Origin of the sequence: Kitasatospora sp. NPDC058444 (assembly GCF_042721415.1) — a bacterium.
Lineage (GTDB): Bacteria > Actinomycetota > Actinomycetes > Streptomycetales > Streptomycetaceae > Kitasatospora.
In genome coordinates this window covers 296369-351736 of sequence record NZ_JBHXLL010000001.1, presented here as the reverse complement: position 1 = coordinate 351736, position 55368 = coordinate 296369, and the positions used below count along the sequence as shown (strand labels likewise).

General features: G+C 72.7%; 52 protein-coding genes and 1 riboswitch (1 of these 53 running past the window's edge). Of the genes, 31 read left to right on the top strand and 21 right to left on the bottom strand.

Going from position 1 to position 55368, the window contains the following annotated elements; all coding sequences use genetic code 11:
- Positions 1-42: 42 nt before the first annotated feature.
- Positions 43-306 (bottom strand): hypothetical protein, encoded by a 264-nt coding sequence (locus ACFWP2_RS01625; protein ID WP_360353827.1) that lies wholly within the window; start codon positions 304-306, stop codon positions 43-45.
- 201 nt (positions 307-507) lie between these two features.
- Between ACFWP2_RS01625 and ACFWP2_RS01620 the strand changes: the two genes are divergently transcribed.
- Entirely contained in the window at positions 508-1290 is a 783-nt protein-coding gene (locus ACFWP2_RS01620) for a rhomboid family intramembrane serine protease (RefSeq protein ID WP_380447145.1), read from the top strand.
- Positions 1291-1330: 40 nt separating this feature from the next.
- The gene (locus ACFWP2_RS01615; protein WP_049651832.1) at positions 1331-1612 is read left to right on the top strand and encodes an Lrp/AsnC family transcriptional regulator; all 282 of its coding nucleotides are present in this window, start codon (positions 1331-1333) and stop codon (positions 1610-1612) included.
- Between the two features lie 3 nt (positions 1613-1615).
- On the opposite strand, the gene ACFWP2_RS01610 is transcribed toward ACFWP2_RS01615, so the two are convergent.
- The 3 genes from ACFWP2_RS01610 to ACFWP2_RS01600 form a co-directional block, all read right to left on the bottom strand.
- Positions 1616-2998 carry an aminotransferase class V-fold PLP-dependent enzyme gene (locus ACFWP2_RS01610; protein ID WP_380447143.1) on the bottom strand — a complete coding sequence of 461 codons (1383 nt, stop codon included), beginning with the start codon at positions 2996-2998 and terminating at the stop codon, positions 1616-1618.
- Between the two features lie 51 nt (positions 2999-3049).
- Positions 3050-3168: riboswitch (SAM riboswitch) on the bottom strand.
- Positions 3169-3278: 110 nt separating this feature from the next.
- The gene (trpD, locus tag ACFWP2_RS01605) at positions 3279-4355 is read right to left on the bottom strand and encodes an anthranilate phosphoribosyltransferase (RefSeq protein WP_380447141.1); all 1077 of its coding nucleotides are present in this window, start codon (positions 4353-4355) and stop codon (positions 3279-3281) included.
- Between the two features lie 117 nt (positions 4356-4472).
- Positions 4473-4898 carry a hypothetical protein gene (locus ACFWP2_RS01600; RefSeq protein ID WP_380447139.1) on the bottom strand — a complete coding sequence of 142 codons (426 nt, stop codon included), beginning with the start codon at positions 4896-4898 and terminating at the stop codon, positions 4473-4475.
- 397 nt (positions 4899-5295) lie between these two features.
- Between ACFWP2_RS01600 and ACFWP2_RS01595 the strand changes: the two genes are divergently transcribed.
- From ACFWP2_RS01595 to ACFWP2_RS01575, 5 genes are all read left to right on the top strand, one after another.
- Positions 5296-5916 carry a heme-copper oxidase subunit III gene (locus ACFWP2_RS01595; RefSeq protein WP_049651835.1) on the top strand — a complete coding sequence of 207 codons (621 nt, stop codon included), beginning with the start codon at positions 5296-5298 and terminating at the stop codon, positions 5914-5916.
- Between the two features lie 187 nt (positions 5917-6103).
- The gene (locus ACFWP2_RS01590) at positions 6104-6913 is read left to right on the top strand and encodes a c-type cytochrome (RefSeq protein WP_316520844.1); all 810 of its coding nucleotides are present in this window, start codon (positions 6104-6106) and stop codon (positions 6911-6913) included.
- Between the two features lie 8 nt (positions 6914-6921).
- On the top strand, positions 6922-7974 hold the full coding sequence (locus ACFWP2_RS01585) for a Rieske 2Fe-2S domain-containing protein (RefSeq protein WP_380447136.1): 1053 nt from the start codon (positions 6922-6924) through the stop codon (positions 7972-7974).
- Positions 7971-9629, top strand: coding sequence for a cytochrome bc complex cytochrome b subunit (locus ACFWP2_RS01580; protein WP_380447134.1), 1659 nt, complete (start codon positions 7971-7973; stop codon positions 9627-9629). The genes ACFWP2_RS01585 and ACFWP2_RS01580 overlap by 4 nt, the downstream gene beginning before the upstream one ends.
- 124 nt (positions 9630-9753) lie before the next feature.
- The gene (locus tag ACFWP2_RS01575; protein ID WP_360353813.1) at positions 9754-10125 is read left to right on the top strand and encodes a GntR family transcriptional regulator; all 372 of its coding nucleotides are present in this window, start codon (positions 9754-9756) and stop codon (positions 10123-10125) included.
- A gap of 19 nt (positions 10126-10144) precedes the next feature.
- Here ACFWP2_RS01575 and ACFWP2_RS01570 read toward each other — a convergent pair whose 3' ends face one another.
- From ACFWP2_RS01570 to coxB, 4 genes are all read right to left on the bottom strand, one after another.
- Entirely contained in the window at positions 10145-11401 is a 1257-nt protein-coding gene (locus ACFWP2_RS01570; protein ID WP_380447132.1) for an Ig-like domain-containing protein, read from the bottom strand.
- 208 nt (positions 11402-11609) lie between these two features.
- Complete coding sequence (locus tag ACFWP2_RS01565; RefSeq protein ID WP_380447130.1) at positions 11610-12026, bottom strand: cytochrome c oxidase subunit 4; 417 nt, start codon at positions 12024-12026, stop codon at positions 11610-11612.
- A complete protein-coding gene (gene ctaD / locus ACFWP2_RS01560; protein WP_380447128.1) occupies positions 12026-13801 on the bottom strand; it encodes a cytochrome c oxidase subunit I in 1776 nt (591 codons plus the stop codon). The genes ACFWP2_RS01565 and ctaD overlap by 1 nt, the downstream gene beginning before the upstream one ends.
- Positions 13798-14652: a cytochrome c oxidase subunit II gene (gene coxB / locus ACFWP2_RS01555; protein WP_360353808.1), complete on the bottom strand. Its 855-nt coding sequence runs from the start codon at positions 14650-14652 to the stop codon at positions 13798-13800. The genes ctaD and coxB overlap by 4 nt, the downstream gene beginning before the upstream one ends.
- 369 nt (positions 14653-15021) lie before the next feature.
- Here coxB and ACFWP2_RS01550 point away from each other — a divergent pair, with 369 nt between their 5' ends.
- Positions 15022-16419, top strand: coding sequence for a cysteine desulfurase/sulfurtransferase TusA family protein (locus ACFWP2_RS01550; RefSeq protein ID WP_380447125.1), 1398 nt, complete (start codon positions 15022-15024; stop codon positions 16417-16419).
- Here the strand turns inward: ACFWP2_RS01550 and ACFWP2_RS01545 are convergent.
- Entirely contained in the window at positions 16412-17389 is a 978-nt protein-coding gene (locus ACFWP2_RS01545) for a carbohydrate kinase family protein (RefSeq protein WP_380447123.1), read from the bottom strand. The two genes, ACFWP2_RS01550 and ACFWP2_RS01545, sit on opposite strands and share 8 nt — an antisense overlap.
- 274 nt (positions 17390-17663) lie before the next feature.
- Here ACFWP2_RS01545 and ACFWP2_RS01540 point away from each other — a divergent pair, with 274 nt between their 5' ends.
- Positions 17664-17870 carry a hypothetical protein gene (locus ACFWP2_RS01540; RefSeq protein WP_380447121.1) on the top strand — a complete coding sequence of 69 codons (207 nt, stop codon included), beginning with the start codon at positions 17664-17666 and terminating at the stop codon, positions 17868-17870.
- Between the two features lie 157 nt (positions 17871-18027).
- Positions 18028-18702, top strand: coding sequence for a hypothetical protein (locus ACFWP2_RS01535; protein WP_380447119.1), 675 nt, complete (start codon positions 18028-18030; stop codon positions 18700-18702).
- A gap of 69 nt (positions 18703-18771) precedes the next feature.
- On the opposite strand, the gene erpA is transcribed toward ACFWP2_RS01535, so the two are convergent.
- On the bottom strand, positions 18772-19125 hold the full coding sequence (erpA, locus tag ACFWP2_RS01530) for an iron-sulfur cluster insertion protein ErpA (RefSeq protein WP_316520866.1): 354 nt from the start codon (positions 19123-19125) through the stop codon (positions 18772-18774).
- A 247-nt stretch (positions 19126-19372) separates the two neighbouring features.
- Here erpA and ACFWP2_RS01525 point away from each other — a divergent pair, with 247 nt between their 5' ends.
- A complete protein-coding gene (locus tag ACFWP2_RS01525) occupies positions 19373-20260 on the top strand; it encodes a GNAT family N-acetyltransferase (protein WP_380447117.1) in 888 nt (295 codons plus the stop codon).
- 110 nt (positions 20261-20370) lie between these two features.
- Here ACFWP2_RS01525 and ACFWP2_RS01520 read toward each other — a convergent pair whose 3' ends face one another.
- The 3 genes from ACFWP2_RS01520 to ACFWP2_RS01510 all read right to left on the bottom strand — a co-directional run bounded on the left by ACFWP2_RS01520 (position 20371) and on the right by ACFWP2_RS01510 (position 23484).
- Positions 20371-21753, bottom strand: a complete 1383-nt coding sequence (locus ACFWP2_RS01520; protein WP_380447115.1) for a pyridoxal phosphate-dependent decarboxylase family protein — start codon at positions 21751-21753, stop codon at positions 20371-20373.
- Positions 21754-21939: 186 nt separating this feature from the next.
- Positions 21940-22404, bottom strand: coding sequence for an Lrp/AsnC family transcriptional regulator (locus ACFWP2_RS01515; protein ID WP_360353796.1), 465 nt, complete (start codon positions 22402-22404; stop codon positions 21940-21942).
- 156 nt (positions 22405-22560) lie between these two features.
- The gene (locus tag ACFWP2_RS01510; RefSeq protein ID WP_380447113.1) at positions 22561-23484 is read right to left on the bottom strand and encodes an NADP-dependent oxidoreductase; all 924 of its coding nucleotides are present in this window, start codon (positions 23482-23484) and stop codon (positions 22561-22563) included.
- A gap of 218 nt (positions 23485-23702) precedes the next feature.
- Between ACFWP2_RS01510 and nadA the strand changes: the two genes are divergently transcribed.
- Entirely contained in the window at positions 23703-24887 is a 1185-nt protein-coding gene (nadA, locus tag ACFWP2_RS01505; RefSeq protein WP_380447111.1) for a quinolinate synthase NadA, read from the top strand.
- Between the two features lie 96 nt (positions 24888-24983).
- On the opposite strand, the gene ACFWP2_RS01500 is transcribed toward nadA, so the two are convergent.
- Positions 24984-25277 carry a hypothetical protein gene (locus ACFWP2_RS01500; RefSeq protein WP_380447109.1) on the bottom strand — a complete coding sequence of 98 codons (294 nt, stop codon included), beginning with the start codon at positions 25275-25277 and terminating at the stop codon, positions 24984-24986.
- A gap of 37 nt (positions 25278-25314) precedes the next feature.
- Positions 25315-26118 (bottom strand): PspA/IM30 family protein, encoded by an 804-nt coding sequence (locus ACFWP2_RS01495; protein WP_380447107.1) that lies wholly within the window; start codon positions 26116-26118, stop codon positions 25315-25317.
- Between the two features lie 300 nt (positions 26119-26418).
- Between ACFWP2_RS01495 and ACFWP2_RS01490 the strand changes: the two genes are divergently transcribed.
- Complete coding sequence (locus ACFWP2_RS01490) at positions 26419-27021, top strand: DUF3043 domain-containing protein (protein ID WP_380447105.1); 603 nt, start codon at positions 26419-26421, stop codon at positions 27019-27021.
- A 158-nt stretch (positions 27022-27179) separates the two neighbouring features.
- The gene (locus ACFWP2_RS01485) at positions 27180-27920 is read left to right on the top strand and encodes a class I SAM-dependent methyltransferase (RefSeq protein ID WP_380447488.1); all 741 of its coding nucleotides are present in this window, start codon (positions 27180-27182) and stop codon (positions 27918-27920) included.
- 10 nt (positions 27921-27930) lie between these two features.
- On the opposite strand, the gene ACFWP2_RS01480 is transcribed toward ACFWP2_RS01485, so the two are convergent.
- Positions 27931-28131 carry a hypothetical protein gene (locus ACFWP2_RS01480; protein ID WP_380447103.1) on the bottom strand — a complete coding sequence of 67 codons (201 nt, stop codon included), beginning with the start codon at positions 28129-28131 and terminating at the stop codon, positions 27931-27933.
- A gap of 90 nt (positions 28132-28221) precedes the next feature.
- On the opposite strand from ACFWP2_RS01480, the gene cobU reads away from it, so the two are divergent.
- The 7 genes from cobU to ACFWP2_RS01445 all read left to right on the top strand — a co-directional run bounded on the left by cobU (position 28222) and on the right by ACFWP2_RS01445 (position 37074).
- Positions 28222-28821 carry a bifunctional adenosylcobinamide kinase/adenosylcobinamide-phosphate guanylyltransferase gene (gene cobU, locus ACFWP2_RS01475; RefSeq protein WP_380447101.1) on the top strand — a complete coding sequence of 200 codons (600 nt, stop codon included), beginning with the start codon at positions 28222-28224 and terminating at the stop codon, positions 28819-28821.
- A gap of 28 nt (positions 28822-28849) precedes the next feature.
- Positions 28850-29974, top strand: coding sequence for a nicotinate-nucleotide--dimethylbenzimidazole phosphoribosyltransferase (locus tag ACFWP2_RS01470; protein ID WP_380447099.1), 1125 nt, complete (start codon positions 28850-28852; stop codon positions 29972-29974).
- A gap of 88 nt (positions 29975-30062) precedes the next feature.
- On the top strand, positions 30063-30854 hold the full coding sequence (locus ACFWP2_RS01465) for an adenosylcobinamide-GDP ribazoletransferase (protein WP_380447097.1): 792 nt from the start codon (positions 30063-30065) through the stop codon (positions 30852-30854).
- Positions 30855-31112: 258 nt separating this feature from the next.
- A complete protein-coding gene (locus ACFWP2_RS01460; RefSeq protein WP_380447095.1) occupies positions 31113-32615 on the top strand; it encodes a leucyl aminopeptidase in 1503 nt (500 codons plus the stop codon).
- Positions 32616-33115: 500 nt separating this feature from the next.
- A complete protein-coding gene (gene lpdA / locus ACFWP2_RS01455) occupies positions 33116-34522 on the top strand; it encodes a dihydrolipoyl dehydrogenase (RefSeq protein ID WP_380447093.1) in 1407 nt (468 codons plus the stop codon).
- 81 nt (positions 34523-34603) lie between these two features.
- Positions 34604-36379, top strand: coding sequence for a 2-oxoglutarate dehydrogenase, E2 component, dihydrolipoamide succinyltransferase (gene sucB / locus ACFWP2_RS01450; RefSeq protein WP_380447091.1), 1776 nt, complete (start codon positions 34604-34606; stop codon positions 36377-36379).
- Between the two features lie 179 nt (positions 36380-36558).
- Positions 36559-37074 (top strand): DUF4240 domain-containing protein, encoded by a 516-nt coding sequence (locus ACFWP2_RS01445; protein ID WP_380447486.1) that lies wholly within the window; start codon positions 36559-36561, stop codon positions 37072-37074.
- 6 nt (positions 37075-37080) lie between these two features.
- On the opposite strand, the gene ACFWP2_RS01440 is transcribed toward ACFWP2_RS01445, so the two are convergent.
- Positions 37081-38220: a DUF2510 domain-containing protein gene (locus ACFWP2_RS01440; protein ID WP_380447089.1), complete on the bottom strand. Its 1140-nt coding sequence runs from the start codon at positions 38218-38220 to the stop codon at positions 37081-37083.
- A 106-nt stretch (positions 38221-38326) separates the two neighbouring features.
- Positions 38327-38908 carry a GNAT family N-acetyltransferase gene (locus tag ACFWP2_RS01435; protein ID WP_380447087.1) on the bottom strand — a complete coding sequence of 194 codons (582 nt, stop codon included), beginning with the start codon at positions 38906-38908 and terminating at the stop codon, positions 38327-38329.
- A gap of 112 nt (positions 38909-39020) precedes the next feature.
- Between ACFWP2_RS01435 and ACFWP2_RS01430 the strand changes: the two genes are divergently transcribed.
- Together ACFWP2_RS01430 and ACFWP2_RS01425 are read left to right on the top strand one after the other, a co-directional pair.
- Complete coding sequence (locus ACFWP2_RS01430; RefSeq protein ID WP_380447085.1) at positions 39021-39926, top strand: TIGR01777 family oxidoreductase; 906 nt, start codon at positions 39021-39023, stop codon at positions 39924-39926.
- A 535-nt stretch (positions 39927-40461) separates the two neighbouring features.
- Positions 40462-41793 (top strand): FAD-dependent oxidoreductase, encoded by a 1332-nt coding sequence (locus ACFWP2_RS01425; RefSeq protein WP_380447083.1) that lies wholly within the window; start codon positions 40462-40464, stop codon positions 41791-41793.
- A gap of 484 nt (positions 41794-42277) precedes the next feature.
- On the opposite strand, the gene ACFWP2_RS01420 is transcribed toward ACFWP2_RS01425, so the two are convergent.
- Entirely contained in the window at positions 42278-44155 is a 1878-nt protein-coding gene (locus ACFWP2_RS01420; protein ID WP_380447081.1) for a regulator, read from the bottom strand.
- A 392-nt stretch (positions 44156-44547) separates the two neighbouring features.
- Here ACFWP2_RS01420 and ACFWP2_RS01415 point away from each other — a divergent pair, with 392 nt between their 5' ends.
- The 7 genes from ACFWP2_RS01415 (at position 44548) to ACFWP2_RS01385 (ending at position 52432) form a co-directional block, all read left to right on the top strand.
- Complete coding sequence (locus ACFWP2_RS01415) at positions 44548-45309, top strand: 3-hydroxybutyrate dehydrogenase (RefSeq protein ID WP_380447079.1); 762 nt, start codon at positions 44548-44550, stop codon at positions 45307-45309.
- 152 nt (positions 45310-45461) lie between these two features.
- The gene (locus ACFWP2_RS01410; RefSeq protein ID WP_380447077.1) at positions 45462-46865 is read left to right on the top strand and encodes an MFS transporter; all 1404 of its coding nucleotides are present in this window, start codon (positions 45462-45464) and stop codon (positions 46863-46865) included.
- 67 nt (positions 46866-46932) lie between these two features.
- Positions 46933-48843: a helix-turn-helix domain-containing protein gene (locus tag ACFWP2_RS01405; protein ID WP_380447075.1), complete on the top strand. Its 1911-nt coding sequence runs from the start codon at positions 46933-46935 to the stop codon at positions 48841-48843.
- A gap of 276 nt (positions 48844-49119) precedes the next feature.
- Positions 49120-49890 carry a lipoyl(octanoyl) transferase LipB gene (gene lipB / locus ACFWP2_RS01400; RefSeq protein ID WP_380447484.1) on the top strand — a complete coding sequence of 257 codons (771 nt, stop codon included), beginning with the start codon at positions 49120-49122 and terminating at the stop codon, positions 49888-49890.
- A gap of 177 nt (positions 49891-50067) precedes the next feature.
- Positions 50068-51021, top strand: coding sequence for a lipoyl synthase (lipA, locus tag ACFWP2_RS01395; protein ID WP_360349931.1), 954 nt, complete (start codon positions 50068-50070; stop codon positions 51019-51021).
- Between the two features lie 278 nt (positions 51022-51299).
- Complete coding sequence (locus tag ACFWP2_RS01390) at positions 51300-51494, top strand: hypothetical protein (protein WP_380447073.1); 195 nt, start codon at positions 51300-51302, stop codon at positions 51492-51494.
- 239 nt (positions 51495-51733) lie between these two features.
- Positions 51734-52432, top strand: a complete 699-nt coding sequence (locus ACFWP2_RS01385) for a DUF4191 domain-containing protein (RefSeq protein WP_380447071.1) — start codon at positions 51734-51736, stop codon at positions 52430-52432.
- 208 nt (positions 52433-52640) lie between these two features.
- Here ACFWP2_RS01385 and ACFWP2_RS01380 read toward each other — a convergent pair whose 3' ends face one another.
- Entirely contained in the window at positions 52641-53108 is a 468-nt protein-coding gene (locus tag ACFWP2_RS01380) for an RDD family protein (protein WP_380447069.1), read from the bottom strand.
- Positions 53109-53382: 274 nt separating this feature from the next.
- Between ACFWP2_RS01380 and glnA the strand changes: the two genes are divergently transcribed.
- Positions 53383-54795 (top strand): type I glutamate--ammonia ligase, encoded by a 1413-nt coding sequence (gene glnA / locus ACFWP2_RS01375; RefSeq protein ID WP_360349943.1) that lies wholly within the window; start codon positions 53383-53385, stop codon positions 54793-54795.
- Positions 54796-54890: 95 nt separating this feature from the next.
- Here the strand turns inward: glnA and ACFWP2_RS01370 are convergent, their stop codons facing one another.
- Positions 54891-55368: the end of a hypothetical protein gene (locus tag ACFWP2_RS01370; RefSeq protein WP_380447066.1), read on the bottom strand. The gene runs 485 nt beyond the window's last position; 478 of the gene's 963 nt are visible here — the last part of the coding sequence; its start codon lies beyond the right edge, outside the window; it ends in the stop codon at positions 54891-54893.

Genomic DNA, 55368 nt, shown 5'->3' with positions numbered 1-55368 from the left:
CGGGCGGGTGCGCCGGGCACCCACCCGCCGCGGCGGCGGGGATCAGCCCTGCTCGGCGGGGGCCTGCTCCCCCTCGGCGCCCGGGCGGGCCACCAGCTCGACCTGGTCCACCGCGTTGCACCAGCGGCAGCGCACCGACTCGATGGTTTCGCTCAGCACCTCGGTCTCCTCGACCTTGGACTCGCCGGCCAGGTCGAAGTGCAGGAACTCGGTCACCCGCGCGGTGCGGGTCACGTCGAAGCGGGTGAGGTTGCCGCACAGGGTGCAGCGCCAGCGCGTCTCGGCAGTCAGAGCGGGGACGGTCATCGGGGATCCTCTCGGGTGGTCCCTGGGTGGGCTAGGCGCTCCCCCCGGAGCCCCGGCATCGGCGGCGGGAGGCGGGAATGCCCGCCCCAAGCCTATTGCCTGGGGCAACCGTCGCGACCACCGGTCGCCCGAACACCTCGGCTAGTCCACCTGCCGTAAACCGCCGTGTCACCTGCGGTGCCCGGAGGGATGCTTGGCCGCATGGCGTTCGCGGTCCCCGACCACACCGCCGCCCGGGGCGGCAGCCCGGCGGCGACCGTCCCGGCGGTCAGCTACGCCCTGATCGCCCTCAACACCCTGGTCTTCCTGCTCGGCCCGGCCGCCGGGCTCAACCCGCTGTACGGCAGCGGCCAGGCCCGGGTCTGCGCGGAGCAGCGGTACGAGCAGCGCTGGGGCGCCGTCCCGGCCGAGGTGCTGGCCGGACGGCCGCTGACCGCCGGACAGCTGGCCGAGGCCCCCGACCCCGTCCCCGGCTGCCCGGCCGCCGCGACCCCGGGCAAGCACCCGGCCCTGTCCGTCCTCACCGGGCTCTTCCTGCACGCCGGCTGGCTCCACCTGCTGGGGAACCTGCTCTTCCTCCAGGTCTTCGGCCCCACCGTCGAACGGCGGCTGGGCCGGGCCCGGTACGCCCTCTTCTACCTGGCCGCCGGCAGCCTGACCACGTACGGCTTCGCGCTCGCCGAGGCGCACTCGCCGAACTCCACCCGGGTGCTCATCGGGGCCTCCGGGGCGATCTCCGCCGCCCTCGGCGCCTATCTGCGCCTCCACCCCCGGGCCCGGGTGACCACCCTCGTCCCGCTGCTGTGCTTCCTGCCGCTGCGCTTCCCCGCCTGGCTGGTGCTCGGCCTCTGGTTCGCCCTGCAGTGGTGGTCGGTGCACTCGGCCGGGCCCGGGGTGGCGTACCTGGTCCACGTGATCGGCTTCTCGACCGGGTTCCTCTACGGCTGCACCGTGGTTCGCCACCCCCCGCGACGCCCCGGCTGACGCCCGATACGCTGGCGGCACCTCACAAAGGAGCCCGACTGTGATCACCGCCATCGTCCTGATCAAGACCAGTGTCGACCGCATCCCGGAGATCGCCGAGTCCATCGCCGCCATCGACGGCGTCAGCGAGGTCTACTCGGTGACCGGCGGCTACAACCTGGTGGCGATGGTGCGGGTACGCCGGCACGACGACCTGGCCGAGGTCATCCCGGGCCGGCTCAACAAGGTCCCGGGCGTGGCCCACACCGAGACCCAGATCGCCTTCCGCACCTACTCCCAGCACGACCTGGAAGCCGCCTTCGCCCTCGGCCTGGACGAGTAGCGCTCAGCCGTCCCGACGGCCCCTGTCGATCTGCACGGTCGCGACGCAGCGTCCGCCCTCGTTGCGGTAGCTCCAGGCCGCGCCGTCCGTGACCAGCTCCCGGACGGCGGTCAGGAAGCGGTCGACGTGCTCGTCCGGCGTCCCGGCGCCGAAGCTCACCCGGATCGCGTTCAGGCTGCGCTCGCCCGGCAGCGAGGGCTCCGGCGCACCGCACTCGGACGGCGCGACGTCCTCGTCCCCGAGCAGCGTGCGCACCAGCGGGTGGGCGCAGAACAGCCCGTCGCGCACCCCGATGCCGTACTCGGCGGACAGCGCGGCCGAGAAGTGCGAGCTGTTCCAGCCCCGGACGACGAAGGAGAGCACGCCCACCCGGGCGGAGTCCGGTCCGAACAGGTTCAGCACCTTGACCTGCGGGATCTCGGCCAGCCCGGCCGTCAGCCGGGCGATCAGCTGCTGCTCGCGGGCCTCCAGCGCGTCGAAGCCGGCCTCGGTCAGCGCCCGGCAGGCCGAGGCGATCGCGTAGGCCCCGATGACGTTCGGCGAGCCGGCCTCGTGCCGGGCCGGGCCGGTGTGCCACTGCACGGCCACCGAGCCGTCGCTCTCCCGGGCCACCGTCCGGGTCGCCCCGCCGCCGGCCAGGTACGGCTCGGCCGCGTCCAGCCAGTCCGCCCGGCCGGCCAGCACCCCGGCACCGAACGGCGCGTAGATCTTGTGGCCGGAGAAGGCGATCCAGTCGACGTCCAGCTCGCGCACCGAGACCCGGTGGTGCGGCGCCAGCTGGGCGGCGTCCAGCACGACCCGGGCGCCGTGCCGGTGCGCGGTCGCGGTCAGCTCGGCGACCGGCCACAGCTCGCCGGTCACGTTGGAGGCGCCGGTGACACAGAGCAGCTTGGGGCCCTCGGACGCCTCGGCGAGCGCGGCGTCCAGCGCGGCCACCGCCTCGGCGCGGGAGCGCGGCGCCCGCAGGTAGGTGACGGTCAGTCCGGCGTGCGCCCAGGGCAGCAGCGAGGCGTGGTGCTCGGTCTCGAACGCGAACACCCGGGTGCCGGCCGGAACGGCCGCGGCCAGCAGGTTGAGCGAGTCGGTGGTGGCCCGGGTGAAGACCACCTGGTCGCCCTCGCGCAGGTCGAGGAACTCGCCGACGGTGCGGCGGCTCTGCTCGAACAGGTCGGTGGACAGCTGGGAGAGGTACCCGGCCCCGCGGTGGACGCTGCCGTAGTACGGCGCGTAGGCGGCGACGTCGTCCCACACCCGCTGGAGCGCCGGGGAGCTGGCCGCGTAGTCGAGCGCCGCGTAGCCGACCTTCTCACCGTTGGCGAGCGGAACCTGGACGTCGGCGCCGAGGACGGCGAGCGGGGTGCGGATTTCGGTGGCGAGCGAGGACATGGGGATGCACTCCTTCTGGGGCAAGGGACCCCGGGAGTGCCAGTCGTCGGGCGTCCGCGCTTGTCGCACGGACGGTTTGCCGTGACGACCCGGTCCTCACCCAGGGCACCCCGCCACGGACGGAGGGTTGCCGGACAGCCAGCTGGGGCTTGGCGCTGTCACTCATGACCTGGCGAAGACTCTAGGCCGCGTCCACCGGGTGGTCAAACGGGCTTCCAGCATCCGGACAGCACGGAAGCCCGGGCCGGCGCACCGGCACGGGCTTCCCCCAACTTCCGCCTCAGATCCGGCTGGTGGCCTCCGACCAGCGCCGCAGCAGGTCCTGCGCGGCACCGGAGTCGATCGCCTGCGCGGCCCGCTCCATGCCGGCCGCCAGCTGCTCGGTGAGCGGCGCGTCGCCCAGGTCCAGCGCGACCAGCGCCGCCGCCGTGTTCAGCAGGACGGCGTCCCGCACCGGCCCGTGCTCCCCCGCCAGCAGCCGCCGCGCGACCTCGGCGTTGTACGAGGCGTCCGCCCCGCGCAGCGCCTCGATGCCGACCAGCTCGATACCGACGTCCCGCGGGTCGAAGGCGGTCTCGGTGACCACCCCGTCGCGCACCAGCCAGACCTGCGAGGTGGTGGTGATGGTCAGCTCGTCCAGCCCGTCGTCGCCGCGGAAGACCAGCGCCGTCGCCCCCCGCTCGGCCAGCACCCCGGCGATCAGCCCGGCGAGCCGGGTGTCGAAGCAGCCGATGGCGTGCGCGGTGACCTTGGCCGGGTTGGTCAGCGGGCCGAGGATGTTGAAGGAGGTCGGCACCCCGAGGTCGCGCCGCGCGGTGGCGGCGTGCCGCATCGAGGGGTGGAACTTGGCCGCGAAGCAGAAGGTGAGCCCGACCTCCTCGGCCACCTCGGCGACCCGCCGCGAGGACAGGTCGAGCGCCACCCCGAGCTTCTCCAGCACGTCCGAGGAGCCGCTGGTGGAGGAGGCCGACCGGTTGCCGTGCTTGACCACCTTGGCGCCGGCGGCCGCCGCGACGATCGCCGACATGGTGGAGATGTTGACGGTCTTCGCCCGGTCCCCGCCGGTGCCGACGATGTCCACCGCCGGACCGGGGATCTCCAGCGGCTCGGCGTGCGCGTACATCGCGTCGACCAGGCCGGAGATCTCCTCGACCGACTCGCCCTTGGCCCGCAGGGCGATCATGAACCCGGCCACCTGTACGGGGGACGCCTCGCCGCTCATGATCCGGTCCATCGCCCACGCGGTGGACGCCCGGTCGAGGTCCTCGCCCTGCAACAGCGCCGCCAGGATGTCCGGCCAGGTGCGGACCACCTGCGCGGGGTCGCTACCGCCGTTCGCAGGGTTCACGTTCACCATGGCTGACTCCAGCTGTTGTCGGTTCCCCGCTCCGCGGGGACGTCCGTACGGATGGAGCCAGCCTATCGAGCGGAGCGGGAGCTTCTACCCCTCTCTTTTCCAGTTGCCGGGCGGAATTCAGCGGACGGCCGGAGTCCGCTTCGCCAGCCGCGCCCGCAGCAGGGTGGCGACGGCCTCGGCCAGCGCCACCGGCTCCACCGGGTGGGAGATGGCGGCGTCCGCCCGGCTCCAGGCGGCGAGCCAGGAGTCCTGCGGCCGGCCGATCAGCACCAGCACCGGCGGGCAGCCGTAGATCTCGTCCTTGAGCTGGCGCCCGAGCCCCAGCCCCCCGGCCGGAACCGCCTCGCCGTCCAGCACGCAGAGGTCCACTCCGCCCTTCTCCAGTGCCTTGAGCACCGCGGGGGTGGTCGCGCACTCCAGGTAGGACAGTTCCGGAAGATCCTCGGCGGGCCGGCGGCCGAGCGCCGTCAGCACCTGCTCGCGGGTGTTGCGGTCGTCGCTGTAGACGAGGACGGTGAGCGTCTCATCGGTCGTGTACGCCATGGACCCTGCTCCCTCAAGTGTGATCCGGACCACGTTCGCCTGATCCGGATGCTACTCCCGATCACGCCCCGCCGAGTCCCCCTCGCGCACGTTCCTCCTCCAGCCGCCGCGCCCCGGGCTCACCCGCCCGGAGGACGCCCCGTCACCCGGCCCCGTCCAGTCCACCCGTACGGCCGACCCGGGCGCCCGTCCCCTTACCTCCCGCGGCTACTCCGACCGTGCAGCGACGCGCGGGGCAACGGGGTCGCGGGCTCCTCCGAGGAACCATCAGAAAAGGGACACGCCGCTGCTCAGCCGCCATCCGGGCACCGCACCACCCCCCAAGCGGGCATACCGCACGCACCGGACACTCCGAGGGACACCCCCCGACGTGAAGACGGAATAAGGGACCGACATAATGTCCGTCGTGGCGACAGCAACAGCAGTAGAAACCGGGCACGCGCACGGATCGGTCAACCGGCCGAACATGGTCAGCGTCGGAACGATCGTCTGGCTCAGTTCCGAGTTGATGTTCTTCGCGGCCCTCTTCGCGATGTACTTCACGCTCCGCTCCGTCAAGGGGCCGGAGTTCTGGACCGAGAAGGCCCACGCCCTCAACGTGCCCTTCTCCTCGGTCAACACCACGATCCTGGTGCTCTCCTCGCTCACCTGCCAGCTCGGCGTGTTCGCCGCCGAGCGCGGTGACGTGAAGAAGCTCCGGGCGTGGTTCATCCTCACGTTCGCCATGGGCGCGGTCTTCATCGGCGGCCAGGTCTTCGAGTACACCGAGCTGGTCAAGAAGGACGGCCTGTCGCTGTCCTCCGACCCGTACGGCACGGTGTTCTACCTGACCACCGGCTTCCACGGGCTGCACGTGACGGGTGGTCTGATCGCCTTCCTGCTGGTCCTGGGACGGACGTACGCAGCCAAGCGTTTCACGCACGAGCAGGCCACCGCCGCGATCGTCGTGTCGTACTACTGGCACTTCGTCGACGTCGTGTGGATCGGCCTGTTCGCGACCATCTACCTGATCAAGTAACCAGCTGATCAGGTCGCTGGCCACCGGCTGCGGCCCCCGCCCTCACCGGCGACGGGCCGCTTCTGCCGGTGCCGACGCTCCCACCGACCGACCGCGCGCGCAGCCCTAGACAGGCAGCCTCGTGCCGGCCAGACCGGCCGCCGGGTGCACCCACCAGTCGACCAGATCCTGACACCGGGGTTATTCCGTGAAAAAGCTCTCCGCACGACGGCGCCACCCATTGGCGGCGCTGGTCGTCCTACTTCTCGCCCTGGCGGCAACCGGGGGGCTGTACGCCGCGTTCGCGCCCGCCGACAAGGCGCAGGCCGACGTCGCCGCGCAGTCGCTCGCGATCGATGAGGGCAAGAAGCTCTTCGCCGTGGGCTGCTCCTCCTGCCACGGCCTGAACGGCCAGGGCAGCAGTGACGGTCCGAGCCTGGTCGGCGTCGGCTCCGCCGCTGTCGACTTCCAGGTCGGCACCGGCCGCATGCCCGCCCAGCAGCCCGGCGCCCAGGTCCCGCGCAAGAAGAACATCTACTCGCAGGCCGAGATCGACCAGCTCGCCGCCTACGTCGCCTCCCTCGGTCCCGGCCCGGTGACCCCGACGGAGGAGCAGTTCACCTCGACCAACCCCGAGGACATCTCCAAGGGTGGCGAGCTGTTCCGCACCAACTGCGCCCAGTGCCACAACTTCGCCGGCCAGGGTGGTGCCCTGACCAAGGGCAAGTACGCCCCGTCGCTCGAGGGCGTGGACGCCAAGCACATCTACGAGGCCATGCAGACCGGCCCGCAGAACATGCCGTCGTTCCCGGACACCACCATGCCCGAGGAGCAGAAGAAGCAGATCGTGGCCTTCGTCCGCCACACCACCAACGATGAGCCCAACCCCGGCGGTCTCACCCTGGGCAGCCTCGGTCCGGTGACCGAGGGTCTGTTCGGCTGGATCTTCGGCCTCGGCACGCTCATCGCGGTCGCGATCTGGGTCGCCGCCCACACCACCAAGGCCAAGAAGTCATGAGCCACGACATGTCAGAAGAGAAGCTCCCGGAGCCGCACGGCTCCGCCGGCGAGGTGGCCGACCACGGCAGCCCGTTCGCCGACCCGGGCCTGCCGGCCCACGAGCCCCGGCGCACCGACATCGACGAGCGGGCCGCCAAGCGGGCCGAGCGCCAGGTCTCGCTGATGTTCGTGATCTCGATGCTCGCCACCGTGGGCTTCATCGCCTCGTACGTGGCCATCGACCCGGACAAGATCGTCTACATCTTCCCGCTCGGTCACGTCAGCGCGCTGAACTTCGCGCTCGGCCTGACCCTGGGCGTCGCGCTGTTCATGATCGGCGCGGGCGCGGTCCACTGGGCCCGCACCCTGATGTCGGACGTCGAGCTGCCGGCCGAGCGTCACCCGATCGAGGCGTCGGACGATGTCCGCGCCGACGTCATCGAGCAGTTCAAGACCGGCGCCGCCGAGTCCGGCTTCGGCCGCCGCAAGATGATCCGCAACACCCTGATCGGCTCCATGGCGCTGGTCCCGCTCTCCGGCGTGGTCCTGCTCCGTGACCTCGGCCCGCTTCCCGAGAAGAAGCTCAAGGAGACCGGCTGGAAGGAGGCGACCGAGGCCAAGCCGCTGCCGCTCATCAACATGAACACCATGCAGCCGATGAAGCCCGAGGACATCACCGTCGGCTCGCTGACCTTCGCCATGCCGGAGGGCCTGTCCACGCACAGCGAGGACTTCCAGCAGCGGATCGCCAAGGACGCCCTGATGCTGGTCCGCATCGCGCCCGACGACATCAAGGACGAGAAGTCCAAGGAGCTGGGCTTCGAGGGCATCCTCGCCTACTCCAAGATCTGCACCCACGTCGGCTGCCCGATCAGCCTGTACGAGCAGCAGACCCACCACGCGCTCTGCCCCTGCCACCAGTCGACCTTCGACCTGGCGGACGGCGCCCGCGTCATCTTCGGCCCGGCCGGTCACCCGCTGCCGCAGCTGAAGATCACCACTGACGAGAAGGGCGTCCTGGTCGCCACCGGCGACTTCGATGAGCCCGTCGGCCCGAGCTACTGGGAGCGTGCTCGATGAGTAGCGCGAGCAGCACCACGACCGGTGCCGCCAAGCCCTCCAGCACGCGCGCCAAGCCCGCCAACAAGTGGGAGGCCGCGGCTGACTGGACTGACGGCCGGCTGGGGATCTACTCCCTGGCCAAGGCCAACCTGCGGAAGATCTTCCCGGACCACTGGTCCTTCATGCTGGGCGAGATCTGCCTCTACACGTTCGTCATCATCATCCTGACCGGCGTCTACCTGACGCTGTTCTTCAAGCCCTCGATGGCCGAGGTCGTCTACGACGGCTCGTACGTGCCGCTCAAGGGCATCCCGATGTCCGAGGCCTACGCCTCGACGGTGGACATCAGCTTCGAGGTCCGCGGCGGTCTGCTGATCCGCCAGATCCACCACTGGGCCGCCCTGGTCTTCGTGGCCGCGATGCTCGTGCACATGATGCGCGTGTTCTTCACCGGCGCGTTCCGCAAGCCGCGTGAGATCAACTGGGTCTTCGGCTTCCTGCTGCTGGTCCTGGGCATGTTCGACGGCTTCTTCGGCTACTCCCTGCCGGACGACCTGCTGTCGGGCACCGGTATCCGCTTCATGGAAGGCGCGATCCTCGCCGTCCCGCTGGTGGGCACCTACGTCCAGATGTTCCTGTTCGGGGGCGAGTTCCCCGGCCACGACATCGTGCCGCGGTTCTTCACCATCCACGTGCTGCTGATCCCGGGCATCATGCTCGGCCTGCTGGTGGCGCACCTGATCCTGGTCTTCTACCACAAGCACACCCAGTGGGCGGGCCCGGGCAAGACCGAGAAGAACGTCGTCGGTATGCCGCTGATGCCGGTCTACATGGCCAAGGCCGGTGGCTTCTTCTTCCTGGTGTTCGGCCTCATCGCCGTCATCTCGGCGATCGCCACGATCAACCCGATCTGGGCGTACGGCCCGTACCGTCCGGACCAGGTCTCCACGGACGCCCAGCCCGACTGGTACATGGGCTTCTCCGAGGGTCTGATCCGTGTCATGCCGGGCTGGGAGATCGACCTGTGGGGCCACACCCTGAACCTGGGTGTCTTCGTCCCGCTGATGATCTTCCCGCTGGTCCTGGTCGCGATCGCGGTCTACCCGTTCATCGAGGGCTGGATCACCGGCGACAAGCGCGAGCACCACATCCTGGACCGCCCGCGCAACGCCCCGGTCCGCACCGCCCTGGGTGCCGCCTGGATCAGCCTCTACCTGGTCCTGCTGATGGGTGGTGGCAACGACCTGTTCGCCACCCACCTGCACCTGTCGATCAACTCGATCACCTACTTCGTCCGCGTCGGCTTCTTCGTCGTCCCGGTCATCACCTTCATCGTCACCAAGCGCTGGTGCCTCGGCCTCCAGCGCCGTGACAAGGAGAAGGTGCTGCACGGCCGCGAGACGGGCGTCATCAAGCGCCTGCCGCACGGCGAGTTCATCGAGGTGCACGCCCAGCTGCCGCAGAAGGACCTGTACAAGCTCACCGCGCACGAGCAGAACCAGCCGGTCGAGCTGCCGGCCCAGACGGACGAGAACGGCGTGGCCCGCAAGGCCGGCGTCCTCACCCGCACCCGGGCCAAGCTCTCCCGCGGCTTCTACGGCGAGGGCGGCCAGATCCCCAAGCCGACCGCCGAGGAGCACCACGAGATCACCAGCGGCCACGGCCACCACTGATCCCGTAAGCCCCACCGCGTCACCCCGAGGGCCGCTGACCAGTTCTTCTGGTCGGCGGCCCTCGGCCGTTCCCGGATCTGCCAGCCCGTGCAGCCGCCCGCCACCGCCTCATCAGGAGCCCCTCGTGCAGCTCTCCGTCGACCCCGCCTCGGCCACTCCCCCGTACGAGCAGATCCGCGCCCAGATCGCCGAGCGGGCCCGCTCCGGCGAGCTGCCGACCGGGCTGCGGCTGCCCACCGTCCGGGCCCTGGCCGAGGAGCTGGGGCTGGCCGCGGGCACCGTCGCCCGGGCCTACCGCGAGCTGGAGGCGGACGGCGTGGTGGAGACCCACGGCCGGCGCGGCACGCTGATCGCCGCCACCGGGGACGCCGCCCACCGGCTGACCGCCGAGGCCGCCGCCGAGTACGCCGCCCGGGCGAGCCGTCTGGGCGTCTCCCGGGCGGACGCCCTGGCCGCCGTGGACACCGCCCTGCGGCTGGCCTACCCGGAGGGCTGACGGGCCCGGGAGGGGCCGGTCAGAGGTCGGGGCGGATCATCCCCGCGGCGGGGGCCTGGGAGGCCGGTGCGGTGGTGCTGAGGGCCTGTCCGGAGGCGCTGTGCTTGACCCAGTCCGTCCAGGCGACGTTCCAGTCCCCGAAGCCGTTGCCGAAGGGCTCCATCTCGCCGCCCCGGCTGTTGACCACCGTCACCAGGTCCCCCACCCGGGTGTGCGCGTAGAACCACTCGGCGTTGCCGGTGCTCATGCCGGTACAGCCGTGGCTGACGTTCTCGATGCCCTGCGAGCCGACCGACCAGGGCGCCGCGTGGACGTACTCGCCGCTCCAGGTCACCCGGGTGGCCCACTTCACGTCGAGGTCGTACGACTCCGTGCTGCCCGCGGCTATGCCGATGGTCTCGCCGTTCATCCGGACCGACCGCTCCTGGCCGAGCACCACCTTGACGCCGTTGCGGGTGTCGAAGCCGGGCTTGCCGGTGGTGACCGGGATGGTCCGCAGCACCTCGCCGTCGCGCTTGATGGTGAGCTCGTGGGCGGCCGCGTCGATCACCGTCTCCACCCGCTCGCCGATCCGCAGCTTCAGCGAGCTGCGGTCGCCGCCGTAGAGGCCGTCCGCGATCCGGCTGCCGGTGCCGTCGAAGGCCAGCGAGACGGTCGTACCGACCGGCCAGTACTCCTCCGGACGGAAGTGCAGGTTCTTGTCGTCCACCCAGTACCAGGCGCCGGTGACGGTGGGCTGGGAGCCGACGGTCAGGGCGTGCTCGACCTCCTGGCGCGCCTGCGGGTCCTTCACCGCCTCGGAGAGCTGGACGGTGAGCGGCTGGCCCACCCCGTAGACGCCGGTGCCGGAGGAGTCCGGGCCGAGCTTGGCGGTGAGCAGGCGCTGGGCGGCGACGGTGCTGAAGCCCGCGGTGGTGTCGCCGCGGCCGCCGTTGCCGTCGTCGGCGGAGATCCGCACCGTGTACGCCGTCCCGGCCTTCAGCCGGCCGGTGGTCTGCCAGCTGCGCTGGTCCTCGGCGAGCGTCCCGGCGACCACCCGGCCGTCCGGGCCGACCACGGTGACGTCGGTGAGCGTGCTGCCCTCGACGGCGCTCACGGTGACCGGCTGGGAGGGGTCGGCCTTGTCGCCCGCCGAGAGGTGGACCAGCGGGGCCGCGTCGACCCGGTGCGGTCCGGCGGGCCCGTCGTCCCCGGCCGTGCAGGCGGCCAGCGGGGCCAGCACGGCGAGGGCCAGCGAGATGCCGCCGAGAGCTGCGATTCCGCGCCTGTCGGCCATGACCGCCTCCGAGGGTTCGCACGATTGATCAGATCGTAGGAACGCCCACTGGGGAAGCGACATCCGAGGGACTTCCGGTTCACCCACCGGAGTGAGGCCCGTCATCCAGCGGACGCAGCGGGACCGGGCCCGCGGCAGGGCCGGGGAACGCAGCAGGGCCGGCCCTCCCCTGCGGGAGGACCGGCCCTGGTGCCGGAGAGCGGGAACCCTACTGGTTCTGGTTCTCGCCCCGGTAGAACTCGAAGACCCATCCGAAGATGCCGATCATGATGATCGGGGCGGCCCAGAACATCAGCCACCAGCCGAAGATCACGCCCAGGAAGGCGAGCGCGCCACCGAGCGCCAGCGAGAGCGGCTGCCAGCTGTGCGGGGCGAAGAAGCCCAGCTCGCCGGAGTCGTCCGCGACCTCGGCCTCGGGGTTGTCACCCGCGCCGCTGTCCACCCGGCGGGCGGTGAAGGCGAGGTAGTACCCGATGAACGCGCAGAGGCCGAAGGCCAGGAACAGCGCGGTGGTACCGGCGGCCTCGATGCCGACGTCGGAGCTGTTCGTCCACAGGCCGTAGGTGATCGCCATGGCCAGAACGAAGACCGACAGGCCCAGGAAGATCTTTCCCTGTTCCTTCATCAGGCGTCACCCTCCTTGTTGCCCTTGCCCAGCTTCGGGGCGTCGTACTTCGCGGGGGTCACACCGGCGAGGTGCTTGGCCGGCTCGCCGTGGTTCTCCAGGTAGTCCAGCGCGGCGATCTCCGGGTGGTGGAGGTCGAAGGCCGGGGATTCGGAGCGGATCCGCGGGAGGGTGAGGAAGTTGTGCCGCGGCGGCGGGCAGGAGGTCGCCCACTCCAGCGAGCGGCCGAAGCCCCACGGGTCGTCCACGGTGACCTTCTCGCCGTACTTGGCGGTCTTCCAGACGTTGTAGAGGAACGGCAGGATCGACAGGCCGAGCACGAAGGAGCCGATGGTCGAGACGGTGTTCAGGGTGGTGAAGCCGTCCGACGCCAGGTAGTCGGCGTAGCGGCGGGGCATGCCCTCCGCGCCGAGCCAGTGCTGCACCAGGAAGGTGGTGTGGAAGCCGAAGAACAGCGTCCAGAAGGTGATCTTGCCGAGGCGCTCGTCCAGCATCTTGCCGGTCATCTTCGGCCACCAGAAGTGGAAGCCGGCGAACATCGCGAAGACGACGGTGCCGAAGACCACGTAGTGGAAGTGGGCGACGACGAAGTACGAGTCCGAGACGTGGAAGTCGATCGGCGGGGAGGCCAGCAGAACACCGGTCAGACCACCGAAGAGGAAGGTGACCAGGAAGCCGACCGTCCAGAGCATCGGGGTCTCGAAGCTCAGCGAGCCCTTCCACATGGTGCCGACCCAGTTGAAGAACTTCACACCGGTCGGGACCGCGATCAGGAAGGTCATGAACGAGAAGAACGGCAGCAGTACCTGTCCGGTGACGTACATGTGGTGCGCCCACACCGTCACGGACAGACCGGCGATCGCGATGGTGGCCGCGACCAGACCGGAGTAACCGAACATCGGCTTGCGGCTGAAGACCGGGATGATCTCCGACACGATGCCGAAGAACGGCAGCGCGATGATGTACACCTCGGGGTGGCCGAAGAACCAGAACAGGTGCTGCCACAGCAGGGCCCCGCCGTTGGCCGGGTCGAAGACGTGGGCACCGAACTTGCGGTCCGCCTCCAGGGCGAACAGCGCGGCGGCCAGGACCGGGAAGGCCAGCAGGACCAGGACCGAGGTCAGCAGGACGTTCCAGACGAAGATCGACATCCGGAACATCGTCATGCCCGGAGCGCGCATGCAGATGATCGTGGTGATGAAGTTGACCGCACCGAGGATCGTGCCGAAGCCGGAGAAGGCCAGACCCATGATCCACATGTCGCCGCCGATACCGGGCGAGTGCACCGCGTCGGACAGCGGGGAGTAGGCGAACCAACCGAAGTCGGCGGCGCCGTTCGGGGTCACGAAGCCCGCCACCGCGATGGTCGAGCCGAAGAGGTACAGCCAGTACGCGAACATGTTCAGACGCGGGAACGCCACGTCCGGGGCGCCGATCTGGAGCGGCATGATCCAGTTCGCGAAGCCGGCGAAGAGCGGCGTCGCGAACATCAGCAGCATGATCGTGCCGTGCATCGTGAACGCCTGGTTGAACTGCTCGTTCGACAGGATCTGGGTCCCGGGACGAGCCAGCTCGGCGCGCATGACCAGGGCGAGGATGCCACCGATCAGGAAGAAGGCGAACGACGTGGCCAGGTACAGCGTGCCGATCGTCTTGTGGTCAGTGGTGGTCATCCACTTGATGATGGTCGAACCCGGCTTCCGGGTCCGCTGCGCCCCGACCGTGACGGCCTCGGCGCCCCCGCCGGCCGCGGCGGGCTCGTTGAGGATTGTCACTTCTCTTCACTTCCCATGGTGATCAGGCCGGAGGGCACCGCACCGTTCTGGCCCTTGGCGCGAAGCTCGGCCAGGTGCTTGTCGTAGTCGGCGCGGTCGACGACCTTGACGTTGAACAGCATGCGCGAGTGGTCGACGCCGCAGAGCTCGGCGCACTTGCCCATGTACTCGCCCTTGACGGTCGGCGTGACCTCGAACTTGTTCACCACGCCCGGCACGACGTCCATCTTCATCATGAAGTTGACGGGCCAGAAGTCGTGGATGACGTCACGCGAGGTGAGACGGAACTGCACCGTCTCGTTGACCGGCAGCCAGAGCGTCGGAGCGTCCTTGGGCGTACCGACCTCGTACGCGGCGTCCCTGTTGGCCGGGTCGGGGGTCTCGGTGTTCTCGTAGTTGAACGCCCAGCTCCACTGGAAGCCCACCACGTTGACGTAGTGCTGCGGCTTCTCGGAGGTGGCGGTCAGCTTCGACTCGTCGCGGGCGACGAAGTAGAAGAGGACCGAGACGATGATGATGGGGACCGCGGTGTAGAGCGCCTCGATGGGCACGTTGTACCGGGTCTGCGGAGGGACCTCCACACCGGTGCGCTTGCGCCGGTGGAAGATCACGCTCCAGATGATCAGACCCCACATCAGTACGCCGACCACCAGCGCCGCGATCCAGGAGCCCTGCCACATCTGGAGGACCATGGGCCCTTCCTTGGTGACGGGGCTCGGGAGGCCAAGCCTGGGGAGGTCGTTGGCCGAGCAGCCGGTGGCGGTCGCGATGACGAGGCCCAGTGCCAGCGCCTGAGGCAGCTTCCGCCGCATCGTGCGCCGCGGCGAGCGGTCGGAGCCGTTGGGACTCACGTAGCGCCTTCCCGAAGTCTCGCCCGCCTTCGCGTCGCCCCGGGGAGGAGTGTGAGCCTCCCCGGCGACCCGTCCACGGGCACGGTTTGAATGCTTATGCGGGCCAAACCCTACTCCAGCCTTATGCGCTCCTGACGGGCAGCCCCCGGTAACGCGCCGCCTGCTAGCCCGATCAGGCCCGGTGGGGGCTGCGTCGCAGGTCATCGTAGGCATTCGAGGTCCGTACGCCCGATCGGGGGATGACCTCGGACGACGCCCGTGACGACCCGTCGGACGCGGACGAACCGGACATTCGGGATGATCGACTGACGGCGGGTGAGCCGCGCGAGCGGACCCGACCGCGGGCCGGGTGTGTCGTTAAATGTGACCGTGTACTTCGACGCGGCCTCGACGGCCCCTCTGCACCCCGTCGCGCGGCAGGCGCTGACCGCCGCCCTGGACGAGGGCTGGGCCGATCCGGCCCGTCTCTACCGCTCCGGCCGGCAGGCCCGGATGCTGCTGGACGCCGCCCGCGAGACGGTGGCCGCGGTGCTGGGCGCGCGGGCCGACGAGATCGCCTTCACCGCGAGCGGCACCCAGGCCGTCCAGCTCGGCCTGCTGGGCGCGCTGGCCGGGAACCGGCGGCGCGGCGGCCACTTCGTGCACTCCGCCGTCGAGCACTCCAGCGTGCTGCACGTCGCGGAACGGCACGAGGCGGGCGGGGGCGAGGTCTCGGTGGCGCCGGTGGACCGCGGCGGCCGGGTCGATCCGGCGGCCTTCGGCGCGCTGCTGCGCCCGGACACCGCACTGGCCGCGCTGCAGAGCGCCAACCACGAGGTCGGGACGGTGCAGCCGGTCGGCGAGGTCGCCGAGCTGTGCGCCGGGGCCGGCGTCCCGCTGCTGGTCGACGCGGCGCAGAGCGCCGGGCGGCTGGACGTCCCGGCGGGCTGGTCGCTGCTGACCGCGAGCGCCCACAAGTGGGGCGGCCCGCCCGGGGCCGGGGTGCTGGCGGTGCGCAAGGGCGTCCGGTACGCCTCGCCGCTGCCGGCCGACGAGCGCGAGGCCGGCCGGGTGCCCGGCTACGTCAACGTCCCGGCGATCGTGGCCGCGGCCGCCTCGCTGCGCGCCGTACGGGCCGAGGCCGAGCGGGAGAACGCCCGGCTGCACGCGCTGGTGGAGCGGATCCGCGCCCGGGTGCCGCGGCTGGTGCCCGAGGTCGAGGTGGTCGGCGACCCGGTGCGGCGGCTGCCGCACATCGTCACCTTCTCCTGCCTGTACGTGGACGGGGAGGTGCTGCTGACCGAGCTGGACCGGGCGGGCTTCGCGGTCTCCTCCGGCTCCTCCTGCACCTCCTCCACGCTGACGCCCAGCCATGTGCTGGCGGCGATGGGGGTGCTCACCGAGGGGAACGTACGGGTCTCACTGCCGTACGGGACGGCCGAGGCCGACGTGGAGCGCTTCCTCGCGGTGCTGCCGGACCTGGTGGCCGGCGTCCGGGCGCCGCTCGGGCTGGACCTTCCGGCGCCGGGGCCGGCGGCCGGGGAGTCGCTGCTGGTCATCGACGCGCTGGGCAAGCGCTGCCCGCTGCCGGTGATCGAGCTGGCGAAGCGGATCGGCGAGGTGCCGCCGGGCGGCACGGTCGCGGTGCTGGCCGACGACGAGGCGGCCCGGCTGGACATCCCGGCCTGGTGCGAGATGCGCGGGCAGGAGTACGCGGGCGAGGCCCCGGCCGCCGAGTACGGCGGCGACCGGGGCTCGGCCTACCTCGTCGTGCGGCGGACTACTTGACCAGGCGGGCGCTGATCTCGGCGGCCGCCTCGGAGCCGTAGGCCTCCTCGAAGCGCTTCAGGAAGGCGGCCGGGCGCAGCTCGTACTCCTGGGTGCCGACGGTCTCGATCACCAGGGTGGCGAGCATGCAGCCGATCTGGGCGGAGCGCTCCAGGTCGAGGTCCCAGGAGAGGCCCGCCAGGAAGCCGGCGCGGAAGGCGTCGCCGACACCGGTCGGGTCGACCTTGGCCTCCTCCTTGGCGCAGCCGACCAGGATCGGCGCCTCGCCCTTGCGCTCGATCCGGACGCCCTTGCTGCCCAGGGTGGTGATCCGGGTGCCGACGCGGGTGAGCAGCTCCTCGCCGCCCCAGCCGGTCTTGCTCTCGATCAGGGCGGCCTCGTACTCGTTGGTGAAGAGGTACGCGGCGCCGTCCACGATCTCGCGGATGTCGTCGCCCTCCAGGCGGGCCAGCTGCTGGGAGGGGTCGGCGGCGAAGGCGTAGCCGCGGGTGCGGCACTCCTGGGTGTGGCGGACCATGCCCTGCGGGTCGTCGGCGCCGATCAGGACGAGGTCCAGGCCGCCGACGCGGTCGGCGATCGGCTTCAGCTCGATGTTGCGGGCCTCGGCCATGGCGCCGGTGTAGAACGAGGCGATCTGGTTGTGGTCCTCGTCCGTGGTGCACATGAAGCGCGCGGTGTGCCGGGTCTCGGAGATGTGGACGGAGTCGCAGTCCACGTTGTTGCGCTCCAGCCAGCTGCGGTACTCGGCGAAGTCCGCACCGGCGGCGCCGACCAGGACCGGACGCAGGCCGAGCACGCCCATGCCGAAGGCGATGTTCGGCGCGACGCCGCCGCGGCGGATGTCCAGGGTGTCGACCAGGAAGGACAGCGACACGGTGTGCAGCTGCTCGGCGACGAGCTGGTCGGCGAACCGGCCGGGGAACGTCATCAGGTGGTCGGTGGCGATCGAGCCGGCAACGGCGATACGCACGGAAGGTCTCCTCAGGATGGCTGCGGGGCCAACGGGCAGGCGGGGATGAACCCACCCACGGTACCCGGCCCCGGGGAGCGCCCAGGCATGAGTGCCGCAAGTTGCCGCCCGCACGGCCATGGTGGCACCCGTGGCCCTCGAACGTGTACTACCTCCCGGTAGCACTGGTGGGCGGCCGGACCCCTGCCTAGGGTCGGCCGTAGAGGGCCCGTTCGTACGGGCTCGTCGTCGACCGTGGCAACGTGGCCACGGCCCTGGATCGGAGCGATGCCCGATGATGACCGACCCCTGCGCCCTGCCCGTCCTGCGGACCGAGGACGGCGAGACGCTCGACGCCCTGCTGGACTCCTCCCGGCGGCTACGCCGCTTCTGGCCGCAGGTCGCGGCCGGTCCGCAGCCCGCCGCCCCCGCGCCGACCGGCTTCCGGGTCCCCTCCCGGGCGCAGCGGATGGTGGCCGGGATGGCCGAGTACGGCTTCTGAGCCCGCGCCGGACGGGTTCCGGACGGGTCGCGCACCGGATCCGAGCGGCGCCGGGAACCGGATCGGACCGGTACGGAACCGGATCCGACCGGAGCACGTCACATCCGCGCGGCGCGGCGAGGAAGCGGCACCGCTGAGCCCTCGGGAGGATGTGCAGATGGATCTGGAGACGATGCCCCGGCGCGGTCGGCGGGCGGTGGCCCTGGCGGGTCTGGCGCTGGCGGCGGTGGTGACCGTGGCCGGCTGCGGCAGCGGCGGCAAGCCCGCCTCGGACGCGGCGGCGGGCGGCTCGTCCGCCACTGCCTCGGCGAGCGGCTCTCCGCAGGCCCCGTCGGACTCCGCGAGCCCGTCCTCGGCGGCTTCCTCCGGGGCCGCGCAGCCGGCCCAGCCGCCGACCGGTTTCACCCCCACCCCGGCCTCACCCGCGCCGGGGCAGCCGGCCCCCGCCACTCCCCCGGGCAACGGGATCGCCGTGGGCGAGCCGAACCCGAACGGTTCGAACGCACCCGTCCGTCCGCCGGTCGCCTACCGGGTGGACGGCACCACCAAGCTGACCGTCTACTTCTTCGGCGGGGTCTGCACCACGTACGCGCTGAAGGCGGACGAGTCCCAGCCGGGCCGGGTGGACGTGCTGGTCGTGCCGGGCAAGCCCACCGTCCAGCCCGGTCAGGTGTGCAACGCGCTGGCCAAGCGGCAGTCGGTCTCGGCCGACCTGCGTTCGCCGCTGGCCGGGCGGACCGTCGTCGACAAGTCCAGCGGCCAGGAGGTGCCGCTGGAGGGCGACCCGCACATCGGGCCGGACCCGGTCACCCCGGACGTCGCCGGGCAGTAGCCGCCCCGGCGGGCGGGAAACGAGAAGGCGGCCCCGGGGTGATCCCCGGGGCCGCCTTCCGCAGCGGGCTTAGCTGAACGAGTCGCCGCAGGCGCAGGAGCCGGTGGCGTTCGGGTTGTCGATGGTGAAGCCCTGCTTCTCGATGGTGTCGACGAAGTCGACGGTGGCGCCGCCCAGGTACGGGGCGCTCATCCGGTCGGTGACGACCTTGACACCGTTGAAGTCCTTGATCACGTCGCCGTCGAGCGAGCGCTCGTCGAAGAACAGCTGGTAACGCAGGCCGGAGCAGCCACCGGGCTGGACGGCGACGCGCAGCGCGAGGTCCTCGCGGCCTTCCTGCTCCAGCAGGGCCTTGACCTTGGCCGCGGCGGCATCGGTAAGGAGGATGCCACTCTCGACGGTGGTCTCGTCCTGGACGGTCATCTGCTTTCTCCCGGTCTTGACGACGGTCTGCCGCCAGTGCCAACCAACGGCCGTCCGGTTTCATTTCCCGTGCGGCGATGGATTTTCTGCGGCCTGTGTCGCGGCTCGATATCCGTGGGCCGGGTGTGCCACCCGCGTCCCCTACGTTCCCCATGCTCGCACACCGCCGCGGGCCCGGTCACCGCGCGAGGTGCCGATCCGGGTGAACCGGCCCCGCGGCGGGCCGCCGGACGTCAGGATGGTTCCCATGATCCTTCGCCCGGTCAGGGACACCGCCGCGGACGCGGAGGCCGTCCAGGAGCTCGCCGACGCCGCGTTCGCGGACGCCTCCCCGGCCGGAGCGGCCGGAGCGGCGCCGGGGCCGGGGCCGGGGCCGGGGCCGACGCCCCTGCGGCTGGCCCGGACCCGACACCTGGCGCGCACCGACCCCGGCGGCTGCTGGCTGGCCGAGAGCGCCGGCGAGCCGGTCGGGGCGGTGCTGTCGATCCGCCGGGAGGGCCTGTGGGCGCCCTCGCTGTACGCCGTCCGGCCGTCGGCCCAGGGCAAGGGCGTCGGGCGGATGCTGCTGGAACGGGCGGCGGCGCACTCCCGGGGCTGCCTGCGCGGGATGGTCTGCGCCGCGGACTCCCCGGCGGCGGCCCGCCGCTACCGGCTGGCCGGCTTCACCCTGCACCCGGCGATGCGGCTGACCGGGCGGGTGGACCGGGACGGGCTGCTCGACCCGGGGGACATCCCGGTGCACCGCGGCAACGCCACCCACCTGCACCTGCTGGACTCGGTGGACCGGCGGCTGCGCGGGTCGGCGCACGGGCCGGACCACGAGCTCATGCTGGGCCACTTCGAGGAGCTGCTGATCGCCGACGCGCTGGCCGGCAGCGGCTACTGCTACCGGGACGGCGGGGCGGTGCGGCTGCTCGCGGCCACCAGCAAGCGGATCGCCGCCCGGCTGCTGCGCGAGGCGCTGGCCCGGGTGCCGGACGGGGTCGAGGCGCGGGTGGAGCACCTGACCGCGGAGCAGGAGTGGGCGCTGGACGTCGGGCTGGAGGTCGGGCTGACGCCCCGGGCCGGCGGTTTCGTCGGGGTCCGCGGGATGCGGCCGCCGGCGCCGTACCTGCCGAGCGGGGCGTTCCTGTAGGGCGGGTCCGTCGGCCGGGGACGCGCGGGCACGCGTACGGCCCCGCCGGAACGCCGACGGGGCCGTGACGAGGGTGGGGCTCGCACCCCTCAGGCCATGGTGTCCGGGCCTCAGACCATGGTGTCCAGGATCTCCCTGACCATCTCCATGGTGGTGCCCGGGTGCAGGAAGGCGAACCGGGCGACCGTCTCGCCGTCCCAGCCGGTGGGGGTGACGAAGCCGATCTGGTCCGCGAGCAGCTGCTGCGACCAGCGGTAGTAGTCGTCGTTGGTCCAGCCCTTGCGCTTGAAGCAGACCGCAGAGAGCTGGGGGTCGAACAGCAGCTCCAGGTGCTCGGTCTCGCGGATCAGCTGGGCGGTCTCCCGGGCCAGGGTGAGGCCGGCCTCGATGGCGTCGGTGTAGGCCTGGACGCCGTGCACGGCCAGCGAGAACCAGAGCGGCAGGCCGCGGGCGCGCCGGGTCAGGTGGTAGGCGTAGTCGGTGGGGTTCCACTCGTCGCCCTCGGTGTGCAGGACGTCCAGGTAGGAGGCGTCCTGGGTGTGCACGGCGCGGGCGAGCTGCGGATTGCGGTAGATCAGCGCGGCGCAGTCGAACGGCGCGAACAGCCACTTGTGCGGGTCGACCACGAAGGAGTCGGCGTGCTCGATGCCCTCGTAGCGCTCGCGCACCGAGGGGGCGAACAGGCCCGCGCCGCCGTAGGCGCCGTCCACGTGGAACCACAGGTCGCGCTCGCGGGCGACCTCGGCCAGGCCCTTGAGGTCGTCGACGATGCCCTCGTTGGTGGTGCCGGCGGTGCCGACGACGGCGATCACCGTCTCGGGGTTGGGGTCGGCGGCCAGGGCGGCGCGCAGCGCCTCGCCGGTGAACCGCCGGTCGACGGTCGGGACCTTGAAGGCCTCGACGCCGATGATGTTGAAGGTGTTCTTGACCGAGGAGTGCACCTGGTCGGCGACGGCGATCCGCAGCCGGGCCTCCGCACCACTGGGTCGACCCTCACTGGCCAGCCGACGGCGGGCGGTGTCGCGGGCGACCACCAGGGCGGAGAGGTTGCCCGCCGAGCCGCCGGAGACGAAGCAGCCGCCGGCCGACTGGGGCAGGCCCGCGCGGTCCGCTATCAGGCGCAGCACCTGGTTCTCGGCGGCGATCGCGCCGGCCGCCTCCAGCCAGGAGATGCCCTGCAGGGAGGCGCAGGAGACGACCATGTCGAACAGCAGCGCGGCCTTGGTCGGGGCGCACGGGATGAAGGACAGGTAGCGCGGGCTGTCGGCGGAGATGACGGCCCGGGACAGCTCGTGGTCGTAGAGCTTGAGCACGTCGACCGGGTTGTTGCCGTCCTGGTTCAGCAGGCCGGAGAGCTGGGCGCGCAGGTGCTCGCCGTCACCGGGGTGGTCGAGCGGGACGGGGTCGTACTGCAGCCGCTCCCGCATGTAGTCGAAAACCAGGTCGACCAGTTCGTTGTCGGGCCGGTGCATGCGGTCGGGTGCTGCGGACACGGCTGTCCCTCTCGGCGTGGGGGGTCGGGGGGCGTCCGACCGGCGGGGGGCTTCACCGCGACGACCGGACGTGATCAGCGTAGGCAGCGTGAGTGCCTCACCGCGCGTCGGAACGCGGCTGGTCAGGCAGGTTTCGGGCGTCTTCGGGGCGGTCCGCGCAGGATTCCTGCGTGCGGGCCGGGAGGGTCAGCCGATGAGCTGGGAGAGGACCACCGAGGAGCGGCTGCGCTGCACGCCGGGCTCGCGCCGGATGCGCTCGATGACGGCCTCCAGGTGGCGCATGTCGGCGGCCCGCAGGTGCACCAGGGCGTCCGGGTCGCCGGTGACCGTCCAGGCGGCGACCACCTCGGGGAACTGCCGCAGGCTGGCGAGGATCTCCTCGGGGGCGGTGCGCTCGCGGCAGTAGACCTCGACGAAGGCCTCGGTCTGCCAGCCCAGCACGGACGGGTCGAGCACCACGGTGAAGCCCCGCACCACGCCGCGCGCCCGCAGCCGGTCGATCCGCCGGCGCACGGCGGTGGCGGAGAGGTTCACCTGGAGGCCGATCTCGGCGTACGAGGCGCGGCCGTCGCTGCCGAGCCGGGCGAGCAGGAGCCGGTCGGTCTCGTCCAGGTCGGCTCCGATCACCTCGTGCGCTCGGCTGCTGCTCATGGGTGCGGGGCTCCACGGGTCGTACGGGGGCGGCGGGGCGCTCCGGCGGCGGGGCGGAGGGCTGCCCCCGCCGCTGCCACTGCCGAAACGGTTCGTCACCATTCTGGCGGATGACCTGGACGAGTTCACCGCCGACGGATGACGGGCGGAAGGCCGTCACGGGACGAGCAGCACGATCTTCCCCCGGGTGCGGCCCTCGGCGCTGAGCGCCTGGGCGGAGGCGGCCTGGGCCAGCGGGAAGGTGGAGGCGACGGTGACGGCCAGCCGGCCGTCGTCGGCGAGCGCGGCCAGTTCGGCGAGGTCGGCGGCGTCCGGGCGGACCCAGACGTACCGGCCGCCGATCGCCTTGACCCCGAAGTCGGCGACCGAGGCGATCCGGCCCGGGTCGGCCACCAGGCCCGCCGAGACCTGGACGGCGTCGTGGCCGACCAGGTCGAGGGCCGCGTCCACCCCGTCGGGGGCGAGCGCGCGGACCCGGTCGGCCAGGCCCTCGCCGTACACCACCGGCTCGGCGCCGAGGCCGCGCAGGAAGTCGTGGTTGCGCTCGGCCGCGGTGCCGATCACCCGGGCGCCGAAGGCCCGGGCCAGCTGCACCGCCAGGTGGCCGACCCCGCCCGCGGCGGCGTGCACCAGGACGGTCTCCCCCTCGGCGAGGCGCAGCGCCCGCAGGCCCTGCAGAGCGGTGAGCCCGGCCAGCGGCAGGCCGCCGGACTGCGCCCAGTCCAGCGCGGCCGGCTTGCGGGCCAGGGTGCGGACCGGGGCGGAGACCGGCTCGGCGTAGGTGCCGTGCTCGACGGCGTCCTTGCGGACGTAGCCGTAGACCTCGTCGCCCGGGGCGAACTCGGTGACCCCGCCGCCGACGGCGCGCACCACGCCGGCCAGGTCCCAGCCCATGACCAGCGGGAAGTGGGCGTCGAGGACGCCGTCCAGGGCGCCGTCCCGGACCTTCCAGTCCACCGGGTTCACCCCGGCCGCCCGGACCTCGACCAGGACGGAGTCGGGCCCGACCTTGGGGTCGGGCAGGTCGGTGTACTCGACCACCTCGGGGCCGCCGTAGCGGTTGATCGCGATTGCTTTCATGGCTCAGCCATACCCGCGGGCTTCGAAGTATCGATTCGGCCACGCCGGACTGCCCCGAATCGGCTATCCGGCTCCGCCGGCCTCCGTTTCGGCGAGCGGTTCTCGTCACATCGACAGGATGGCCATCGTCACTCTGACGCTAACCGGTTAGAATAGATAGCGTCAGTTAGACGAAAAGGCCCCACCGCTAGCTCGGCCGCACAGAAGGGCACCCGCCCGTGACCACCACCATCACCGAGACCCACGGCGTCGACCCCACCCCGACGCCGCTCGCTCTGCTGCTGCTCGGCCGCGAGGCCGACCCGAACAGCGAGCGCGGCGTCGAATGCCCCGGTGACCTCCCCCCGGCCTCCGACCCGAACCTCGTCGCGCGCGCCCGCGCGGCCAAGGCCGCGCTCGGCGACCGCGTCTTCATCCTCGGCCACCACTACCAGCGCGACGAGGTGATCGAGTTCGCCGACGTCACCGGCGACTCCTTCAAGCTCGCCCGCGACGCGGCGGCCCGCCCCGAGGCCGAGTACATCGTCTTCTGCGGCGTGCACTTCATGGCCGAGTCCGCGGACATCCTCACCGGCGACCGTCAGCAGGTCGTCCTGCCGGACCTCGCGGCCGGCTGCTCGATGGCCGACATGGCCACCGCCGAGCAGGTCGCCGAGTGCTGGGACGTGCTGACCGACGCCGGCATAGCCGACGTGACCGTCCCGGTCTCGTACATGAACTCCTCCGCCGACATCAAGGCCTTCACCGGCCGGCACGGCGGCCTCATCTGCACCTCCTCCAACGCCAAGCGCGCCCTGGAGTGGGCCTTCGAGCAGGGCCAGAAGGTGCTGTTCCTGCCCGACCAGCACCTCGGCCGCAACACCGCGGTGCGGGACATGGGCTTCTCGCTGGACGACTGCGTGGTCTACAACCCGCACCGGCCGAACGGCGGCCTGACCGCCGAGCAGCTGCGCGACGCGAAGATGATCCTCTGGCGCGGCCACTGCTCGGTGCACGGCCGGTTCAGCCTGGACTCGGTGAACGACGTCCGCGAGCGGATCCCCGGCGTGACCGTCCTGGTGCACCCCGAGTGCAAGCACGAGGTCGTCGCGGCCGCCGACATGGTGGGCTCGACCGAGTACATCATCAAGGCGCTGGACGCCGCCGAGCCCGGCTCCAAGTGGGCCATCGGCACCGAGCTGAACCTGGTCCGCCGCCTGGCCAAGGCGCACCCGGACAAGGAGATCGTCTTCCTGGACCGCGCGGTCTGCTTCTGCTCGACCATGAACCGGATCGACCTGCCGCACCTGGTCTGGGCGCTGGAGTCGCTGGTCGAGGGCCGGGTGCCGAACGTGATCACCGTCGACCCGGAGACCGAGAAGTTCGCCAAGGCGGCCCTGGACCGGATGCTGGCCCTGCCGTAGCCCGTCCCGCGGACGGACGACGGCGGACAACAGCGAAGGGCGGGCCCCCTCCCACCGGAGGGGGCCCGCCCTTTCGTCTGGCAGCGGCCGCGGGCGCTACTCGGGGAAGCCCGGGATCACACCCTCGCCCTCGGCCATCAGCAGCTCGCGGACCTCGTCGATCGTCGCGTCGGCGCTCGGCAGGATCAGCTCGGACGGCTCCAGCGAATCCAGCGGCACCGGGGTGCCGTACTGCTTCACCGCGTCGATGAGCTTGCCGTAGGCCTGGCGGAAGAGCGTCTCGTCCCCCGACTCCACTGCGGTGACGAGCTCGGCGTCGAGCTCGTTGAGCAGGTTCAGGTGGTCCTCGCCCACCTCGTACTGCCCCTCACCCATGACCCTCATGATCATGCCGTGCGTCTCCCTGGTTCGTGGGGTCGAGCTCAGATCACTTGTTGTAGTTGATGCGCGGGGTGTCCTGCTGCGGCTGCGGCCGGACGTCCTGCTGGCCCTGCTCGATCGCGGCGGGGCCGGCCGAGGAGGGGCCGGACAGCTCGGCCTTCATCCGGGCCAGCTCCAGCTCGACGTCGGAACCTCCGGCCACGCGCTCCAGCTCGGCCTCGATGTCGTCCTTGCGGCCGAGACCGCTGGCGTCGTCGAGCGCGCCGGAGGCGAGCAGCTCGTCGATGGCACCGGCCCGGGCCTGCATCTGGGCGGTCTTGTCCTCGGCGCGCTGGATCGCCAGGCCGACGTCGCCCATCTCCTCCGAGATCCCGGAGAAGGACTCGGCGATGCGGGTCTGCGCCTGGGCGGCCGTGTACGTCGCCTTGATGGTCTCCTTCTTGGTGCGGAAGGCGTCCACCTTGGCCTGAAGTCGCTGGGAGGCGAGCGTGAGCTTCTCCTCCTCGGCCTGGAGCTGCTGGTACTGCGCCTCCAGGTCGGTGATCTGCGACTGCATGTTGGCCTTGCGGGTCAGCGCCTCGCGGGCGAGGTCCTCGCGGCCGAGCGACAGCGCCTTGCGGCCCTGGTCCTCGTACTTGGCCGACTGCTGCTGCAGCTGCGTCAGCTGGAGTTCGAGCCGCTTGCGCGAGGTCGCGACGTCCGCGACACCACGCCGTACCTTCTGCAGCAGTTCGAGCTGCTTCTGGTAGGAGTAGTCGAGCGTCTCACGGGGATCCTCCGCCCGATCCAAGGCCTTGTTCGCCTTGGAGCGGAAGATCAGCCCCATACGCTTCATGATTCCGTCGCTCATGGGCCTCGGGTGCCCCCTTCTCCGGCCTGCGGTCTCTATCTCGTTACCAGACACGACGAGTGTATGTGCAGCGAGCCCGTCGCCGCAGTGCACCTGCCTGCAACAAGACTGCTACAGCGACCATGGCGTTTCCTCCTCCCCCGGGTGGATCCGCCCCTCATACCCCTCATCGTCCATCCGACTGATCCCCTACGGGAAGGCCCCGGGAAACCCGGGTCGGACGGCGCCTCGGGGGTATCGATATGCGTTTGGGTCCGAGGGCACCCGTGGAAGCCGCGTCGCACCCCGTACGCTGGTGGTGTGTTCCGACGCCGTTCAGATGATGCCGCCGCCTCCGCCACCGTGCTGGAGAAGCAGGACGAGACGACCCAGGCCCGCGACCCGCAGGCCAGGAAGGGCCGCCCCACCCCCAAGCGCAGTGAGGCCGAGGCCAACCGGCGTAACCGGGTGACCGCCGTGCCCAAGGACCGCAAGGAGGCCGCCCGCCAGGGGCGCGAGCGGATGCGCGTCGAGCGCGAGAAGCAGCGCCAGGCCCTGATGAACGGGGACGAGCGCCACCTGCCGGCCCGCGACAAGGGCCCGGTGCGCAAGTTCGCCCGCGACTACGTGGACTCCCGCTGGTCGCTCGCCGAGTTCTTCCTGCCGGCCGCCGTGGTCATCCTGGTGCTCAGCATCGTCAAGGTGCCCACGCTCCAGATGCTCTCCACCCTGCTGTTCCTGCTGTTCTTCGTGTTCGTGATCCTGGACTTCGTCCGCCTCGGCTTCGGCCTGCGCAAGCAGCTGGCCGAGCGCTTCGCCGGGCAGAACACCCGCGGCGCCGTCGCGTACGGCATCATGCGCACCCTCCAGATGCGCCGGCTGCGCCTGCCCAAGCCGCAGGTGCGGCGCGGAGAGAAGCCCTGACCGCCGAACCGGTCGACTCCGGCTGGGCCCCCCCGTCCTGGGAGGGGCCCGGCCTCTACGCGCTTCCGGGGCAGGGCGACGGCGGCCACGACCGGATCGCCCAGGAGCGCCGGCTGCCCTCGCGCAGCGGCTCCTTCGCGGGCGGCACCGGCGCCTGGCTGGACCGCGTCGGCGGGCTGCGCGACTTCGTCCGCCAGGAGCTCGTCGCCCGCCAGCTCGCCGAACAGCTCGCCGGGCGCAGCGCGCAGCGCGTCCTCGACATCGGCTGCCGCCAGGGCACCCAGGCCCTGCGGCTGGCCCGGGCCGGCCACTACGTCACCGGGATCGACTCGGACCCGGTCGCGCTCGGCGTCGCCCAGGAGGCGCTCGCCGAGGAGCCGCCGGAGGTCCGCGGCCGGATGCAGCTGCTCAGCGGCGACGGCCACCAGTGCGGGCGCTGGTTCGGCCCGCGCAGCTTCGACGTGGTGCTCTGCCACGGCGTGCTGATGTACCTGCCCGACCCGGACCCGATGATCGCCTCGCTGGCCCGGCTGCTGGCGCCCGGCGGGCTGCTCTCGCTGCTGGTCCGCAACCGCGACGCGCTCGCCCTGCGGCCGGCCGCCGCCGGGGACTGGCGGGCCGCCCTGCACGCCTTCGAGACCGACCGGTACTACAACCGGCTCGGGCTGGCCGCGCGGGCCGACCGGCTCGCCGACCTCACCGTCACCCTCTCCGAGGTGTCGGTGCCGCTGCGGCACTGGTACGGCGTGCGGGTCTTCACCGACAGCGCCCCGAACGACGCGGCCCCGCCGGTGGACGGGCGGCAGCTGGCCCAGCTCCTGGAAGCCGAGGACCGGGCCGGCCGCACCGACCCCTACCGGCAGGTCGCCGCGCTCCTGCACGTGATCGGGGCGAAGTAGCCGCTCGGGCTCAGCCCTCGTGCAGGCTCATCGCGTACACCTTGTTGCCGTCCTCCAGCAGGACCGCGGTGTCCACGCCGTCCTCGGCGAGCTGCTTCCAGGTCTCCCCGATCCAGGTCTCGGCGTCCCCCTGGCCGGCGAACTCCTCCTGGCCGCCGCCGGGCGTCACCACGCTGCCGTCCGCCTTCTCGTACCGCCACGTCCAGACCATGCCCGGCTCCTCCCACTGACGCTGCCTGTGCTGCGCACCATAGCTTGCCCGGCCCGGTCCTCCGTACGCCTGTCGGGCAGGATGGGCGCCATGGCGACCCGATCCGAGCCCACCCGTCCCCCGCTGCCCCGCACCCTGCTGCTCGGCGGCGCCCGCTCCGGCAAGTCCACCCGCGCCGAGCAGCTGCTCGCCCACCACCCGGACGTCCTGTACGTGGCCACCGGCGGCACCCGGGACGGCGACGCCGAGTGGGCCCAGCGGGTCGCGCTGCACCGGGAGCGCCGGCCGGCGAGCTGGCGCACCGCCGAGACCTGCGACCTGGAGGCCGTACTGGCCGACCCCGACGACCCGGCCCCGGTGCTCGTCGACTGCCTGGCGCTGTGGCTGACCTCCGTCATGGACGAGTGCGGCGCCTGGGACGACGAGGTCTGGGCGGACCGGGGCGAGAGCGCGGTGCAGCGCCGCTGCGACGCGCTGGCGCGGGCCTGGGCGGCCACCGGGCGCACGGTCGTCGCGGTGAGCAACGAGGTCGGCATGGGCGTCGTCCCGGCCACCGCCGCGGGCCGCCGCTTCCGCGACACCCTGGGCCGGCTCAACATGGCCGTGGCGGACGCCTCGGAGCGGGTCCTGCTGGTCGTGGCCGGGCAGGTGCTCACCATCAAGCCGGACGTCAAGCCAGCCGCTGGCTGAACACCTTCGGCGTGTAGCCTTCCGGACGATGGACACGACCGTGGATCTCGATACGTTCTCCTCGCTCGTCGAGCGCCCCGACGAGAGCGCCCGGCGGGCCGCCGAGGAGCGCTGGCAGGCGGCCGACCGCCCGCGCGGCGGGCTCGGCAAGCTGGAGGAGCTGGGCAGCTGGCTGGCCTCCGTGCAGGGGCGCTCGCCGGTGCGGCCGATCTCCGCCCCCAAGGTGCTGCTGTTCGCCGCCGACCACGGCGTCGCGGCGCTCGGAGTCTCCCGGATGCCCGCCCAGGGCGGCACCGCGGCCCGGGTGCGGGCCGTGCTCGACGGCAGCGCGCCGGTGTCCCGGCTGGCCGCGCGCTACGGCGCCCAGGTACGGGTCGTCGACGTCGCGGTGGACGCCGACCCGGCCGACTTCCCGGACGAGGTGGTCACCCACCGGATCCGGCGCGGCTCCGGGCGGATCGACGTCCAGGACGCGCTCACCGCGCAGGAGACCGTCCGGGCGTTCCGGGCCGGCATGGCCGTCGCCGACGAGGAGGCCGACGCCGGCACCGACCTGGTGCTGCTCGGAGACCTCGGGGTCGGCGCCACCACGGTGGCCGGCGTGCTGGTCGGCGCGCTCTGCGGGACGGACGCGGCGGCGGTGACCGGGCGAGGCTCCGGGATCGACGACCGGGTGTGGATGGTCAAGTGCGCCACGATCCGGGACTCGCTGCGGCGGGCCCGGCCGGTGCTCGGTGACCAGCTCGCGCTGCTCGGCGCCACCGGCGGGGCCGACTTCGCGGCGATCACCGGCTTCCTGCTCCAGTCGGCCGTGCGCCGGCTGCCGGTGGTGCTGGACGGCGTGGTCTCGGCGGCCTGCGCGCTGGTCGCGCAGCGGATCGCCTTCCGGGCGCCGGAGTGGTGGCGGGCCGGGCAGTCCAGCGGCGAGCCGGCCCAGGCGAAGGCGTACGACCGGCTGACCCTGACGCCGCTGCAGGACCAGGGCATCACCACCGGCGAGGGCTTCGGCGCGCTGCTGGCGCTGCCGCTGCTCCAGGCCGCCGGGGACGTGCTCGCGGACGAGGCGCCGAAGCCGTTCGTACCGATGGCCCCGAGCGCGCCGAAGGAGCAGCCGAAGCTGCCCTCGGCGGCGGACCTGCTGCGGAAGCTGTAGCGGCGGGGGCCCCGCGCCCCGGCTGACGGCACGACAACCCGAAGAACGCCCCTGCCAGGGGCGTTCTTGCTGTGAGAGGACGTACGGCATGGCGAGCGGCGGCGACCGGGCCACCTGGGCCGAGGGCCTGCGGTTCGGGTTCGGGACGCTGTCCGTCCTGCGGGTGCGGGTGGAACGGTGGGACCGGGCGGCGGCGGCCCGGGCGATGCTGACGGCCCCGCTGGTCGGGCTGGTGCTGGGGGCACCGGCGGCCGCGGCCGGCGCCCTGGTGGCCTGGCGGGCGGGCGGGCCGCTCGGCGCGGTGGCCGCGGTGGCGGTGCTCGCCGCCCTGACCCGGGGGCTTCACCTGGACGGCCTGGCGGACGTCGCCGACGGGCTGGGCAGCGGGAAGCCGGCCGAGGACGCGCTGCGCATCATGAAGCAGTCCGACATCGGTCCGTTCGGCGTACTGACCCTGGTCCTCGTCCTGCTCGCCCAGGTGGCCGCGCTGGCCGGACAGTTCGGTCACTCCCCGCTGCGCGGCGCGCTCGCGGTGCTCGCCTCGGCGACGGCCGCCCGGTGCGCGCTCGCCTGGGGCTGTCTGCGGTCGGTGCCGGCCGCCCGGCCCGGCGGACTGGGGGCGATGGTGGCGGGCACCGTACCGCCCGCCGGAGCCGCCGTCGCGACGGCCGCCGCCGCGCTCGCCCTGGCCGCGGCCGGACTGTTCGACGGATGGTCAGCTCTCCGCCTCCCGTTGGCCGTTGTGCTCGGCGCCGGCTGCGCCCGCCTGCTGCTCGGACGGTGTGTGCGCAGGTTCGGCGGGATCACCGGGGACGTGCTCGGCGCGATGGCCGAAACCGCCGCCACCGCCTCGCTGTTCGCCCTGGCGTTGCTCGGCTGATACCGGGCGGCGCGTGATCCCAGCATGCGGACTACCATGCGGGGAGCACCGCAGCCCTGCACCGTGGCAGGTCCTGCCCGCCCGGCGCGCACCGAGGAGCCGGGGCCTCTGGTGTGCGCGGCCGCTTCGGGCGGACGCGCGCGCCAGGGGGCCCGGACCCCGGAGGCCTGCCGGCGGTCGGCCTGCGACGGCGGGCTGCGCCGGTGCGGCAGCCTCGCCGTGGCCGGTCGTGGACCGCGAAAGAACAGGACGCATTACGTGACTGCATTGTCTGTGAGCACCTCCTCCGCCGCCTCGCTGCGCGCGGACGCCCTGGTGATCGGTGTCGCGAAGGGCCCGAAGGGCATCGTGCTGGCCCCCGGCGCCGAGGCCGTCGACGAGGCGTTCGAGGGCAAGCTGACCGAGGTCCTCAGCACCCTGGGCGCGACCGGCGCCGAGGGCGAGGCCGTCAAGGTCCCCTCCCCCGCCGGCCTGAAGGCCGCGCTCGTGCTCGCGGTCGGCCTGGGCGAGGCCGCCGAGGACGGCTACGAGCTGGAGGCGCTGCGCCGCGCCGCCGGTGTCGCCGCCCGCACCCTGGCCGGCGCCAAGAAGGCCGCGCTGGCCCTGCCCGTCGAGTCCGCCGCGGACGTCGAGGCGGTCGCGCTGGGCGGTCTGCTCGGCTCGTACGCCTTCGGCACGTACAAGGGCAACGGCAACGGCAAGGAGCCGGTCGGCGAGCTGGTCCTGCTGGCCGCCCGCAAGGGCAGCAAGGACGCCAAGGCCGCCGTGGAGCGCGCCGCCGCGATCGGCGAGGAGATGAACCGGGCCCGCGACCTGGTCAACACCGCGCCGAACGACCTGAACCCGAAGAGCTTCGCCGCGATCGCCCAGGCGGCCGGCAAGGAGCACGGCCTCAAGGTCGAGGTGCTGGACGAGAAGGCGCTGACCAAGGGCGGCTTCGGCGGCCTGCTGGGCGTCGGCAACGGCTCGGCGAACCCGCCCCGCCTGGTGAAGGTGGCCTACACCCACCCGAAGGCCAAGGCCACCCTGGCGTTCGTCGGCAAGGGCATCACCTACGACTCGGGCGGCATCTCGCTGAAGCCGGCCGGCCACAACGAGACCATGAAGTGCGACATGGCCGGCGCCGCCGCCGTGTTCGCCGCCGTGGTGGCCGCCAAGCGCCTGGGCCTGGCCGTCAACGTGACGGGCTGGCTGGCGCTGGCCGAGAACATGCCGTCCGGCTCCGCCACCCGCCCGGGTGACGTGCTGAAGATGTACGGCGGCAAGACCGTCGAGGTCCTGAACACGGACGCCGAGGGCCGCCTGGTGCTGGCCGACGCGATCGTGCGGGCCGGCGAGGAGAACCCGGACGTCATCGTCGACGTGGCCACCCTGACCGGCGCCATGGTGCTGGCCCTGGGCAACCGCACCTTCGGTGTGATGGCCAACGCCGACGAGCTGCGCGAGGAGCTGCACACCGTGGCCGGCGAGGTGGGCGAGCAGTCCTGGCCGATGCCGCTGCCGGCCGAGCTGCGCAAGGGCTTCACCGAGTCGACCATCGCCGACATGGCCAACATGGGCGAGCGGATGGGCGGCGGCCTGGTGGCCGGCCTGTTCCTGAAGGAGTTCGTGGCCGAGGGCACCGACTGGGCGCACCTGGACATCGCCGGTCCGGCGTTCCACGAGGGCGCGCCGTACGGCTACACCCCGAAGGGCGGCACCGCGAGCGCGGTGCGCACCCTGGTCCGCTTCGCCGAGCAGCGGGCGAACGGCAAGGCCTGACGCGGACATCCCCTGATCCGGGGCCGACCCGCTGATCCAGGACCCGCTTGCGACGGGGCCCGGCGCACACGCGCCGGGCCCCGTCGTCGTTCCCGGCGGCCCGGTCGTCGTTCCCGGCGGCCCCCTTGTCGTTCCCGGCGGCCCCCTTGTCGTTCCCGGCGGCCCCCTTGTCGTTCCCGGCCGGGTTACCTGCGAGTAGGCCGGGCGGCCGCGGCGCACCTCTGTTCGCTGCGGGCGAAACCTTGTTCCACAGTGCGGAAGAAGCCGCGGCGGGTGACGCGGAAGACGCCCGTCCGGCGGCTGTCAACACGGCTCTGAGCTGCGATGATGCCCTTCCGTCGGGGGCGTTCCCGCCCCGGTGACCGCTCCGCGGGACACCCCTGGGGTGGACCCCGACATCAGCCACCGTGAACAAGTGCGAAGATGTATTTCCGGCACGACTGGGCGCCCCACAAAGGCTTCCGACCCACCGGACCGCGACCGGCCCGGCGACCTACCCCATGCATGGAGGACGTGACGTGGCGAACGACGCCAGCACCGTTTTCGACGTAGTCATTCTCGGAGGCGGAAGCGGCGGTTACGCCGCGGCGCTCCGCGCCGCTCAGCTGGGCTTGAGCGTTGCCCTGGTCGAGAAGGGTGAGCTGGGCGGCACCTGCCTGCACCGCGGCTGCATCCCGACCAAGGCGCTGCTGCACGCCGCGGAGATCGCGGACGAGACGAAGGAGGCCGCCGAGTTCGGCGTTCTGGCCACCTTCCAGGGCATCGACATCAACGGCGTCCACAAGTACAAGGACGACGTCATCGCCGGCCTGTACAAGGGCCTCCAGGGCCTGGTGGCGTCCCGCAAGGTCACCTTCTTCCAGGGCGAGGGCAAGCTCTCCTCGCAGACCTCGGTGGACGTCAACGGCCAGCGCATCGAAGGCCGCCACATCGTCCTGGCCACCGGTTCCGTGCCGCGCTCGATCCCGGGCCTGGAGATCGACGGCAACCGCGTGATCTCCTCGGACCACGCCCTCAAGCTCGACCGCATCCCGAAGTCGGTCGTCATCCTCGGCGGCGGCGTGATCGGCGTCGAGTTCGCCTCGGTCTGGAAGTCCTTCGGCGTCGAGGTCACCATCGTCGAGGCGCTGCCGCACCTCGTCCCGCTGGAGGACGAGAACTCCTCCAAGCTGCTGGAGCGCGCGTTCCGCAAGCGCGGCATCAAGTTCGAGCTGAAGGCCCGCTTCTCGGGCGTCGAGTACACCGAGACCGGTGTCCGCGTCTCCACCGAGAACGGCAAGCAGATCGACGCCGACCTGCTGCTCGTCGCCATCGGCCGCGGCCCCGTCTCGGCCGGCCTCGGCTACGAGGAGAACGGCGTCGCGATGGACCGCGGCTACGTCCTGGTCGACGAGTACATGCGCACCAACGTGCCCACCATCTCCGCCGTCGGCGACCTCGCCCCGACCCTCCAGCTCGCCCACGTCGGCTTCGCCGAGGGCATCCTGGTCGCCGAGCGCCTGGCCGGCCTCAAGCCGGTGCCGATCGACTACGACGGCGTTCCGCGGGTGACCTACTCCAACCCCGAGGTGGCCTCCGTCGGCATCTCCGAGGCCAAGGCCGTCGAGCTGTACGGCAAGGAGAAGGTCGTCACCCTGAAGTACAACCTGGCCGGCAACGGCAAGAGCAAGATCCTGAAGACCGCCGGCGAGATCAAGCTCGTCCAGGTCAAGGACGGCGCCGTGGTCGGCGTCCACATGGTCGGCGCCCGCATGGGCGAGCAGGTCGGCGAAGCCCAGCTGATCTACAACTGGGAGGCCCTGCCGGCCGAGGTCGCGCAGCTCATCCACGCGCACCCGACCCAGTCCGAGGCCCTGGGCGAGGCGCACCTGGCGCTGGCCGGCAAGCCGCTGCACGCGCACGACTGATCACGCCCCACCCCCCTTTCCCGGTACTTCCCGTACGCAAGTACTTCCCGTACGCAAGACTTGATAGGAGTCGCTGAAACCATGGCGGTCTCAGTAACACTGCCCGCACTGGGCGAGAGCGTTTCCGAAGGCACCGTCACCCGCTGGCTGAAGGCCGAGGGTGAGCGTGTCGAGGTCGACGAGCCGCTGCTCGAGGTCTCCACCGACAAGGTCGACACCGAGATCCCGGCCCCGGTCTCCGGCATCCTCTCCTCGATCAAGGTCGCCGAGGACGAGACCGTCGAGGTCGGCGCCGAGCTGGCGATCATCGACGACGGCTCGGGCGCCCCGGCCGCCGCTCCGGCCCCGGCCGCCGAGGCCGCGCCCGTCGCCGCCCCGGCCCCGGCCGCCGCCGCCCCGGCTCCCGTTGCCGCTCCGGCCCCGGTTGCCGCTCCGGCTCCGGCCGCTGCTCCGGCCGCCGACGCCACCCCGGTGCTGCTGCCCGCGCTGGGCGAGTCGGTCACCGAGGGCACCGTCACCCGCTGGCTGAAGGCCGAGGGTGAGACGGTCGAGGTCGACGAGCCGCTGCTCGAGGTCTCCACCGACAAGGTCGACACCGAGATCCCGTCGCCGGTCGCCGGCACCCTGGTGAAGATCCTGGTCGGCGAGGACGAGACCGCCGAGGTCGGCGCCCAGCTCGCGCTGATCGGCGCCGCCGGTGCCGTCGCCGCCGCCCCGGCTCCGGTTGCCGCTCCGGCCCCGGTCGCCGCTGCTCCGGCTGCCCCGGCTCCGGCTCCGGCCGCTCCGGTTGCCGCCCCGGCTCCGGTTGCCGCCCCGGCTCCGGCCCCGGTCGCCGCTCCGGCCCCCGTCGCCGCTGCTCCGGCCCCGGTTGCCGCTCCGGCCCCGGTCGCCCCGGTCGCCGCTGCCGCTCCGGCCGCCCCGGTGGCCGACAACGGTGACGCCTACGTCACCCCGCTGGTGCGCAAGCTCGCCGCCGAGCACGGCGTCGCGCTGGCCTCCGTCGCCGGCACCGGTGTCGGCGGCCGCATCCGCAAGCAGGACGTCATCGCCGCCGCGGAGGCCGCCAAGGCCGCTCCGGCCCCGGTCGCCGCTGCCGCCCCGGCCGCCGCGCCGAAGGCCGCCGCCGCGCCGTCCGCCCTGCGCGGCCAGACGGTCAAGATGACCCGCATGCGCAAGGTCATCGGCGACAACATGATGAAGGCCCTGCACGAGCAGGCCCAGCTGACCAGCGTGGTCGAGGTGGACGTCACCAAGATCATGTCGCTGCGCGCCAAGGCCAAGGAGGGCTTCCTGGCCCGCGAGGGCGTCAAGCTCTCCCCGATGCCGTTCTTCGTCAAGGCCGCCGCCCAGGCGCTGAAGGTCCACGCGGTCGTCAACGCCCGGATCAACGACGCCGAGGGCACGGTCACCTACTTCGACACCGAGAACATCGGTATCGCGGTGGACTCCGAGAAGGGTCTGATGACCCCGGTCATCAAGGGTGCGGGCGACCTCAACATCGCCGGCATCTCGAAGAAGACCGCCGAGCTGGCCACCAAGGTCCGCGACAGCAAGATCACCCCGGACGAGCTGTCCGGCGCCACCTTCACCATCAGCAACACCGGTTCGCGCGGTGCGCTGTTCGACACCGTGATCGTGCCGCCGAACCAGGTCGCCATCCTGGGCATCGGCGCCACCGTCAAGCGCCCGGTGGTCATCGAGGCCGACGGTGGCACCGCCATCGGCATCCGCGACATGACCTACCTGTCGCTCTCCTACGACCACCGCCTGGTGGACGGCGCCGACGCCGCCCGCTACCTGGTCGCGGTCAAGGAGATCCTGGAGGCCGGCGAGTTCGAGGTCGAGCTCGGCCTCTGACCCCACCAGGTCCCCGCGGCACCCCGCGTACGGAACCCCGCGTCGTCCCCGGACGGCGCGGGGTTCCGCGTTTCCGGCTCCGGGACCGGGCTCGGCGCGGGCTCGGCGCAGGCTCGGCGCGGGCTCGCGCCGAGTCGCGGCATGCGCGGACGCGGCCGAACGGGGATGCTTGAGCGGTGATGGACGAGACGGACTTCTGGCAGATCATCGACGAGACCCGGGACGCCGCCGACGGCGACCCCGACGAGCAGGCAGACCTCCTGGTGGAACGGCTCCTCCAGCTGACCCCGGACGACGTGATCGACTTCGCCCGGCTGTTCCAGGCCCGGTTCCACCGCGCCTACCGCCACGACCTGTGGGGCGCGGCCTACCTGCTGCTCGACGGCGCCTCCGACGACACCTTCGACTACTTCCGGTCCTGGCTGATCGGCCAGGGCCGGGAGGTCTTCGAGGGCGGGCTCGCCGAGCCGGACGACCTGGCGGACCTGCTGCCGGAGTTCGACGAGGAGGAGGACGGCGAGGCCGAGGACCTCGGCTACGCCGCCGACGAGGCGTACGAGCGGCTGACCGGACTGCCGCTGCCCGAGGTGGGCGGGCGGCAGTCCGAGCGGCCGGCCGGAGCGGCACTGGACTTCGACGACCCGGACGTCATGGCGAAGCGCTTCCCCAAGCTCTGGGAGCGGTACGGGGACTGAGGCCGCTCAGACGCTGCTGCCGGAGGTGCTGTCCTGCTTGATGCCCTTGAGGATCTGGTCCAGCACCGCGAAGTCCGGCGCGGCCGGATTGTCGTCCACGCCGCCCTCCATGACCACGTAGCCGCCGCCCTTGGCGGGGAGGGCGGCCAGCAGGACGTAGCCCTGGGTGCCGTCCGTGGTACGGATGTGCCAGCGGGTGGCGTAGCCGAGGGCCCCGGCCACGCTGACGTACCCGGAGCCGGCGTCGGTGTGCGAGCTGACGCCGGAGAAGATCTGCCCGGCGTAGTCGGGCATCCGGGCGTCGGCGGCCGCCTTGGGCGAGGTGCCCTGGACGATGTCCTTCTCGACCGAGAACTGGCCGCGGATGCAGGAGCCGCCGTCCGGGCAGGTGTAGCGGCCGGTGCCGAGGTAGACCGTCGAGTGCGGCGGGCTGCCGGACACCTCCCAGCCGTCGAGGACCGGCACGGTGATCGCGTGCTCCGCGTCGGGGACGGTGCTCTTGACCGTCGGGAGGGGCTTGGGCGTCGCGGGGCCGCTGGTGGGCGCGGTGGGGCCGGGGCTCGCCGTGGGGCTGCCGCTCCGGGCCACGGTGACCGTGGGGTCCGGGGCCGGGTCCGCCCTGTGGTCGCCGCCGCTGTTGAAGGCGACCCCGGCGACGATCCCGGCGGCCGCCAGGACGGCGACCGCGATGCCGACGACCAGGCCGGTCTTCGGCTTGGCCGGCCGGGCCTGCGGCGGGTGGCCCGGGCCCGGGTAGCCGTAGCCGGGGCCCTGGGGCGGGTAGCCGCCCGGGGTCTGGTAGCCGCCCTGGGCCGGGTACGGGCCTTGGCCCTGGGCCGGGCCCGGGTAGCCGCCCTGGGCCGGGTACGGGCCCTGGCCGGGGTAGCCGTGGCCGGGTGCCTGGTAGGCGTCCTGGCCCGGGTAGCCGTACGCCGGGGCCGCCTGGACCGCCGGACCGCCCGGGTAGCCGTAGCCGGGTTTCCCGTCGGACGTCTGGGTGGGGGCGTCGGCGATGCCGCCCGTGACGCCGCCCTGGAGCGGTCGGACCTCGGCGGTCCAGGCGTTGCCGTCCCACCAGCGCTCGTGACCGGGGGTGCCGTCCGCACCCGGGACCGGGTACCACCCGGGAGGCGTCGAGTTGCTCACGGGCGTACGGTACCCGGCACGGTGGCGCTCCGGACAGGTCGGGACCGTCACGACTCCGCACCGCCCTCGGGCGGCGAACCGCCTTTTGTGGCACGCCTGTTCGGGCCTACGCCTCCCTGTGCGTCCCCGCGGCTCGGCCGGCCGCGTCAGCTGTGTCGGCTGCGTCGGCCGTGTCAGCGGTGTCGGCTGTGTCGGTCAGGCCGCGGGCCATCCAGATGTCGTCCACGTACCGGCCGTCGATCAGGAACTCCTCGGCCAGCGAGCCCTCGACGACGAAGCCGCAGCTCTCGTAGAGACGGCGGGCCGGGGCGTTCCAGCCGAGCACCCGGAGGCTCATCTTGCGGGCGCCCCCGGCCCGGGCCGCCGCGCAGGCCGCCTCGACCAGCCGGCGGCCGATGCCCCGCCCGCGGACGGTGCCGTCGACGGCCAGGCCCTGGATCTGCCGCACGTGCCGGTTGCTCGCCAGCGGGGTGGGCGGGACCTGGCGGACGTAGCCGACGATCCGCCCGTCCAGCACGGCCAGCAGGAACTGCTCGGGGGTGTGCCGTTCGTCGAAGACCGGGTCCTCGACGGGCGGTTGCGGGGAGACGTCGGCCAGGACGGACCAGGCCGCGTGGTTGAGGACGGCGAGTTCGCGCTCGTCCTCGCTCCGCGCCGTACGGATGATCAGATCGTCTTCGTCAGGCATGCGCGCCATGCTAACGACGCCGACGACGCACGCACGGGTGACGGACGGTCGGGAACAGCGCGGCAGCACCCGGGAACACGCGGGCGCACGAGGGAGCTGCGAGGATGGGCGCATGCGCATCGCTGTCACGGGTTCCACGGGTTTGATCGGTTCGGCGCTCGTCCGCTCCCTGCTGGCGGACGGCCACGAGGTGGTCCGGCTGGTCCGGCACCGGTCCAAGACCGGCCCGCAGCCGGACGGCAGCACCGCGATCGGCTGGAACCCGCTGCTCGGCGAGGTCGAGCGGGACGGACTGACCGGGGTCCAGGCCGTGGTGCACCTGGCCGGCGCCGGGGTCGGCGACCGCCGCTGGACGGACTCCTACAAGCGGGAGATCCGGGAGAGCCGGGTGTACGGCACCGAGACCCTGGCCGTCGCCCTGGCCGCGCTCAAGGAGCCGCCGCAGGTCCTCGTGAGCGCCTCCGCGGTCGGCTGGTACGGGCAGACCGGCGACCGGGTGATCGACGAGGACTCCCCCGCCGGCGACGACTTCCTGGCCGAGGTCTGCCACGAGTGGGAGGACGCCGCCCGGCCGGCCGAGCGGGCCGGGATCCGGGTCGTCCACCCCCGCACCGGCATGGTGCTCTCCGCGGCCGGCGGGGCGGGCGGGCGGCTGTTCCCGCTGTTCAAGCTGGGTCTCGGCGGGCGGCTCGGCAACGGGCGGCAGTACTGGAGCTTCATCTCGCTGCACGACGAGGTGGCCGCGCTGCGGTTCCTGATCGACCACGACGACCTGTCCGGCGCCTTCAACCTCACCGCGCCGAACCCGGCGACCAACGCCGAGCTGACCACCGCGCTCGGCCGGGCGCTGCGGCGGCCGACGCCGTTCCCGGTGCCGGAGCCGGTGCTCAAGGCGGTGCTGGGCGAGCTGGCGATCGAGGTGGTCGGCAGCCACCGGGTGGTGCCGCGGCGGCTGCTGGACGCGGGCTTCCGCTTCACCCACCCGGACGTGTACTCGGCGGTGCTCGCCGCGATGTGACGGGCGCGCGGGCGGCGTCGCCGACCGGGCGGGTGTGCGGGGCGGCGCCGACGGGGCGGGTGCTGCCGGCCGGGCTGGTGCGCCGGGCGGGGCGGGTGGTGCCGGCTGTGCGGCTGCTGGGGCGGGTGCTGGGCGGCGGGCGCACGGGGTGGCTGCGCGCGCCGGGAGGGTAGGCGTGCGCGCGGGTCGCGCGAAGCCCGTGCGGACCCCGAAACCGGTATCCGCCCTGGCCAGCGGCATATGCCGGGCGGGGCCCGAGGGGGCCCGAGGAGGGGGCGCACGGGAGCACATGGCGGGCGCGTCGCACGCCCCCGGTGACCGTACGCGCCCGCCGACCCCCCAACCCGGCCGCCACGGCGCACTGTCCGTGACCACGCCCCCGCCCGGTGCCGCACAACCCTCCCCGGCCCTCGGATCCGGCCCGACGCGCTTGTCTGATGCTCACACTGACTGGGCATCACCCTCCACGGACCGTGTCCCGGCACCCCGCTGCCTGCGTCGGCCGGAGCCCCGGGACCAGGGAGGGAGCACCCCAGTGCCCACGTACGACTTCACCCGCCGCGCCCGCCGGCCGTCCGACCCGGACGTCGTCGTGGTCGGCGCCGGACTCGCGGGCCTGGCCGCCGCCCGCGAGCTCACCGGCCACGGCCTCACCGTTCAGGTCCTGGAGACCACCGACCGAATCGGCGGCCGGATGGCCACCCGCGAACAGGACGGATTCCGGCTCGACGACGGCAGCCACCTGCTGAACACCGCCTTCCCCGAGCTAGGCCGCACGCTCGACCTCGACCGCCTCGACCTGCGCCCGCTCGCGCCCGGCGTACTGGTGCACAGCGCCGGCCGCCGGTACCGCGCCGGGGACCCCCAGCTCACCGTCGCCCGGCAGGCCGCCGCCCGGGCCCCGCTCGGCAGTCCACTGGACAAGGCCCGGCTGGCCGGCCGGCTCGGCCGGCTCGCCACCACGCCGGTCGGCCGGCTCCAGGCCCGGACGGAGACCACCGCCGCCCGCGCGCTGGCCGGCCACGGCCTCGCCCAGCGCACCGTGGACGGCTTCCTGCGGCCGCTGCTCAGCGCACTGCTCTCCGATCCGGCGCTCGGGACCAGCAGCCGGGTCGCCGATCTGGTGCTGCGCTCGTACGCGCGCGGGCGGCTCTGTCTGCCCGCCGACGGGATCGCGGCCGTGCCGGCCCAGCTGGCCGCCGCCCTGCCCGCCGGGACCGTCCGCACCCAGGTGCGGGTCACCTCGATCGCGGCGGACGGCGTGGAGACCCTCGCCCACGGGCGGATCGGTGCCCAGGCCGTCATCGTCGCCACCGACGCCCGGTCCGCCGCCGAGCTGCTGCCCGGGCTGCGGCTACCGGACTTCCACCCCGTCACGACCTTCTACCACGCGGCTGACGCCGCCCCGCTGAACGAGGCCGTCCTGCTGCTCGACGGCGACCGGCCGAACGGGCACCCGCCCCTGGTGTCGCACACGCTGGTGCTCAGCGCGCTGCACCCGTCCTACGCCCCGGCCGGCCAGTCGCTGATCGCCACCACCGTGCTCGGGCGGCGCTCCTTCGACGTGGGCGGCCCGGCCGGGCTGGAGCCGGCCGTCCGGGCCCGGCTGGCCGAGCTGTACGGCGGCTCGACGTCGGGCTGGCAGTTCCTCGGCGTGCGACACGTCCCGGACGCGCTGCCCGCGATGCCGCCACCGCACAACCCCCGCCGTCCGGTGCGGCTGCTGGCCGGGCTGTACGTCGCCGGGGACCACCGGGACACCAGCACCGTGCAGGGCGCGCTGGTCTCCGGGCGGCGGGCGGCGCAGGCGGTCCTGGGCGACCTCGGCGTCCCCTCCGACGCCCGGGAGGCGGAGGCGGCGGCCTGACGGCGGGCCCGCGTCCGGGCACGGCAGGGCACCGGGACGCACCAGCGGTCTGCCGGGGTGACAGACCGACGGCGCGCGTCGACGAACGAGTCGGCGCGCTCTCCCGGCTCGGCCCGGCCGTGCCGATGTTCCCGGCCGACCGACGAGATCGGCTACGAGATCGGCGTCCGCGGGCGTCGCGCCGGGCGTCGGCGGGCGCCGGCAGGCGCCGCGGCGGCCCGCCGGGACGGGCGCGCACCGTGTGCCCGGCCTCGGTGTCCCCGCCGCTCCGCCCGGCCGTGCGCGGGGCTGCTCCGCGCCGGTGACGGCCGGCGCGGGGCAGCCGAGGATCCGGGCCCGGACCGACAGGCCCGGACCTCCGTGCGCACGGGCGGGCGGACGGGCCGCCGCCCGTGCGCCGGGCGCGCGGGGCTGCGCTGGCCTGCGCGGGGCCGCACCGGCCCGCACGGGGCCGCGCCCGGCGGGCCGCCGCCGGTCCCCGCTGTCAGATCACTCCCGCCTGCCGGGCCGTCTCCTCGAAGGCGCGGGCCACCGGGCTGCCGCGGTAGGGCGTGAGGCGGCGGTGGAAGTCCCGGACGTACTCCAGCGAGCGGGCCGAGCGCATCTCCCCCGCCGCCCGCAGCGCGTCGGTGGCCATGGTGCAGGCCTCGTCGAGGTCCCCCATGCCGAGCCGGGCGGTGGCCAGCACCAGGCGGCAGAAGATCCGGCTGCGGGCGTAGGCGGGCGAGCGCAGCCGCAGCGACTTCTCGGCGTGCTGCGCGGCCGTCCGCCACTGCTGGAGGTCGCGGTAGCAGTGGGCGAACTCGTCGGAGAGCTGGGCCTCGTCGAAGTACCGCGCCCAGGAGGGAAGTTCGTCGCCGGTCCGGGCCGCCGCCAGGGCGCGCTCGGCGCGCACCAGGGCGGTGGTGCAGGACCGGACGTCGCCCAGCAGGCCGTGCCCGCGCGCCTCGGCGGCGTGCATCAGCGACTGGACGACCGGCGGCACGGCGGTGCCCACGCCCTGCTGGGCGACCCGGGCGAGCTGGACCGCCTCCCGGCCGTGGCCCAGGTGGACGGCCTGCTGGCTCATCGTCACCAGCACGTAGCCGCCGAGCGCGCGGTCCCCGGCGGCCTGGGAGAGGCGCAGCGCCTGGACGAAGTAGCGCTGGGCGAGGCCGTGCGCGGCGATGTCGAAGGACGTCCAGCCGGCCAGCCTGGTGAGGTCGGCGACCGCGCCGAACAGGGCCCGGCCGATCTGCTCCCCGTAGCGGCCGCGCAGCATCGGTTCGGCCTCGCTCTCCAGGTAGCGGACCAGCGCCTGGCGGGCGTGGCCGCCGCCGTAGGCGTGGTCGAGCGCGCGGAAGAGGTCGCCGACGGCGCGGATGGCGGCGATGTCGCCGCGGCCGACCCGCAGGGTGGGGCGGGACTCGCGGGCCGGGTCGGTGTACGGCGGTTCGACGGCGACCGGGGGCCGGCGGCTCTGGATCGGCACCCGGCCGATGGTGGGGGCGGTGCCGGTGGTTCCGGCGGTGCTGCGGGCGGTGGGGGCCCCGGGGACGCCGGGGGCGGGGCCGCGCGCCGGGCTCCCGGGGGACGCGCCGGGCGCACCCGGCGCCGGGGCGCCGGTGATGGCCGCGGAGGTGGCGCTGCCGGCCGACGGGCCGGTGGCGGCGTCCGGCCGGGCCAGCGTGGAGCCGTCCCGGGCGACCCGCTCGTCGGTGCGGCCGATCAGCCAGTCCCGGCTGGGGACGACCAGGCCGGCCGGGGTGAAGGCGATCCGGCGCAGCTCGGACTGCGGGCCGTTGTCCTTGCGCCACATGCTCGCCACGATGTCCACCGCCTCCTGCGGCGTCTCGGCGAACTCCAGGCCGGCGTAGACCGGGGCGCAGGCGTCCAGACCGAGGTCCTGGGCGGTGAGGCGGCGGCCGAGGCGGCGGGTGAAGACCTCGGCGATCAGCGCCGGGGTGGCCCCGCGCGGCTGCTGGCCGCGCAGCCAGCGGGTGACCGAGGTCTTGTCGTAGCGCAGGTCCAGGCCGTGCTCCAGGCCGAGCTGGTCGACCCGGCGGGCGAGGCCCGCGTGCGAGAAGCCGGCTTCCTCGATCAGCGCCGCGAGCTGGCCGTTCTGCGGGGCCGTGCCGGAGTGGCCCGGGCCGCGGGACGGCGCGGGCGCGCCGGGGTTCTCGTGCCGGTCGGATGTGGCCTGCACCGGCAGTCGCAGGTCGTCGGCGTCCGGGGCGTCGGCGTCCGGGGCGTCGGCGGCCAGCGTGTCGGCGGTCAGGGCGTCGGGGGCGTCCGGAAGGGTCCGGCCGACCGGCCCTCGGTGCTGGCCGAGCGGGTCGAGCGGTCCGTACGCCGGGCTGTCGGTTGCAGGCCGTTGGGGCATGTCTGTCAACACCTCTCGGACGTCGCACCGGGCTTCACCAGCACTTCGGCGGCCTGGGGCGGCGCCCCCTGTCGGGAATCGGCGTGAATGTAGCGAGCATTCGGCCGCTATGGGTGGATCTGACCGAGCAATCCACCGAACGGGTGAAGCAACCGCGCCCATTGTGGGGAAGCGAGGCCACCTTGGGTTTGGTCGTCCGGGGTCGAACCGTCGGCCGTTCCGAGGGCTCCTCCGAGGGCTCCTCCGGGGGTCTCTCCGAGGGCGTCTCCGAGGGTCGATCCGCCGTTCGGGCCTCGCTCCGACGTCATGGCGGACGGCACCACAGCCCAGCGGGATGCTGTGGCGGTCCGCCACATGGGAGCGGGGCCGCCGGATTCCTACCGTTCAAGGCCATGGACACCTCTACTGCCCGCCCGCTCGCCGGCCGCACGGCCATGGTCACCGGGGCCGCCTCGGGGATCGGCCGGGCCTGCGCCGAGGCCCTCGCCGGGGCCGGCGCCCGGGTCTACGTCGTCGACCTCGCGGCCGGCCCGGCCGAGGAACTCGCCGAGCGGATCGGCGGCCGCGCGGTCGTCGCCGACCTCGCCGACCCCGGGGCCGTGGACGCCCTGCCGGACGACGCCGACATCGTCGTCAACAACGCCGGCCTCCAGCACGTCGCACCGGTGCACGAGTTCCCGCCGGACCGCTTCACGCTGATCCAGCGCGTCATGGTCGAGGCCCCGTTCCGCATCCTGCGCCGCACCCTGCCGCACATGTACGAGCGGAAGTGGGGCCGGGTCGTCAACATCTCCTCCGTCCACGGCCTGCGCGCCAGCGCCTTCAAGTCCGCGTACGTCACCGCGAAGCACGCCCTGGAGGGCCTCAGCAAGACCGTCGCCCTGGAGGGCGCGCCGTACGGCGTCACCAGCAACTGCATCAACCCGGGCTACGTCCGGACTCCCCTGGTGGAGAAGCAGATCGCCGCCCAGGCACTCGCCCACGGCATCCCCGAGGAGGAGGTGGTCGAGCGGATCATGCTCGACCGCACCGCCGTGAAGCGCCTCATCGAGCCCGAGGAGGTCGCTCAACTCGCCCTCTGGCTCTGCTCCGACGCCGCCTCCTACATCACCGGCTCCAGCCTCCCCGTCGACGGCGGCTGGACGGCGCACTGAGCGCGGAGCGCTCGGCGATCCGCCCTCCCCTCTCATAGGGCACACGGGCACATTCGACCCCGGGACTGTGTGGGCCACCCACATAGTCCCGAGGTCGGGCGCTTCCTACCTTGTGGCGACATCGTCTCCCCCTGGTTCTGGAAGTGGTGGCCATGAACGCCTCTGCGAACGCCTCTGCGCGAGGTACGACAGCGAGCAGCTCACTCCCGAGAGTGGTGGCCGCGAGCCTGATCGGCACGACGATCGAGTGGTACGACTACTTCCTGTACGGAACGGCGGCGGCGCTGGTGTTCGGGAAGCTGTTCTTCCCGCACAGTGATCCGCTGACCGGGACGCTGCTGTCCTTCCTGACCTACGCGATCGGGTTCGCGGCGCGGCCGCTCGGGGCGCTGGTGTTCGGTCACTTCGGGGACCGGGTCGGGCGGAAGAAGCTGCTGGTGGTGAGCCTGCTGCTGATGGGCGGGTCGACCACGGCGATCGGGCTGCTGCCGACGTACGACTCGATCGGGGCCGCCGCGCCGGTGCTGCTGACGGTGCTGCGGCTGGTGCAGGGCTTCGCGCTCGGCGGCGAGTGGGGCGGCGCCGTGCTGCTGGTGTCGGAGCACGGCGACCAGCGGCGGCGGGGCTTCTGGGCGTCCTGGCCGCAGGGCGGGGCGCCGGCCGGGAACCTGCTGGCGGCCGGGGTGCTGTCGCTGATGACGACGGTGCAGTCGGACGCGGAGTTCCTGGCGTGGGGCTGGCGGGTGCCGTTCCTGCTGTCGGCGGTGCTGGTCGTGGTCGGGATGTGGATCCGGCTCGCGGTGGACGAGTCGCCGCTGTTCAAGCAGGCGCTGGCGGCGCAGCACAAGCGGCAGGAGGAGCGCCGGACGGCCGAACGCCTGCCGCTGGTGGAGGTGTTGCGCAACCACTGGCGGGAGGTGCTGGTGGCGATGGGCGCGCGGATGGCGGAGAACATCTCCTATTACGTGATGACGACCTTCGTGCTCACCTACGCCGTCACCCACGCCCACTTCTCCAAGCAGACCGCGCTGAACGCCGTCCTGATCGCCTCCGCGATCCAGTTCGCGCTGATCCCGCTGTTCGGCGCGCTGTCCGACCGGGTCGGGCGCCGGCCGGTGTACCTGGTGGGCGCGGTCGGGGTGGGTGCCTGGGCCTTCGTGTTCTTCGGGATGGTCGACACCAAGTCCTTCGGCTCGCTGGTCACCGCCGTCACCGTCGGCCTGGTCTTCCACAGCGCCATGTACGCGCCCCAGGCGGCCTTCTTCTCCGAGCTGTTCGCGACCCGGATGCGCTACTCCGGCGCCTCGATCGGCGCCCAGTTCTCCTCGGTGGCGGCCGGCGCCCCGGCGCCGCTGATCGCCACCGCGCTGCTCAAGGACTACGGCAGCTCCACGCCCATCGCGGTGTACGTCGCCATCGCGGCGGCGATCACCGTGCTGGCGGTGCTCTGCGGTCGGGAGACCAGGGGCCAGGACCTCGCGGACGTCGAGGGGGAAACGGACCGGGACGGTCAGGAGCCGGACGCCTCCTCGGCCGAAAAGCCCGCCGTCGCCTGAGGACCGAGCCGATACGATCGCGGTTTCTCGGAACCGACGGAACCGACGCCGATTGGCAGCACGCACCATGAACCACCCTCACGAAAGCGCCGCACCCGCGCTGCGGCGGCTGCTCGACCTGCTCGCCTCCGGCGCCGCCACCGAGGACTTCGCCGACGTGCTGGCCGACGCCCGCCGCCGCGGAGCGCCGGCCGCCGTCCTCGCCGAGATCGACGACGCCACCTGGCAGGCGCTGCGCGTCCACCGTACCCTGCGTCAACACCGGCGCCGTGAGGCCGAGTTGACGGCCCTGTTCGACACCGCCGGGGACCTCGCCGCCTCCCGGGACCTGGACACCGTGCTCCAGGCGATCGTCCGCCGGGCCCGGATGCTGCTCGGCACCGACACCGCGTACCTGACCCTGCCGGACGAGGCCGCCGGCGACACCTACATGCGGGTCACCGACGGCTCGGTCTCCGTCCTGTTCCAGACCCTGCGGCTCAGCCTCGGCGACGGCCTGGGCGGGCTGGTCGCGCAGGCCGCCCGCCCGTACGCCACCCCCGACTACCGCACCGACGAACGCTTCCACCACACCGGCACGATCGACGCCGGCGTGCTGGACGAGGGCCTGGTGGCGATCATCGGGGTGCCGCTGCTGCTCGGCGGGCAGGTCATCGGCGTCCTGTTCGCCGCCGACCGCACGCCGCGCGCCTTCTCCCCCGACGAGGTCGCGCTGCTCTGCTCGCTGGCCGCGCACGCCGCGATCGCCCTGGACACCGCCAAGTCGCTGGCCGACACCCGGGCCGCGCTCGCCGAGCTGAACGCCGCCAACGAGCTGGTCCGGGCCCACTCCTCCGCCGTGCAGCGCGCCGAGCAGGCGCACGACCGGCTCACCGACCTGGTGCTGCGCGGCGCCGAGGTACCGGACGTCGCCGCCGCCGTGGCCGCCCTGCTGGGCGGGGAGATAGCGGTCCTGGACGCCGAGGGCGAACCGCTGGCCGGACGCTCCGCACCCGCCGCCGAACTGGCCGAGGCGGTCGCCGCCTCCCGCACCGAGGGCCGGTCCGTACGGCACGGCGAGCAGTGGGTCTGCGCGGTGCTGGCCGGGCACGACGCGCTCGGCACCCTGGTGCTGCGCGGCCGACCCGACCTCGACGACGCCGACCGGCGGCTGTTCGAGCGGGCCAGCGTGGTCACCGCGCTGCTCCTGCTGCTGCGCCGCTCGGTCGCCGAGACCGAGAACCGGGTCCGCGGCGAACTGCTCACCGACCTGCTGACCGCCCCCGAGCGCGACCCGGCCGGGCTCACCGCACGCGGCCGCCGACTCGGCGTCGACCTCGCCCGGCCGCACCTGGTGCTGGTCGCGGAGCCCGCCGACGGGAAGGCCGACGACCGGGGACGGCTGGCCGGCGCGGCACGGCGCTACCTGTTCGGCTCCCGGGGCGTCAGCGCCGAACACGCCGAGACGGTGGTACTGCTGGCGCCCGTCGAGAGCGGCGGCACCGACGACCCCGAGGACAGCGCCCGGCAGGCCGCCGAGCGGCTGGCCCGGCTGGCCGGGTTCCCGGTCACCGTCGGCGCGGGCCGCCCCGCCGCCGGGCCAGCCGCGCTGGCCGCCTCCTACGGCGAGGGCCTGCGCTGCGTCCGGGCGCTGCGGGTGCTCGGCCGCGCCGGGGAGGGCGCCTCCGCCCGGGCGCTCGGCTTCCTCGGCGTGCTGCTCGGCGACGGCCACGACGTGGACGGCTTCGTCGGCGCGACGCTCGGCCCGCTGCTGGCGTACGACGCCCGGCGCGGCACCGAGCTGGTCCGCACCCTGCGCGCCTACTTCGACTGCGGCGGCAGCCTGACCAGGGCCAAGGACGAGCTGCACGTCCACGTGAACACCGTGGTCCAGCGGCTGGACCGGGTCGAGGCGCTGCTCGGGCGGGACTGGAGCCAGCCGGAGCGGTCGCTGGAGCTCCAGCTCGCGCTGCGGCTGCAGTTGCTCGCGGGCGGGTGAAGGCGGGCCGAGCAGGGGGATGGCGGGCCCGGCCGGGCGGCTGGAGGCGTCAGGACGGGCAGTCGGCTGGAGGCGTCAGGGCGGGCGGGCCGGGCGGCTGGAGGCGTCAAGGCGGGCGGGGCGGCTGCTCACGGGCTACTGAGGGGCCCGGGCGGGCGGAGCGGCTGCTCACGGGCGGCTGAGGGCTTCCGGCGGCCGGGGCGTACAGTGGCGAGGTTGGTCTCGAACGCCCGGCAAGGAGCGGCAACGGTGAGCGAGAACGTGCGTTTTGTTCGCATGGGCATAGGTGAGCGGACCGTGCCCTACCAGGAGGCCTGGGAGGAGCAGCAGCGGCTGCACGCGTTGCGGGTCGCGGACGAGATCCCCGACACCGTCCTGCTCCTGGAGCACCAGTCGGTGTACACCATGGGCAAGCGCACCAACCCCGCCGACCTGCCGCTGGACGGCACCCCGGTGGTCGAGGTCAACCGGGGCGGCGAGATCACCTGGCACGGCCCCGGCCAGCTGGTCGGCTACCCGATCGTCAAGCTGCCCGACCCGATCGACGTCATCGCCTACGTCCGCCGGCTGGAGGAGGCGCTGATCCGCACCGCCGGCGAGTTCGGCATCGAGTCCACCCGGGTCGAGGGCCGCAGCGGGGTCTGGGTGCTGGGCGAGTCCATCCCGGACGCCGTGGTGGACCCGGCGCAGGTGGTGGACATCGGCAAGCTGACCCTGCGGATGGGCCTGCCGCTGGGCATCGACCCGCGCCTGGCCGGCCCCGAGTACGCGCCCTCCAACGCCGGGCAGCGCGGCGACGACCGCAAGCTCGCCGCGATCGGCGTGCGGGTCGCCCGCGGCGTGACCATGCACGGCTTCGCGCTCAACTGCGACCCGGACATGACCTGGTTCGACAAGATCGTGCCGTGCGGCATCCGGGACGCGGGCGTGGCCTCGCTCACCGGCGAGCTGAAGCGCGGACTGTCCGCCGCCGAGGCGGCGCCGGTGGTCGAACGGCACCTGGCGGACGTCTTCGCCGAGCTGCCGGAACCGGCCCTCAGCCGCTGACCCGCCGGGCGGCACCGGCACACCTTCCACCGACGGCCGCCGGAAGTCCCGGCGGCCGCTGGGAATCTACCGACCGGTAGCCATGTTGCCCTGCGATTGCAGGGCGGCAGGCCCGGCGAAGGCCGCACAACCACAGGCGTACCCTGGGGGTACCCCGTCTAGTTCTAGGAGTCGCACGTGTCCGCTGTCGCGCCCGACGGCAGGAAGCTGCTCCGCCTGGAGGTCCGCAACAGCGAGACCCCCATCGAGCGGAAGCCCGAGTGGATCAAGACCCGCGCGAAGATGGGCCCGGAGTACAACGCACTCCAGTCGCTGGTGAAGAAGGAGGGGCTGCACACGGTCTGCCAGGAGGCCGGCTGCCCCAACATCTTCGAGTGCTGGGAGGACCGCGAGGCCACCTTCCTCATCGGCGGTGACCAGTGCACCCGCCGCTGCGACTTCTGCCAGATCGACACCGGCAAGCCCGCCGAGTTCGACCGCGACGAGCCGCGCCGGGTCGCCGAGTCCATCGTCACCATGGACCTCAACTACGCCACCATCACCGGCGTCGCCCGCGACGACCTGGAGGACGGCGGCGCCTGGCTGTACGCCGAGACCGTGCGCCAGGTGCACGCGATGACCGCCGGCCGCGAGGCCGGCCGCACCGGCGTCGAGCTGCTCATCCCCGACTTCAACGCGGTGCCCGAGCAGCTGGCCGAGGTCTTCTCCTCCCGTCCCGAGGTGCTCGCGCACAACGTCGAGACGGTGCCGCGGATCTTCAAGCGGATCCGCCCGGCGTTCCGCTACGAGCGCTCGCTGGACGTCATCACCCAGGCGCGCGCGGCCGGGCTGGTGACCAAGTCCAACCTGATCCTGGGCATGGGCGAGACCCGCGAGGAGGTCAGCCAGGCGCTGGCCGACCTGGTCGGCGCCGGCTGCGAGCTGATCACCATCACCCAGTACCTGCGCCCCTCGCTGCGCCACCACCCGGTCGAGCGTTGGGTGAAGCCGCAGGAGTTCGTCGAACTCCAGGAGGAGGCCGAGGAGCTGGGCTTCGCGGGCGTCATGTCGGGCCCGCTGGTGCGGTCCTCGTACCGGGCCGGCCGACTGTACCGGCAGGCGCTGGAGCGGCGCGAGCAGGCCGCGGTCTGACGGAGGCCTGATGGCGTCCTGACTTCTGACGGACGTCGGGCGCAGGTCGGGCAGGTCGGGCAGGTCGGGCGGAGGCCGAGCGGGGTCCAGTCGGAGTCCAGACGGAGTCCAGGCGATCCATCGACCGGTTCAAGCCACGGGAAGGGCGGAGCTTCGGCTCCGCCCTTCCGCTTTCACCACGCTTTGACGGCCTGGTCACGGGCTGGTAACACGGGGTGGGGACTCTGGACGCCTGGTGAGCGTTCGATTCTTCTCAGCCACGAGAGGAGCTGTTCGGCATGCGGGTTCAGATGCGGATCCGGTCGGTGGGGGTGGCTCTGCGGTTCGCCGAGAGCGTCCTGCTCGCCCCTGGCCAGCGGCACGCCCGCCGCAACGCGTGGGCGGCGGTGTGCGAGAACCGCCGGTACGCGGCGGACCGCCGGCACGACGACGCGGTGGCGCGGGCGGCGGAGCGGCGGCCGGTCCGACGGTAGGCCTTCGGCGAAACGTTTCGGGCGGCGACCCTGCGTCCGCTACAGCGCTCCGGCGGCAGCCCTTCCGCGGCAACCCTTCCGCATCCGCGACAGCGCTTCGGCGGCACCCCTTCCGCGGTAACGCTTCGGCGCCGCCGAGCCCCCCGGCGTCGCTCTGTGCGACGGCGTGCGGGCCCACGGGTCACGGTTGGGGCGAACGGGTACCCGGGCTTGGATATCCCGTACCCGTGCCACGTACCATGAGCGTTATGGCGAGGGAAACATCCGAGAACCCCGGGCGACTGAAGCAGATCCGCCTGGCGTACACCATGACCAAGAAGGTCGACACCAAGATCGGCCTGATCATCGCCGGCGTCGGCCTGCTGACCTTCGGCGTGTTCCTCGCCATCGGCTTCGCGATCGAGCATCCCGTCTACCTGGGCGTCCTGGGCTTCATCGTGGCCGTGCTGGCCATGGCGATCGTCTTCGGGCGCCGGGCCGAGCGCGCCGCGTTCGGCCAGATGGAGGGGCAGCCGGGTGCCGTCGCGGCGGTGCTGAACAACATCCGGCGCGGCTGGAGCTCCAACAGCACCCCGGTCGCGGTCACCCGTAACCAGGACGCGGTCTACCGCGCCGTGGGCCGGGCCGGCATCGCGCTGATCGGCGAGGGCAACCCGAACCGGGTCCGCCAGCTGCTGGCTTCCGAGAAGAAGAAGATGGCCCGTGTGGTCGGCGACGTGCCGGTGCACGACATCGTGGTGGGCAACGGCGAGGGCGAGGTCCCGCTGAAGAAGCTCCAGATCCACCTGATGCGCTTGCCCCGCGCCATCACCCCCAAGCAGGTCACCGAGACCAACGACCGCCTGCGCGCGCTGGGCGACCTGCTCTCCAAGGCGCCGATCCCCAAGGGCCCGATGCCGAAGGGCGCCCGGATGCCCAAGGGCGGCCAGGTCCGCTGACCCTCCCCCTCCCCTGACGACACGAGAACGGCCCCGCCGCGGAGACTCCGCGGCGGGGCCGTTCCGACGTTCGTACGGTGTCGGGCACCGGATCCGCAGTTCCTCGGATCCGCGGCCGGCTCCGGACCTCGACCTCAACCGGTTCCCGACCTCGTCCGACTCCGGACCCCGAACCGGCTCCGGACCTCGAACCGGCTCCCGACCTCGACTAGATCCGGACCTCGACGGTGCCGACCGCCTTGTCGTGCAGGCCACGGGTGTCGCGGTCCCAGACCAGCGGCGGCACCACCAGGCAGAGCAGCAGGGTGCGCAGCAGGACCTGCGGGATGGTCGCGCGGCGGCCGTCCAGCCGGACCACCCGGAGGCCGAACAGCCGCTTGCCGACCGTGGTGCCGGTGGTGGACAGCAGCACGGCCGCGACCACGAAGTACAGCGGGCTGGTCCACAGGTTGGCCTCGGCCTGGTCGCCACGGGCGATCAGCCCGTACGAGATCAGGGCGACCAGCCAGCCGTCCACGAACAGGGCGCCGATCCGGCGGCCGGGGCCGGCGATCGAGCCGGGGCCCTCCTTGGGCAGCCCGAGGCGCTCGCCGCGGTGGCCGAAGTCGGCACCCATCTTCTCGGCGGCCGCCCGGGGGCCGTCGATCCACGATCCCAACGCTTCTCTGGTGTCCACGAATCCACACTAACCGGGCTGACGGTGTGCGCCGCCACCGGCTCCCCTCCGGTCGGGGCATCACCCCCGACCGGGTGAATCACCGTTTCCGGGCTTTCCGAGTGGTCCAGACCACTTACGGGAGGGTGCCCAGCTGGGCGGGGTGATTTGTACCGTCCCGTACGTCTTTGCCGCCCACCCGGCGACCGTGGTTAACATCTAGGAAACGAGCGGGTCACCGTATGGAAACGACCCATTCCTATGGTGAGCCCCATTCGCACGCCGAGGAGGATGGATGTTCAACAACGCCGCCGAAGTGAAGCAGTTCATCCAGGACAACGACGTGAAGTTCGTCGACGTCCGTTTCTGCGACCTGCCGGGCGTCTTGCAGCACTTCTCCGTACCTGCGGCGACCTTCGACCCGTCCGAGATCCTGATGTTCGACGGCTCGTCGATCCGCGGCTTCCAGGCCATCCACGAGTCCGACATGGCCCTGGTGCCGGACCTCGCCACGGCCCGCCTCGACCCCTTCCGGGCCGAGAAGCACCTCAACATCAACTTCTTCATCCAGGACCCGGTCACCGGCGAGGCGTACAGCCGCGACCCGCGCAACGTCGCCAGGAAGGCCGAGGCCTACCTCGCCTCCTCCGGCATCGCCGACACCGCGTACTTCGGGCCCGAGGCCGAGTTCTACGTCTTCGACTCGGTCCGCTTCGAGACCAGCGCCAACGCGTCCTTCTACCACATCGACTCGGAGGCCGGCGCCTGGAACAGCGGCGCCGCCGAGGGCGACGTGCGCGGCTACAAGGTCAAGTACAAGGGCGGGTACTTCCCCGTCCCGCCGGTCGACCACTTCGCCGACCTGCGCGCCGAGATGTCGCTGGAACTCGCCAAGGCCGGACTGGAGGTCGAACGCCAGCACCACGAGGTCGGCACGGCCGGCCAGGCCGAGATCAACTACAAGTTCAACACCCTGCTGCACGCCGCCGACGACCTGATGCTGTTCAAGTACATCATCAAGAACGTCGCCTGGCGCAACGGCAAGACCGCCACCTTCATGCCGAAGCCGATCTTCGGCGACAACGGCTCCGGCATGCACGTCCACCAGTCGCTGTGGACCGAGGGCACCCCGCTCTTCTACGACGAGCAGGGCTACGCCGGGCTCTCCGACACCGCCCGCTACTACATCGGCGGACTGCTGCGCCACGCCCCCTCGCTGCTCGCCTTCACCAACCCCTCGGTGAACTCCTACCACCGCCTGGTGCCGGGCTTCGAGGCCCCGGTCAACCTGGTCTACTCCCAGCGCAACCGCTCCGCCGCGATCCGCATCCCGATCACCGGCTCCAACGCCAAGGCCAAGCGCATCGAGTTCCGCGCGCCCGACCCGGCCTCCAACCCCTACCTGGCCTTCGCCGCCATGCTGATGGCCGGCCTCGACGGCATCCGCAACAAGATCGAGCCGCTGGAGCCCGTCGACAAGGACCTCTACGAGCTCGCCCCCGAGGAGCACGCCAACGTCCCCCAGGTGCCCTCCTCCCTCCCCGCCGTCCTTGACGCCCTGGAAGCCGACCACGAGTACCTCCTCGCCGGCAACGTCTTCACCCCGGACCTCATCGAGACCTGGATCGACTACAAGCGCACCAACGAGATCGCCCCGATCGCCCTCCGCCCCCACCCGCACGAGTTCGAGCTCTACTACGACCTGTAGAGACACCTCCGACCCGCGGAAACGCGGTTCGATCCCTCGCCACCCTGCCCGGGCCCGTGCTGTCGGTCGCCGGCCCGGGCAGGTGCGGGTCGGGATCACTCCGCAGAAGGTTCGGGAATTCGCCAGAGGATGGGGAATCGATCCGCATCCGGCAGGTTGAGCGGGCCAGGTGGGCCTATCTGCTTGATCAGGTAGCCGAAGACCATGTGGTGGGCTTCCTCGGACACGTCGTCCCAGGTGTCCGGGGTCACGATCATGACCTCTCTCATCAGGCTCAGGTCCGACTCGTTCTCGAGCATCTCCGCCCGGTCGTCCCGGTCCATCGTCTCGTCGGCCCGCATCGCGCGAATCGACTCCGCGAGGAGGTTGGGCTCCGCCCTCAAGCGGCGGCGCACTTCCTGGCAGCCGTAGTGGAAGGCCGCGTACGCGTCCATCGTCTGCCGGTCCATGTTCTGGTAGCCGTACGGCGTGCCTTCGGTGGCCCCGATGTAGTCGCCCTTCAGCGTGTGCAGCAGGACCCTCAGCGCGTGCTCGGCCCCGTCCTCCTCGATGAACTTCTCCATCGCCCGGATC

What these genes read in the sequence shown, in the direction of transcription:
- ACFWP2_RS01625 (WP_360353827.1), bottom strand. Translation starts at nt 306, where the DNA reads ATGACCGTCCCCGCTCTGACTGCCGAGACGCGCTGGCGCTGCACCCTG.
- ACFWP2_RS01620 (WP_380447145.1), top strand. Translation starts at nt 508, where the DNA reads ATGGCGTTCGCGGTCCCCGACCACACCGCCGCCCGGGGCGGCAGCCCG.
- ACFWP2_RS01610 (WP_380447143.1), bottom strand. Translation starts at nt 2,998, where the DNA reads ATGTCCTCGCTCGCCACCGAAATCCGCACCCCGCTCGCCGTCCTCGGC.
- trpD (WP_380447141.1), bottom strand. Translation starts at nt 4,355, where the DNA reads ATGGTGAACGTGAACCCTGCGAACGGCGGTAGCGACCCCGCGCAGGTG.
- ACFWP2_RS01600 (WP_380447139.1), bottom strand. Translation starts at nt 4,898, where the DNA reads ATGGCGTACACGACCGATGAGACGCTCACCGTCCTCGTCTACAGCGAC.
- ACFWP2_RS01595 (WP_049651835.1), top strand. Translation starts at nt 5,296, where the DNA reads ATGTCCGTCGTGGCGACAGCAACAGCAGTAGAAACCGGGCACGCGCAC.
- ACFWP2_RS01585 (WP_380447136.1), top strand. Translation starts at nt 6,922, where the DNA reads ATGTCAGAAGAGAAGCTCCCGGAGCCGCACGGCTCCGCCGGCGAGGTG.
- ACFWP2_RS01580 (WP_380447134.1), top strand. Translation starts at nt 7,971, where the DNA reads ATGAGTAGCGCGAGCAGCACCACGACCGGTGCCGCCAAGCCCTCCAGC.
- ACFWP2_RS01570 (WP_380447132.1), bottom strand. Translation starts at nt 11,401, where the DNA reads ATGGCCGACAGGCGCGGAATCGCAGCTCTCGGCGGCATCTCGCTGGCC.
- ACFWP2_RS01565 (WP_380447130.1), bottom strand. Translation starts at nt 12,026, where the DNA reads ATGAAGGAACAGGGAAAGATCTTCCTGGGCCTGTCGGTCTTCGTTCTG.
- ACFWP2_RS01540 (WP_380447121.1), top strand. Translation starts at nt 17,664, where the DNA reads ATGATGACCGACCCCTGCGCCCTGCCCGTCCTGCGGACCGAGGACGGC.
- ACFWP2_RS01535 (WP_380447119.1), top strand. Translation starts at nt 18,028, where the DNA reads ATGGATCTGGAGACGATGCCCCGGCGCGGTCGGCGGGCGGTGGCCCTG.
- erpA (WP_316520866.1), bottom strand. Translation starts at nt 19,125, where the DNA reads ATGACCGTCCAGGACGAGACCACCGTCGAGAGTGGCATCCTCCTTACC.
- ACFWP2_RS01525 (WP_380447117.1), top strand. Translation starts at nt 19,373, where the DNA reads ATGATCCTTCGCCCGGTCAGGGACACCGCCGCGGACGCGGAGGCCGTC.
- ACFWP2_RS01515 (WP_360353796.1), bottom strand. Translation starts at nt 22,404, where the DNA reads ATGAGCAGCAGCCGAGCGCACGAGGTGATCGGAGCCGACCTGGACGAG.
- ACFWP2_RS01510 (WP_380447113.1), bottom strand. Translation starts at nt 23,484, where the DNA reads ATGAAAGCAATCGCGATCAACCGCTACGGCGGCCCCGAGGTGGTCGAG.
- ACFWP2_RS01500 (WP_380447109.1), bottom strand. Translation starts at nt 25,277, where the DNA reads ATGATCATGAGGGTCATGGGTGAGGGGCAGTACGAGGTGGGCGAGGAC.
- ACFWP2_RS01495 (WP_380447107.1), bottom strand. Translation starts at nt 26,118, where the DNA reads ATGAGCGACGGAATCATGAAGCGTATGGGGCTGATCTTCCGCTCCAAG.
- ACFWP2_RS01480 (WP_380447103.1), bottom strand. Translation starts at nt 28,131, where the DNA reads ATGGTCTGGACGTGGCGGTACGAGAAGGCGGACGGCAGCGTGGTGACG.
- cobU (WP_380447101.1), top strand. Translation starts at nt 28,222, where the DNA reads ATGGCGACCCGATCCGAGCCCACCCGTCCCCCGCTGCCCCGCACCCTG.
- ACFWP2_RS01470 (WP_380447099.1), top strand. Translation starts at nt 28,850, where the DNA reads ATGGACACGACCGTGGATCTCGATACGTTCTCCTCGCTCGTCGAGCGC.
- ACFWP2_RS01465 (WP_380447097.1), top strand. Translation starts at nt 30,063, where the DNA reads ATGGCGAGCGGCGGCGACCGGGCCACCTGGGCCGAGGGCCTGCGGTTC.
- lpdA (WP_380447093.1), top strand. Translation starts at nt 33,116, where the DNA reads ATGCATGGAGGACGTGACGTGGCGAACGACGCCAGCACCGTTTTCGAC.
- sucB (WP_380447091.1), top strand. Translation starts at nt 34,604, where the DNA reads ATGGCGGTCTCAGTAACACTGCCCGCACTGGGCGAGAGCGTTTCCGAA.
- ACFWP2_RS01445 (WP_380447486.1), top strand. Translation starts at nt 36,559, where the DNA reads ATGGACGAGACGGACTTCTGGCAGATCATCGACGAGACCCGGGACGCC.
- ACFWP2_RS01435 (WP_380447087.1), bottom strand. Translation starts at nt 38,908, where the DNA reads ATGCCTGACGAAGACGATCTGATCATCCGTACGGCGCGGAGCGAGGAC.
- ACFWP2_RS01430 (WP_380447085.1), top strand. Translation starts at nt 39,021, where the DNA reads ATGCGCATCGCTGTCACGGGTTCCACGGGTTTGATCGGTTCGGCGCTC.
- ACFWP2_RS01420 (WP_380447081.1), bottom strand. Translation starts at nt 44,155, where the DNA reads ATGCCCCAACGGCCTGCAACCGACAGCCCGGCGTACGGACCGCTCGAC.
- ACFWP2_RS01415 (WP_380447079.1), top strand. Translation starts at nt 44,548, where the DNA reads ATGGACACCTCTACTGCCCGCCCGCTCGCCGGCCGCACGGCCATGGTC.
- ACFWP2_RS01410 (WP_380447077.1), top strand. Translation starts at nt 45,462, where the DNA reads ATGAACGCCTCTGCGAACGCCTCTGCGCGAGGTACGACAGCGAGCAGC.
- ACFWP2_RS01405 (WP_380447075.1), top strand. Translation starts at nt 46,933, where the DNA reads ATGAACCACCCTCACGAAAGCGCCGCACCCGCGCTGCGGCGGCTGCTC.
- lipB (WP_380447484.1), top strand. Translation starts at nt 49,120, where the DNA reads ATGGGCATAGGTGAGCGGACCGTGCCCTACCAGGAGGCCTGGGAGGAG.
- ACFWP2_RS01390 (WP_380447073.1), top strand. Translation starts at nt 51,300, where the DNA reads ATGCGGGTTCAGATGCGGATCCGGTCGGTGGGGGTGGCTCTGCGGTTC.
- ACFWP2_RS01385 (WP_380447071.1), top strand. Translation starts at nt 51,734, where the DNA reads ATGAGCGTTATGGCGAGGGAAACATCCGAGAACCCCGGGCGACTGAAG.
- glnA (WP_360349943.1), top strand. Translation starts at nt 53,383, where the DNA reads ATGTTCAACAACGCCGCCGAAGTGAAGCAGTTCATCCAGGACAACGAC.